48 protein-coding genes, 3 tRNA genes and 1 pseudogene (1 of these 52 cut by a window edge) are annotated in these 57,226 nt (G+C 64.3%); 34 read left to right on the top strand and 18 right to left on the bottom strand.

Translation table 11 applies throughout. The features are described 5' to 3' along the window. The 11 genes from E5S69_RS24980 to E5S69_RS24930 all read left to right on the top strand — a co-directional run. Positions 1 to 956: the 3' portion of a polysaccharide biosynthesis/export family protein gene (locus E5S69_RS24980; RefSeq protein WP_171517144.1), read on the top strand. 184 nt of this gene lie to the left of the window's left edge; the window shows 956 of its 1,140 coding nt (coding positions 185-1,140); its start codon lies beyond the left edge, outside the window; the stop codon is at positions 954 to 956. Then, on the top strand, positions 953 to 1,390 hold the full coding sequence (locus E5S69_RS24975; RefSeq protein ID WP_171517143.1) for a low molecular weight protein-tyrosine-phosphatase: 438 nt from the start codon (positions 953 to 955) through the stop codon (positions 1,388 to 1,390). Before E5S69_RS24980 ends, E5S69_RS24975 begins: the two co-directional genes overlap by 4 nt. 12 nt (positions 1,391 to 1,402) lie before the next feature. After that, positions 1,403 to 3,667, top strand: a complete 2,265-nt coding sequence (locus E5S69_RS24970; RefSeq protein ID WP_171517142.1) for a polysaccharide biosynthesis tyrosine autokinase — start codon at positions 1,403 to 1,405, stop codon at positions 3,665 to 3,667. Positions 3,668 to 4,001: 334 nt separating this feature from the next. Next, on the top strand, positions 4,002 to 5,456 hold the full coding sequence (locus E5S69_RS24965; protein ID WP_171517141.1) for a mannose-1-phosphate guanylyltransferase/mannose-6-phosphate isomerase: 1,455 nt from the start codon (positions 4,002 to 4,004) through the stop codon (positions 5,454 to 5,456). Between the two features lie 29 nt (positions 5,457 to 5,485). Then, entirely contained in the window at positions 5,486 to 6,616 is a 1,131-nt protein-coding gene (gene gmd / locus E5S69_RS24960; protein ID WP_171517229.1) for a GDP-mannose 4,6-dehydratase, read from the top strand. Between the two features lie 5 nt (positions 6,617 to 6,621). Beyond that, positions 6,622 to 7,611, top strand: a complete 990-nt coding sequence (gene fcl / locus E5S69_RS24955) for a GDP-L-fucose synthase (protein WP_171517140.1) — start codon at positions 6,622 to 6,624, stop codon at positions 7,609 to 7,611. A gap of 6 nt (positions 7,612 to 7,617) precedes the next feature. Next, entirely contained in the window at positions 7,618 to 8,910 is a 1,293-nt protein-coding gene (locus tag E5S69_RS24950) for an O-antigen polymerase (RefSeq protein WP_171517139.1), read from the top strand. Beyond that, positions 8,885 to 10,090, top strand: a complete 1,206-nt coding sequence (locus E5S69_RS24945) for a hypothetical protein (RefSeq protein WP_171517138.1) — start codon at positions 8,885 to 8,887, stop codon at positions 10,088 to 10,090. Before E5S69_RS24950 ends, E5S69_RS24945 begins: the two co-directional genes overlap by 26 nt. A gap of 54 nt (positions 10,091 to 10,144) precedes the next feature. Continuing rightward, entirely contained in the window at positions 10,145 to 11,380 is a 1,236-nt protein-coding gene (locus E5S69_RS24940; protein ID WP_171517137.1) for a polysaccharide pyruvyl transferase family protein, read from the top strand. Between the two features lie 3 nt (positions 11,381 to 11,383). Next, a complete protein-coding gene (locus tag E5S69_RS24935; protein ID WP_171517136.1) occupies positions 11,384 to 12,541 on the top strand; it encodes a glycosyltransferase in 1,158 nt (385 codons plus the stop codon). Between the two features lie 60 nt (positions 12,542 to 12,601). Then, complete coding sequence (locus E5S69_RS24930; RefSeq protein WP_171517135.1) at positions 12,602 to 14,149, top strand: hypothetical protein; 1,548 nt, start codon at positions 12,602 to 12,604, stop codon at positions 14,147 to 14,149. On the opposite strand, the gene E5S69_RS24925 is transcribed toward E5S69_RS24930, so the two are convergent. The 4 genes from E5S69_RS24925 to E5S69_RS24910 all read right to left on the bottom strand — a co-directional run bounded on the left by E5S69_RS24925 (position 14,146) and on the right by E5S69_RS24910 (position 18,393). Next, entirely contained in the window at positions 14,146 to 15,066 is a 921-nt protein-coding gene (locus tag E5S69_RS24925; protein WP_171517134.1) for a glycosyltransferase family 2 protein, read from the bottom strand. The genes E5S69_RS24930 and E5S69_RS24925 overlap by 4 nt on opposite strands. Next, positions 15,056 to 15,613 (bottom strand): putative colanic acid biosynthesis acetyltransferase, encoded by a 558-nt coding sequence (locus tag E5S69_RS24920; RefSeq protein WP_171517228.1) that lies wholly within the window; start codon positions 15,611 to 15,613, stop codon positions 15,056 to 15,058. The genes E5S69_RS24925 and E5S69_RS24920 overlap by 11 nt, the downstream gene beginning before the upstream one ends. 41 nt (positions 15,614 to 15,654) lie before the next feature. Then, on the bottom strand, positions 15,655 to 16,914 hold the full coding sequence (locus tag E5S69_RS24915) for a glycosyltransferase WbuB (protein WP_171517133.1): 1,260 nt from the start codon (positions 16,912 to 16,914) through the stop codon (positions 15,655 to 15,657). A 99-nt stretch (positions 16,915 to 17,013) separates the two neighbouring features. Beyond that, positions 17,014 to 18,393, bottom strand: a complete 1,380-nt coding sequence (locus E5S69_RS24910; protein WP_171517227.1) for an undecaprenyl-phosphate glucose phosphotransferase — start codon at positions 18,391 to 18,393, stop codon at positions 17,014 to 17,016. Between the two features lie 619 nt (positions 18,394 to 19,012). Between E5S69_RS24910 and E5S69_RS24905 the strand changes: the two genes are divergently transcribed. The 8 genes from E5S69_RS24905 to E5S69_RS24870 all read left to right on the top strand — a co-directional run bounded on the left by E5S69_RS24905 (position 19,013) and on the right by E5S69_RS24870 (position 26,408). After that, positions 19,013 to 19,873 (top strand): transcriptional regulator, encoded by an 861-nt coding sequence (locus E5S69_RS24905; RefSeq protein WP_236901428.1) that lies wholly within the window; start codon positions 19,013 to 19,015, stop codon positions 19,871 to 19,873. A 240-nt stretch (positions 19,874 to 20,113) separates the two neighbouring features. Next, the gene (locus E5S69_RS24900; RefSeq protein ID WP_171517132.1) at positions 20,114 to 21,817 is read left to right on the top strand and encodes a hypothetical protein; all 1,704 of its coding nucleotides are present in this window, start codon (positions 20,114 to 20,116) and stop codon (positions 21,815 to 21,817) included. 169 nt (positions 21,818 to 21,986) lie between these two features. Beyond that, on the top strand, positions 21,987 to 23,108 hold the full coding sequence (locus E5S69_RS24895) for a hypothetical protein (protein ID WP_171517131.1): 1,122 nt from the start codon (positions 21,987 to 21,989) through the stop codon (positions 23,106 to 23,108). 808 nt (positions 23,109 to 23,916) lie between these two features. Next, a complete protein-coding gene (locus tag E5S69_RS24890; protein WP_236901427.1) occupies positions 23,917 to 24,696 on the top strand; it encodes a transcriptional regulator in 780 nt (259 codons plus the stop codon). 274 nt (positions 24,697 to 24,970) lie between these two features. After that, on the top strand, positions 24,971 to 26,053 hold the full coding sequence (locus E5S69_RS24885) for an alpha/beta fold hydrolase (protein WP_171517129.1): 1,083 nt from the start codon (positions 24,971 to 24,973) through the stop codon (positions 26,051 to 26,053). Between the two features lie 93 nt (positions 26,054 to 26,146). Continuing rightward, a tRNA-Asn gene (locus E5S69_RS24880) sits at positions 26,147 to 26,222 on the top strand. A 4-nt stretch (positions 26,223 to 26,226) separates the two neighbouring features. Further along, positions 26,227 to 26,302: transfer RNA gene (locus E5S69_RS24875), tRNA-Gly, on the top strand. Between the two features lie 31 nt (positions 26,303 to 26,333). Next, positions 26,334 to 26,408, top strand: a tRNA-Thr gene (locus E5S69_RS24870). Positions 26,409 to 26,454: 46 nt separating this feature from the next. Here E5S69_RS24870 and E5S69_RS24865 read toward each other — a convergent pair. From E5S69_RS24865 to E5S69_RS24855, 3 genes are all read right to left on the bottom strand, one after another. Further along, complete coding sequence (locus tag E5S69_RS24865) at positions 26,455 to 27,816, bottom strand: type II toxin-antitoxin system HipA family toxin (protein ID WP_171517128.1); 1,362 nt, start codon at positions 27,814 to 27,816, stop codon at positions 26,455 to 26,457. Positions 27,817 to 27,818: 2 nt separating this feature from the next. Then, positions 27,819 to 28,151, bottom strand: coding sequence for a helix-turn-helix transcriptional regulator (locus E5S69_RS24860; RefSeq protein ID WP_171517127.1), 333 nt, complete (start codon positions 28,149 to 28,151; stop codon positions 27,819 to 27,821). 386 nt (positions 28,152 to 28,537) lie between these two features. After that, positions 28,538 to 28,996, bottom strand: a complete 459-nt coding sequence (locus tag E5S69_RS24855) for a hypothetical protein (RefSeq protein ID WP_236901426.1) — start codon at positions 28,994 to 28,996, stop codon at positions 28,538 to 28,540. A 254-nt stretch (positions 28,997 to 29,250) separates the two neighbouring features. Between E5S69_RS24855 and E5S69_RS24850 the strand changes: the two genes are divergently transcribed. Both E5S69_RS24850 and E5S69_RS24845 read left to right on the top strand, forming a co-directional pair. After that, on the top strand, positions 29,251 to 30,678 hold the full coding sequence (locus tag E5S69_RS24850) for a homospermidine synthase (RefSeq protein WP_171517126.1): 1,428 nt from the start codon (positions 29,251 to 29,253) through the stop codon (positions 30,676 to 30,678). A gap of 32 nt (positions 30,679 to 30,710) precedes the next feature. Continuing rightward, positions 30,711 to 32,021: an NAD(P)/FAD-dependent oxidoreductase gene (locus E5S69_RS24845; RefSeq protein WP_171517225.1), complete on the top strand. Its 1,311-nt coding sequence runs from the start codon at positions 30,711 to 30,713 to the stop codon at positions 32,019 to 32,021. Positions 32,022 to 32,033: 12 nt separating this feature from the next. Here E5S69_RS24845 and E5S69_RS24840 read toward each other — a convergent pair whose 3' ends face one another. Together E5S69_RS24840 and E5S69_RS24835 are read right to left on the bottom strand one after the other, a co-directional pair. Beyond that, complete coding sequence (locus E5S69_RS24840; RefSeq protein WP_171517125.1) at positions 32,034 to 32,474, bottom strand: DUF2231 domain-containing protein; 441 nt, start codon at positions 32,472 to 32,474, stop codon at positions 32,034 to 32,036. A gap of 106 nt (positions 32,475 to 32,580) precedes the next feature. Continuing rightward, complete coding sequence (locus tag E5S69_RS24835) at positions 32,581 to 34,110, bottom strand: FAD-dependent oxidoreductase (protein ID WP_171517124.1); 1,530 nt, start codon at positions 34,108 to 34,110, stop codon at positions 32,581 to 32,583. A gap of 180 nt (positions 34,111 to 34,290) precedes the next feature. Here E5S69_RS24835 and E5S69_RS24830 point away from each other — a divergent pair, with 180 nt between their 5' ends. Further along, the gene (locus E5S69_RS24830; RefSeq protein ID WP_171517123.1) at positions 34,291 to 34,911 is read left to right on the top strand and encodes a DUF2239 family protein; all 621 of its coding nucleotides are present in this window, start codon (positions 34,291 to 34,293) and stop codon (positions 34,909 to 34,911) included. 9 nt (positions 34,912 to 34,920) lie between these two features. Here the strand turns inward: E5S69_RS24830 and E5S69_RS24825 are convergent, their stop codons facing one another. Then, on the bottom strand, positions 34,921 to 35,322 hold the full coding sequence (locus tag E5S69_RS24825; RefSeq protein WP_171517122.1) for a hypothetical protein: 402 nt from the start codon (positions 35,320 to 35,322) through the stop codon (positions 34,921 to 34,923). 189 nt (positions 35,323 to 35,511) lie between these two features. Here E5S69_RS24825 and E5S69_RS24820 point away from each other — a divergent pair, with 189 nt between their 5' ends. From E5S69_RS24820 to E5S69_RS24795, 6 genes are all read left to right on the top strand, one after another. Beyond that, a complete protein-coding gene (locus E5S69_RS24820; protein ID WP_171517121.1) occupies positions 35,512 to 36,018 on the top strand; it encodes a DUF1993 domain-containing protein in 507 nt (168 codons plus the stop codon). 388 nt (positions 36,019 to 36,406) lie between these two features. Next, entirely contained in the window at positions 36,407 to 37,042 is a 636-nt protein-coding gene (queE, locus tag E5S69_RS24815; RefSeq protein WP_171517120.1) for a 7-carboxy-7-deazaguanine synthase, read from the top strand. 144 nt (positions 37,043 to 37,186) lie between these two features. After that, positions 37,187 to 37,663, top strand: coding sequence for a 6-pyruvoyl trahydropterin synthase family protein (locus E5S69_RS24810; protein ID WP_039007124.1), 477 nt, complete (start codon positions 37,187 to 37,189; stop codon positions 37,661 to 37,663). Between the two features lie 10 nt (positions 37,664 to 37,673). Beyond that, entirely contained in the window at positions 37,674 to 38,258 is a 585-nt protein-coding gene (tadA, locus tag E5S69_RS24805) for a tRNA adenosine(34) deaminase TadA (RefSeq protein WP_171517119.1), read from the top strand. Beyond that, positions 38,255 to 39,214 carry a muramoyltetrapeptide carboxypeptidase gene (gene ldcA, locus E5S69_RS24800; protein WP_171517118.1) on the top strand — a complete coding sequence of 320 codons (960 nt, stop codon included), beginning with the start codon at positions 38,255 to 38,257 and terminating at the stop codon, positions 39,212 to 39,214. Before tadA ends, ldcA begins: the two co-directional genes overlap by 4 nt. A 191-nt stretch (positions 39,215 to 39,405) precedes the next feature. After that, positions 39,406 to 41,028, top strand: coding sequence for an ABC-F family ATPase (locus E5S69_RS24795; protein WP_171517117.1), 1,623 nt, complete (start codon positions 39,406 to 39,408; stop codon positions 41,026 to 41,028). Positions 41,029 to 41,095: 67 nt separating this feature from the next. On the opposite strand, the gene E5S69_RS24790 is transcribed toward E5S69_RS24795, so the two are convergent. After that, entirely contained in the window at positions 41,096 to 41,698 is a 603-nt protein-coding gene (locus E5S69_RS24790; RefSeq protein WP_171517116.1) for a hypothetical protein, read from the bottom strand. Between the two features lie 222 nt (positions 41,699 to 41,920). On the opposite strand from E5S69_RS24790, the gene E5S69_RS24785 reads away from it, so the two are divergent. The 4 genes from E5S69_RS24785 to E5S69_RS24770 all read left to right on the top strand — a co-directional run bounded on the left by E5S69_RS24785 (position 41,921) and on the right by E5S69_RS24770 (position 47,481). Beyond that, positions 41,921 to 43,354, top strand: a complete 1,434-nt coding sequence (locus E5S69_RS24785; RefSeq protein ID WP_171517115.1) for an aldehyde dehydrogenase family protein — start codon at positions 41,921 to 41,923, stop codon at positions 43,352 to 43,354. 117 nt (positions 43,355 to 43,471) lie between these two features. Next, positions 43,472 to 45,931 (top strand): penicillin acylase family protein, encoded by a 2,460-nt coding sequence (locus E5S69_RS24780; protein WP_171517114.1) that lies wholly within the window; start codon positions 43,472 to 43,474, stop codon positions 45,929 to 45,931. A 126-nt stretch (positions 45,932 to 46,057) separates the two neighbouring features. Beyond that, complete coding sequence (locus E5S69_RS24775; RefSeq protein WP_171517113.1) at positions 46,058 to 46,765, top strand: glutamine amidotransferase; 708 nt, start codon at positions 46,058 to 46,060, stop codon at positions 46,763 to 46,765. Next, complete coding sequence (locus E5S69_RS24770; RefSeq protein WP_171517112.1) at positions 46,762 to 47,481, top strand: MOSC domain-containing protein; 720 nt, start codon at positions 46,762 to 46,764, stop codon at positions 47,479 to 47,481. Before E5S69_RS24775 ends, E5S69_RS24770 begins: the two co-directional genes overlap by 4 nt. Before the next feature lie 19 nt (positions 47,482 to 47,500). Here E5S69_RS24770 and E5S69_RS24765 read toward each other — a convergent pair whose 3' ends face one another. The 3 genes and pseudogenes from E5S69_RS24765 to E5S69_RS24755 all read right to left on the bottom strand — a co-directional run. Further along, a complete protein-coding gene (locus tag E5S69_RS24765; RefSeq protein ID WP_171517111.1) occupies positions 47,501 to 47,752 on the bottom strand; it encodes a DUF1289 domain-containing protein in 252 nt (83 codons plus the stop codon). 98 nt (positions 47,753 to 47,850) lie between these two features. Continuing rightward, positions 47,851 to 48,255 (bottom strand): type II toxin-antitoxin system HicB family antitoxin, encoded by a 405-nt coding sequence (locus E5S69_RS24760; RefSeq protein ID WP_171517224.1) that lies wholly within the window; start codon positions 48,253 to 48,255, stop codon positions 47,851 to 47,853. A gap of 38 nt (positions 48,256 to 48,293) precedes the next feature. Then, positions 48,294 to 48,443: pseudogene (locus E5S69_RS24755) on the bottom strand (type II toxin-antitoxin system HicA family toxin); the annotation flags it as partial. 228 nt (positions 48,444 to 48,671) lie between these two features. On the opposite strand from E5S69_RS24755, the gene E5S69_RS24750 reads away from it, so the two are divergent. Together E5S69_RS24750 and E5S69_RS24745 are read left to right on the top strand one after the other, a co-directional pair. Further along, positions 48,672 to 49,142 carry a PaaI family thioesterase gene (locus E5S69_RS24750; RefSeq protein WP_171517110.1) on the top strand — a complete coding sequence of 157 codons (471 nt, stop codon included), beginning with the start codon at positions 48,672 to 48,674 and terminating at the stop codon, positions 49,140 to 49,142. 115 nt (positions 49,143 to 49,257) lie between these two features. After that, positions 49,258 to 50,271, top strand: a complete 1,014-nt coding sequence (locus tag E5S69_RS24745; RefSeq protein WP_171517109.1) for a cation diffusion facilitator family transporter — start codon at positions 49,258 to 49,260, stop codon at positions 50,269 to 50,271. 39 nt (positions 50,272 to 50,310) lie between these two features. Here E5S69_RS24745 and E5S69_RS24740 read toward each other — a convergent pair whose 3' ends face one another. From E5S69_RS24740 to acnD, 4 genes are all read right to left on the bottom strand, one after another. Next, complete coding sequence (locus E5S69_RS24740) at positions 50,311 to 51,432, bottom strand: asparaginase (protein ID WP_171517108.1); 1,122 nt, start codon at positions 51,430 to 51,432, stop codon at positions 50,311 to 50,313. Positions 51,433 to 51,660: 228 nt separating this feature from the next. Beyond that, positions 51,661 to 53,115: a bifunctional 2-methylcitrate dehydratase/aconitate hydratase gene (locus E5S69_RS24735; RefSeq protein ID WP_171517107.1), complete on the bottom strand. Its 1,455-nt coding sequence runs from the start codon at positions 53,113 to 53,115 to the stop codon at positions 51,661 to 51,663. A gap of 26 nt (positions 53,116 to 53,141) precedes the next feature. Further along, positions 53,142 to 54,332, bottom strand: coding sequence for a 2-methylaconitate cis-trans isomerase PrpF (prpF, locus tag E5S69_RS24730; RefSeq protein WP_171517106.1), 1,191 nt, complete (start codon positions 54,330 to 54,332; stop codon positions 53,142 to 53,144). A gap of 60 nt (positions 54,333 to 54,392) precedes the next feature. Then, a complete protein-coding gene (acnD, locus tag E5S69_RS24725) occupies positions 54,393 to 57,005 on the bottom strand; it encodes a Fe/S-dependent 2-methylisocitrate dehydratase AcnD (RefSeq protein WP_171517105.1) in 2,613 nt (870 codons plus the stop codon). Positions 57,006 to 57,226 lie beyond the last annotated feature (221 nt).

The raw sequence follows: 57,226 nt of genomic DNA, 5'->3' as shown, positions 1-57,226 counted from the left end.
TGAAGGCGGCCACGCCGGCGACGAACGCCGGGGTGGAGGAGCTGTACGATGTTCCCAAGCCCTATACCGTTGGCGTCGGCGACATTCTGTCGATCGTTGTGTGGGACCACCCGGAACTGGTGTTCCCCACGCAGACCTACTCGATCGGCACTGCCTACGAGATCCCGAACTACAGCGGCGCGGCCAATGTCCCGGGCTATGTCGTGAGCCCCGCGGGCACCATCCAGTTTCCGTATGCGGGCGTGCTCAAGGTGGTCGGCCGCACGCCGGACGAGATCCGCGGACAGCTGAGCACGCAGCTCAAGCCTGTCGTCAACATGCCACAGGTGACCGTTCGCGTGCTCGCCTTCCGCAGCAAGCGCGTCTATCTCGACGGTGAAGTCAGGACGCCGGGCCCGCAGAACATCGACGACGTACCCATGACCCTGGTCGAAGCGCTGAACCGCGCCGGCGGTGTCAACGTCCTGACCGGCGACAATAGCCGCATCCGCATTTCCCGCGACGGCAAGAACTACATCGTCAACATGCCCGCGCTCCTGCAGCAAGGCATCGACCCCGCCCATATCTTGCTGCAGCACGGCGACATCGTGCGCGTGGAACAACGCGAGGACAGCAAGGTATTCGTGACCGGCGAAGTCGTGAGGCCTGTGGCCGTCATGCCCCGCAACGGCCGCCTGACGCTCAGCGAGGCCATCGGCGAAGCGGGCGGCGTCAACCCGCTCTCGGCCAACGCGAAGGAACTCTACGTTATCCGCAAAAGCAGCGATGGCGAAGCCCAGGTGTTCCACCTCGACGGAAAGTCCCCGGTCTCCTTTGCACTGGCCGAATCTTTCGAGCTCAAGCCTAAGGACGTCGTCTACGTGGATGCCGCAGGAGTGGTCCGCTGGAGCCGCGTGATCAACCAGCTGCTGCCGAGCGGCAACTTCTTCACGTCCACGGCGAACGCGGTCAAATGATCAAGACCGTACTCGTGGTGTGTATCGGCAATATTTGCCGGAGCCCGATGGCGCAGGGACTCCTCCAGCAGGCATTGCCGGAGGCGAACGTCATTTCCGCCGGACTTGGCGCGCTCACAGGCAAGCCCGCCGATGCGCACGCCATCGAGGTCATGCAGAAAATTGGCGTGGATATCAACGGCCATCGGGCCCAGCAACTGAGCCGCGCCATGACGACGCGTGCGGACCTTATTCTCGTCATGGACAACACCCAGCGACAAGATGTCCAGCACCTGCACCCGGCTACCACCGGCCGGGTCTTCCGCATCGGTGAGCTTGCCGGGTTCGACGTGCCGGATCCCTATCGCGAGGCGCGTCCGGCCTTCGAAAACGTGCTGCAGTTGATCCAGCGCGGCGTGGAAGCCTGGGTGCCGCGCATCCAGGCGCTTCGATAACTGTTTGAGCCCATGCAGATGAACCAGACTCCCCCTCCAGTTGTTGTTGCGGCGCCTCCGGAGGACGAGCTTGACCTCGTCCGGTATCTTGATGTGCTGCTTGCCAGCCGTTGGCTTATCGCGTCCATTGCCGGTGTGGTGCTGGCATTGGGGGTGGCTTACGCATTCCTCGCTCGGCCAGTCTATCGGGCGGATATCCTGGTGCAGGTGGAGGACAATCCGAACAGCGCCAACAGCCTGCTGGGAGACGTTTCCAGCCTGTTTGACGTCAAGGCCCTGGCCACGGCAGAGATCGAGATCCTGCGCTCGCGCATGGTCGTCAGTAAGGCCGTGGACAATCTTCGGCTCTATATTTCGGCAAAGCCCAACTATTTCCCTTTTGTCGGCGCCAGCATGGCCGCCAGCGCCAAGGGCCTCTCCGAGCCCGGGCTGTTCGGGTTCGGAGGCTTTGCATGGGCCAGGGAATCGATCAATGTTGAGCAGTTCGATGTCCCTGAATCGCTCGAGGGCGCAAAGTTCAAGTTGATCGCCCTGGGTGACGGGCGCTACCGGGTGGAGCATTCGAGCCTGGATGCGCCCCTGGATGGCCATGTCGGCCAGCCGCTGACCGCGCGACAGAGCGCGGGCGACTTCACGCTCCTGGTGAAAGAGATCAAGGCGAAGGCGGGGATCGAATTCAACCTCGTGCGGTACTCGCACCTGCAGACAGTCGAAGCCCTCCAGGACCAACTCAAGATCATCGAGAAAGGAAAGCAGAGCGGGATCATTGGTGCTTCGCTTGACGGTACCGACCCGAAGGTCACGGCGAGCATTCTGAACGAGATTGGCGAAGAGTACGTTGCGCAGAACATCAAGCGTAAAGCCGCGGAGGCGGAGAAGTCGCTCGTCTTCCTGGGGGACCTGCTGCCACAACTCAAGGGCGAGCTGGAACGGGCCGAGGTTAAGTACAACGATATGCGCAACAAGCGCAATACCTTCAACCTGAGCGAGGAAGGTAAGGTTTTCCTGCAAGAGAACGTGATGGCCGAAACAAGGCTGCTTGAGTTGAAGCAGAAGCGCACCGAGCTTTCGACACGTTTCGCTGCCTCTCATCCGGGCTTGCAGGCCGTCGACCAGCAAATTGCGGCCTTGAACACCAAGGTCGCTGCCATGGCTTCGCGCATGAAAGCCTTCCCCGATATGGAGCAGGACACCCTGCGGCTCATGCGCGACGTGCAAGTCAACAATGATCTTTACGTCGGGTTGCTGAACAATATGCAGCAGCTCAAGCTCGTCAAGGCCGGCAAGGTCGGCAATGTACGCCTGCTCGATAATGCCCCGGTTCCCGAGGACCCCGTAAAGCCCAGGAAGGGCCTCGTGATAGCGCTGGCTGCTATCCTGGGCATTCTGATCGGTGTCGTGGTGGCCTTTGTACGCAACGCGTTGTTCGGCGGCATCACCGATTCACAGGACATCGAGCAGCATACGGGTCTGAGCGTCTACGCGACCGTACCCTTGTCGTCTGCCCAGACTTTCCTTACCGAAGAAATCCGGCAGCGCAAGCGCGGCAATTTCGTGCTGGCAGAACGTAATCCCAATGAGCCGGCGATTGAAAGTCTGCGCAGTCTGCGCACGGCCCTGCAGTTTGCCATGCTCGACGCGGACAACAAGCGCGTGCTGCTGACGGGGCCCACCCCGGGCGTCGGCAAGTCATTTATCTCGGCCAATCTCGCCGTGGTGATGGCCTCTGGCGGCAGGCGCGTGCTGCTGATCGACGCCGACATGCGCAAGGGCCACCTGAACCAGTATTTTGGCAAGCCTCGCAACAACGGCCTGGCGGATGTGCTGATCGGCAATACGAGTATTGACAAGGCGGTACACCGCGAAGTCCTTGCAAACCTGGACTTTCTCAGTACAGGCAGCTTGCCTCCGAACCCGGCCGAGCTCTTGCTGAACGCGCGCATGGTGAAGCTGCTCGATGAGCTGGAACACCAGTACGACATTGTCCTCATCGATACGCCGCCGGTACTTGCCGTCTCCGATACCGCAATCCTCGCGGCCCGCTGCGGCACCGTGCTGCTGGTGACGCGGTTCGAGAAAACCACGATCGGCGAAGTGACCGAATCCGCCAAGCAACTACGCCAGGCAAATGCCAATGTGAATGGCGTGGCGTTCAATGGCCTGGATCCGAATGCATATCGCTACGGATATGGATCGAAGTATGGACGGTATCGGTATGCGTATTACGGCTATGCAGCGGATACCGCGACCCAGCCGGTGACTGTGGATGGCAAATGAAGTGCCGTGACAAGCTGAACAGGTAGGGGTACGGGCCCACGTCGGACGCAATTTCCGACGGCCGAGCCGGCATAGAGACCGGCCATATATCAGCCAGCTCAAAGAAGCAGGCGTGTCTGCGTGACGGGCGGTCAGCAAGGTCATTGTGCGCATCTGACTACCGCCTTCCACGACCATCCGGACGGCTGGATTGTCTGCCGAGGCGGCAATCCGGTTGTCCAGAGGGACTTCTTCAATGCAGGGATAACCGTCGCCATCGCGCGGCGCGCTCTCACTCGTCTTGCCGACGCTGAGGGGGCTGACTGACATTTGCAATGGCAGAAGGAGAGTTCGGATGCAAGACCCAGCCGTGATTGTTCCCGTTATTCTTTGTGGTGGCTCCGGAACACGCCTGTGGCCGCTGTCACGCGAGGGCTATCCGAAGCAATTCCTCAAGCTTCTGGGCGACCGCTCGTTGCTGCAGGATACGCTGCTGCGCGTGCAGGGGATTCCGGGCATTGGCGCACCATTGCTTGTCACCAGTCATGCGCATCGGTTCATGGTGGCGGAGCAAGCCCGCGAGATCGGCATCGGCGCCGCCGAATTCATGCTGGAACCGCAACCCAGAAATACTGCCCCCGCCCTGGCCGCGGCTGCTCTGCATATGCTTGCCGCGGGGCAGGATCCGCTGCTGCTTGTGCTGCCGTCGGATCACCTGATCCGTGATGCGTCCGCTTTCGCAAACATCGTGACGCAAGGCGTTGCCGCTGCGCAGGCCGGAGCTCTTGTCACCTTTGGTATAGCGCCCACCGCGCCCGCTACCGGGTATGGCTATATCAAGGCCGGTGTTCGCCGCACGGAATCGAGCTTCGAGGTTGCATGCTTTGAAGAAAAGCCATCGTTGCCGCGCGCGAACCAGTTCCTGGCTGAGGGTGGCTACTTCTGGAACAGCGGTATCTTCCTTTTCCGTGCGTCGGCGTTTCTTGCCGAATTGGACGCATTTTCGCCCGAGATTCTGCGCGCGGTCGAGGAGTCCGTCAGCCTGGGCCAAAAGGACCTCGATTTCTTCCGTCTCGATGAAGCCGCATTCGCGCGGAGCCCGAGCGACTCCATCGACTACGCCGTCATGGAACACACCACGCGTGCGCAGATGGTGCCATTTGCCACCGAGTGGAGCGACGTTGGCGCATGGGACGCAGTGTGGCAGCTTGGCACAAAGCAGGCTGACGGCAATGTCACGACAGGTGATGTCATCGTGCAAAAAGCGAAGGGCTGCCTGGTCCATGCATCGCACCGCCTGGTTGCCATTGCGGGTGTGGAGGACGTGATGGTAGTCGAAACCCCCGATGCGGTGCTGGTGGTGCACAAGGACCAATGCCAGGAGGTCAAGGCGCTCGTCGACGTGGTCCGTGAGCAGGGGCGCAGCGAAGCCGCGGATCATCGCAAGGTCTATCGCCCATGGGGCAGCTATGACTCCGTTGACGAAGGCCTGCGTTACCAGGTCAAGCGCATCACTGTCAAGCCGGGTGCGAAGCTCTCCATGCAAATGCACTATCACCGGGCGGAACACTGGATCGTCGTGAAGGGCACAGCTCGGGTGACCTGCGGCAACGACACCTTTTTGCTCAGCGAGAACCAGTCCAGCTATATCCCACTGGGAACCATCCACCGCCTGGAGAACCCTGGCAGCGTCCCGCTCGAACTGATCGAAGTGCAGAGCGGCAGCTACCTGGGAGAAGACGACATCGTCCGCTTTGACGATGCCTATGGCCGCGCGCCTGCTGCCGGATCCAAGGTCGAGCAAGCCTGATTGACGGAATCCGAGACCGGAACATGACAATGACCAAGACGACTCAAAAGACCGCACTCATCACCGGCATCACGGGCCAGGACGGCTCTTACCTGGCTGAATTTCTGCTTGAGAAAGGCTATATCGTTCACGGTATCAAGCGCCGGGCCAGCTCGTTCAACACCTCGCGCGTGGATCACATCTATCAGGATCCCCATGTCAGCCACCGGAATTTCGTGTTGCACTACGGCGACCTCAGCGACAGTACCAATCTGATCCGCATCGTGCAGCAGACCCAGCCGGACGAAATTTATAACCTTGGCGCCCAAAGCCACGTGGCCGTGAGCTTCGAGTCTCCGGAATACACGGCAGACGTGGACGCGCTCGGCACGCTGCGCCTGCTCGAAGCGATCCGCATTCTTGGCCTGGAGAAGAAGACCCGCTTTTACCAGGCATCGACATCGGAACTGTACGGCCTGGTGCAGGAGATTCCGCAGAAGGAAACAACTCCGTTCTACCCGCGCAGCCCATATGCCGCAGCGAAGCTGTATGCCTATTGGATTACCGTGAACTACCGTGAGTCGTACGGCATGTATGCCTGCAACGGGATATTGTTCAACCACGAAAGCCCGCGTCGCGGTGAAACCTTCGTGACGCGCAAGGTTACCCGCGGCCTGTCAAACATCGCACAAGGCCTGGAAAACTGCCTGTACATGGGCAATATGGATTCGCTTCGGGACTGGGGGCACGCGCATGATTATGTGCGCATGCAATGGCTGATGCTGCAGCAGGAGCAACCGGATGACTTCGTCATTGCCACGGGCAAGCAAGTGAGCGTGCGCGAGTTCATCAACCGAAGCGCCAGTCAGCTTGGGATCACGCTGCGGTATGAGGGGAAGGGTGTCGACGAGGTGGCCGTGGTAGCCGCGCTCAGCGGCGACAAGGCACCGGCCCTGGCTGTCGGGGACGTGATTGTCAAGGTCGATCCGAGGTATTTCCGTCCGGCGGAAGTGGAAACACTCCTCGGGGATCCTGGCAAGGCGAAGGCCCGGTTGGGTTGGGAGCCGGAGATCACGCTGGACGAGATGATTGCAGAAATGGTTGCGAGCGATCTGGACCAGGCCCGGCGCCATGCATTGCTAAAGCAGCATGGATTCGAAGTTGCGGTCAGCGTGGAGTAGTGGACATGAAGGAGAACACTCGAATTTTCGTCGCCGGTCATCGTGGCATGGTGGGTAGCGCCATCGTCCGCGCGCTGCGGGCGTCCTCACGTGCGGTGCATATCGTGACGCGCAGTCACGATGAACTGGACTTGACCGACCAGCATGCCGTGCGCCAGTTCTTCGCGCAGGAGGATGTCGATCAGGTATACCTTGCCGCCGCAAAGGTCGGTGGGATCCACGCGAACAACACTTTTCCGGCTGATTTCATTTATGAAAACTTGATGATCGAGGCGAATGTCATCCATGAGGCGTGGCGCGCGGGTGTCGCCAAGCTTTTGTTCCTCGGCAGCAGTTGCATTTATCCGCGGCTGGCGGAGCAGCCAATGGCCGAAGCTGCTTTGCTCACGGGGCAACTCGAGCCCACCAACGAGCCATATGCGATAGCGAAGATCGCCGGAATCAAGCTATGTGAAAGCTATAACCGTCAGTACGGAGCGGATTTCCGCAGCGTCATGCCGTCAAACCTGTACGGTCCGGGAGACAACTACCACGCGGAAAACAGCCATGTCATTCCTGCGCTGATTCGTCGTTTTCATGAGGCGAAGCAGGATGATGCCGAGACGGTGGTGATCTGGGGTACCGGCAGGCCTAAGCGCGAGTTCGTGTACGTCGAAGATATGGCGCGCGCGTGTGTGCATGTCATGGACCTTGCGCCGGAAGTCTATCGTGCCCATACGCTGCCGATGCAGAACCACATCAACATTGGCTCAGGCGAGGAGTACTCCATCGCGGATCTGGCTGCGATGGTGAAGCGCGCTGTAGGGTATCGGGGAAAGATCGAAACCGATCCCACCAAGCCCGACGGTACGCCGCGCAAGCTTTTGGACAACTCACTGCTCAAAGCACTGGGGTGGCGCAATGAAGTCGGTCTCGAAGAAGGTCTTCGTCTGGCATACGAGGATTTCCTCTCTTCCCTGGCGCGCTCGAACGCGGAAAGTGCCGTTCGCCAATAGCCCCCAATGTACAGTCTCGTCACGCTTCCGTTCTATCTGATACCCCTGGCCTGGTGTGCCAGGCGGGGCATTTTTTCCGCCTCCACGGTCTTCTTTGTGTACACCCTGCTCGGGTGCTGGCTGCTTGGTGCGCTGATCGAAAGCGAATTGGTGACACGTTCGATATTGATAGCACCGTGGCTGATAAGGGTGGAAGACATTCCGTGGGTGCCGGTGGCGGCCGTGAACTTCGCGGCTTTCGTCTCCTACAGGTTATTCAGAAAAAGCAAGGGAAGGTTGCGCCATGTGCAAGCGGCGCTCAACTTGCCGTCAAACAGAAAGCTGCTGCGCTACGTCTGTATCCAGCTGTTCGTTATTGCTCTGGAAGTTTCATTGACGGTCTACCTTTACCAGGGCGTCCAGGAATGGGTAAAGGCTGCCTACGCGCGCACCGTTGTTGAGAGTTCCGCACTGAACTTTTTATTTCCGGTAATGATAGGAGTGAATGTCTATTGCCTGGTATTGCAGGTACTGATCAAGGCCAAGCAGCCGCCGCGATGGCTGCGCTGCTTGTTCGTGGTCGGACTGGTGCTGCAATCGATATTCCTCGCACTTTCGGGAGGGCGCTCCATTCTCTTGCTCTTCCTGATTTCGATGCTGATCGTCCGGGTCAAGCGAATCACCGCGGCCGGTTTCCTTGGAATCCTGGCGCTGGCGGCCGCTTTGGTAGTGGCTTCTGGCTATATCATTTACGAACGATACAGGGCACAAGGCGCGAGCGCACAGTTCGAAATGAGTGCGGCTTCGATCGTTGAAGCCTCCTATACGGGGTTGCCGTTCATCGATCATATCGCGCTTTCACAAATATATGCCGAGCGCCGCGGAAATGATTATGGCGAGGTCTATCTGAACGCCCTGGTGGCCTTCGTCCCCCGCGCAATCTGGCCCGATAAACCGATCCAGTTGAGCCGTAGAGTTCGCGAAGAGTTTTTCGGCGATACGGATGGAGGGGTGCCGCCAGGCCTGTTTGGGGAAAGCGTCATTGCATTTGACTATTTTGGTCTGGCCATGATGGCTTTGATTTTTGGATGGATTGTGGCCAAGGCGGAAAATTACGCCGCGCACGCACCGAACGAGGCTATCGGCCGGCTGCGTACCGGTGTTCTTTCGACGCTGATCGGATTTATTCTGGTTCGCGGTGGTGTGGATATCGGTGTGTACCGCGTGGGATTGATCGTGGTCATTTATCTGCTATTGGAACGGTTAATGACGAAGTCCGAGTACAAGGCGCGCTATGTTCCTGTCCTTCACCCGCAATAGGAAACTGGTGAACCTGGTCATGGGAGCATTCATTGGCCAGGGATCGATGCTGCTCACGTCATTTGTCCTGATCTCAACAGAGCACCCGCTGGCAGGCGCGTTGACCACCGCGCTGGGGGTAAATGCGCTTCTGCTTGTGGTGATCGACTGGGGCGGGCAGGTGCTGCAAAGGCAGGCCGCGAGTGCCGACATGCAGACGCAGAATCCCCTCGAGTTTGCCATTGCCAGGCTCCCGATCCTGTTGCTGGTGACGATTGCATTGATCATTGTTCCCGGCGAACTTTACGGCGATGACGGGGTAAAGCGCTTCCTGCTGGCCTCGTCCGTAGGTCTCTGGTTCAGCATCGCCAACATGTCCGGATTCCTCGATGTGGCCGACGAGGAGTCGGCATATGGCCTGATATCCGGCCTGAACTATTTGCTGGTGGCGGTCTATGTCTCGTCCAGCTTGTTCTTCGGATTCTCATTACGCATTGAGATCGCCGGATGGATAAACGGCGCGGCGCTGGCCGGCATTGCGCTGATGACGCTACGCTGGGCGCAGCGCCAGCAGGGGGCAAGGCGGCGTGCCAGCCTTGACCGGGAGTCGATCGGTTATCTGATCAAGGAGGGATTCGTGGTGTCCCTTACGCTTCTTCCCGGGCAAGTCATAGCGCGGGTCATCTCCGTTTCCATTCTGGGCGCCGGCGGCGGGCACGAGGCCGCGAAATTCAATTTCATGAAGTCCTTTTCCGGCGTCTTCAACCAGTGTGTGATCCTGTTGCGGCGGTCCGGATACAGCAAGCTCCACAGTATGACCTTGAATAGCGGAACGCGGAGATTCAGAACGTTCAGCGCCCAATACCCGACCATCCTGGCTGGTGTGGCTGGATTGCTTTGCGGTGGGCTGGCGCTGTTTCTGATCCGGGACAGATTGGGGCTATCTGCGGCGCTGATCGTTGCGGTATGCACCCACGGCGCCTGCTGGCTGCTCAGTTCCTCATATTTCTATCACTACCAGATTGTCTCGTGGAACTGGTTGCCGTCGCTTCACGCAATCCTGACTTGTATGGTGGTGGTGGCGTCCGTTCTGTTTGTCACAAAGGTCGATAGCGCCGTCGCGGGGATATTGACAGAGTTGTGCGTTTCATTTTTCTGCTTCGGCATTATTTTTCTTGTCGATCGCACCCGGGTTCGCTGAGAGCCTCCCCGGCCACCGTCATGCAAGTTTCGCAATAACATTGGGCGCGTAGCTATGAAAGTACTCGTGGTGAATGCATATGGGCGTTCCAATCGCGGTGATTCCGTGCTGTTGGATGAGTGTCTGACGGAAATCCGGGCCTGGAATCCCAAGGCCGCCATCTCGGCGGCTGTGTTCGAAGGGGCTGACAATGCGAGGCGGGTTCATCCGGATATCGCCTGGTCGGAGCGCATCGGGAATGCACCGGGAGACAGGGCGCGCACCCTCTGCCTGCTGCTGGCAAGTTGGCTCGCCACCGTACCTGGATTCCGGCAACTGCAGAAACTGCTTCCGCCGGAACAGCAAAAGACCCTGGATGCCATGCGAGAGTGCAACGTCGTCGTGAGCGCACCGGGTGGCTATATACACGATACGAACTTCGCCTACATCGTCGCCTTATTCCATATTGGACTGGCGACGCGACTGCGGAAGGAGGTCGTGCTCGGTCCTCAAAGCATCGGGCCCTTGCATGGTCGCTTAGCAAGATGGCTGGCCGCCCGGGTGCTGGCGCGGGTTTCCCACCTTTGCCCGCGCGAAAGCTATTCAGCAGACTTTCTGATCCGGGAACTTTCCATTCCCGAGCGGCAGGTTTACCGGACTGGCGACAGTGCGTTCTGGAATGACAGGGTGGAAGAGGACGATGCGGTGATCGTTCCCGAGCTAAGGCGGCTTGGGCTCGACCAGGGCAGGCTGGTTATGGGAATAACCGTGGTGGGCTGGACCTTCCCGCGACATGAGCATCCTGATGCCGCTTACGATTCTTATGTGTCCGCGGTCGCGGAAATTGCCGACCGCATGGCAGCGAAGCACGGAGTGTTGCCGGTCATTTTCAACCAGGTCTCCGAGGACTTGCCGACCGCGTTGTTGGTAAAGAAGCGCGCCAGGACACAGATCATAGTCGATGAAAAAAGCCATGAGCCGTGGGTACTTCGCGCACTCATCAGGCGCGCTACGATCTTTCTCGGGACTCGTTTTCATTCTTGCATTTTTTCAATGATGGCGGGGCGCCCGACATTCGCCATTTCGTATCTGCCGAAGACCGAGTACATCATGAGCGACCTTCAACTGGGTAACCGATCTACGCCGATCGATGCTGTCGACATTGAGCGCGTGGTGGAGCGGCTGTCGGTCGATCTCAGCGACCTCGCAACGGCGGAATCCGAAATATCCTCGGCGGTCAGCGCGTATCAGCGGAATTTCAGGAGGCTGCAGGACGTTATGCGCTCCATCCATCGTGAAGGCGAGGAGTAAGACATGATTCGCGCAGCGTTTGTGGTTGGCTCGATTTCAAGGAAGGGTGGTGGCGTGGCCGAGGCGGTCAAGCTCTTGGCGAAAGCGGTAAGGGAGCACCCGAACATCTCGGTGGAAGTGATTACCTTGAAAGACGAGCACTTTGACAAAGATATTGCGGATTGGTCCGGTATCGAGGTGAGATCGTTCCGCTATTTCGGGCCCAGCAACTACGGCTTCTCGCCCGGACTGCTGATGCACCTGCTTAGAGGCCACTTCGACCTGTCGCACGTTCACGGGCTGTGGATGTTCCATTGCTTCGTCGTGTTGCTATGGTCAAGGATTCGTGGAAGGCCCTATGTCGTCACGCCGCACGGGACCATGGAGCGGTGGATTGTGTCTCGCTCGCCGATCAAGAAATGGCTGGTCACGAAGATGTATCAGGCGCGCTTCCTCGAAAGCGCATCCGCCTTTCACATTCTTACGAAGAAAGAGAAGGGTGATGTCGACTCCATGGTACGAAACAGCAAGTCCATGGTGATCCCGAATTTTCTTCCCCTCGCCACGCCGACGACAGACAAACCTCAGTGGTGGATGGACGGATTTCAAAATAAGCGAATCTATTTGTTCTTCGGCAGAATTCACGAAAAGAAGGGGTGGCGTGAGCTCTGCGAGGCCTGGGATCAGCAATGCAGCGCGGACGCCGGCTTTGCCGCGCGCTCGCAGCTGGTATTTTGTGGATGGCTGGATGGATCAGAGGATTTCCGGATGCGTATCGAGGCGTTGGCACGCGCGCATGAGAACGCCTGCTATGCCGGGCCGCAGTTCGGGGTCGACAAGACGGCTTCCATGCAAGCCGCGACAGTCTTCATCTTGCCTTCAAAGAGCGAGGGGCTTCCAATGGGCGTGCTGGAAGCTTGGGCGGCCGGCATCCCTGTTCTGATGACGGCTGCATGCAATTTGTCCATCGGATTCGAGGCAGGCGCCGCCCTGGAGATCGGGGAAAGCTGCGAAGCAATCTCGACGGGACTCCGTGCAGCGGATCAATGGTCGCAGCATGATCTGGACCGGATGTCGAACGCCGGCCGACAACTCATCATGGAACGCTTCTCCACGGAGTCGGTCTCCATGAAGGTGCACGACCTCTACGAGTATGTGCTGAAGGATGGGCGGCCCGGCTAGCGACCAACGAAACGCGGCGTGGGCGGACCCTGGAGCGCTGCACGAGGTATTTGGAGTGGAATGATGACCAATCCGATGAGGCGGGTAATCGTCACCCGATGGACCGGTGCAGCATTCGCCGCCGCTGCCTTGGGGCAGTGTCCCCAGACCCGAGCTGCGAGCGCGAGCGTGGTGTCGGGCCCTGGGCCATCAGTCAGCGTCTTTGAGTTCATGTCCGAAGCACGGCGGGCCGCGGTAATGAATTTCGACTATGACGTTGACCAGTTGCATGCAATCGAAACTGCCCAAGACTATCTGCAGGCGAAAGGCGGCGGCGAGCTATATTTCCCGTACGGTGGTTACGGCCTCAGCGGGCCCATCATCAACCGGGCAAATATTTCCCTGGTGGGCGACCCGCGGCTACCGACGTTGAAGAACATCAATAAGGAATACTCGTTCAGACGATCGTCGATTTTTGTACCCGGAAACTTCCATCCCGAGTATGTCGGAGGACTGGAAATGATGCCATGCGCGCGGATTGAAGCCGGCAGCGCGGTAAGGTTGCGCCGATCGCGCGATGCGGCGACATTGAAAGCTAATGACAGCGTCGTCATCATGTCCGACGAATACTATACGTCGGGCGGATTCAAAGTGCATAAGTATATTTTCCTGAATGAAGTGGTGGCGGTAAACGGCGCCATGGTGCAGTTGAAATATGGCATGGACAGGGAATTCGAAGGTGGCCTGGTACGATTGGATGGATCCCAGTTGGGACGGGACGAAGTTCCTCTTTTTTTCTGGCGCAATGGGCAGATCAGGAATTTCAGAATCGATACGAGAGGCTTCTATATTTCCGACTCGGCCACGCTGAACTGCAAGTTCGATAACATTAGAATAGAAGCGGCGAAATCGGGTATCTATGGAAATACATACCAAAGAACAATATTTTCCAATATCTCCGGGAAAGTCGCCGACGGGATTGGCGAGACCTCGCTTTGCTCACTCATGACGCGAATCGAGAATTTCAGGTTCGAGATGGGCAAGGGCAGCGGCGACAGGCCGCGGACCGGTATCAGTATTCAGGAGAACGGCCGGAAGATCGTCTACAGCAACGGCAAGGTGGACTTTGGTGCAGCCAGCCCGAGGGCCGCGTTAATCAACTACATCAATGCGGAGGAGTGCAGCGTCCTTGGACTCGAGATGGTTCATCGCGGTGCTCATGGAAACGCCGTGGTGCAGTATGCAGATGCGACGAGGGCGGGCCGTATCGCCTGTGCCAATAATACGACGCAGGTGCAGTACGATGGGGTGCGATGCGCGCGCTATTACAGTTTCGCCGGCAGCGACGATCCTGATAATGTTGTGGGGAACAAGCTTGTGGAAAGCAGGTTCACGGGAAGCGTGTCGTCCGGGGAGTGTGGAAGAATGGTGGGAGTCCAGGGGAAAAATATCATCAGGCAATGCGATTTTGGTGACGGCATACCGGTCTTCGGTCGTAGCGTAACCAACCAGGAATTTGAAGACAGCTACCTGGCGGGAAACCGGAAACTCGACTTCCCCCAGGAACTCGTCAAGCGCAATGTCATTCGAGGCATCCGCTCGCATGCAGGGCTGCGCCTGGCGGACTAGCGGCGTTCGCCGCGCGGATACCTCACACCCGACTCGATCATCGTTACGATTTCCGCGCCATGATTTACCGTGGCTGGTTGCGCCGGTTGCAGGGATGAAAGTTGACGTGTCTTCAGGACAATGAAGTACTCGTAGATTGATTGCAGCGCAGCATAGGTAAATCCGGCGCGACCGTCCAGGAAGCCCCGCTTCCCCACATAGAGAATTAGAAATTTAAAAAGGGGCCGCATGGGCAACCGGTAAAAGATTTCCTTCTGATGAAATCTCTTCTCATGGAAATCTGAGCTGGTGAGTGCCTTGACGAGGCTCACGGGCGCTTGATGACGGCGGTTATCAATGATCTGCTTCGCCTCCAGGTCACTATAGCTGTTATGCCGCGCCAGCCAATGAGACAGCCCTTTGCTGAACGGGAAATGATCAAGATACCCGTCGATCTTTGCGGTGGGGCCATCGGGGATGGACACCGGGTTGACCAGGCGTTCGTACCGCATCTTCTCTGGCCGGAACAGGCGCATGTAAAAGGGAGAGGTTTGCACGTGCTTCAGCCAGGTACCGATGAAAAAATCGCGCCGCTGCACGCTGAACGCGACTTCGGGGCCTCCGGCGCGGACCGCGCGACCGATGCTGTCGACAAGTCCGGGCGTCATGCGTTCATCCGCGTCGATATAGAACACCCAGGGATGCCTGAACCTGATGTTTTGCAGCCCCCAGTTTTGATGACTTGCCCAGTTGTCGAACGGACGTTGTGTCACCTGGGCGCCGAAAGCCTTGGCAATCGCCACCGTCGCATCGGTACTGACCGAGTCGTAAACGTGAATGTCGTCTGACCAGGCGACGCTTTCCAGGCATCCTGGCAGGTCTTGCTCCTCATTCTTCGTCAGGATAAGTATGGAAATACCGGGGCTGTTAGTGTTCATGCTGGGTTCTCTTGCCAATGGGCCTGGCCGGCACGCCGGCATAGACCGTCCACGAAGCTTGCAACGTCTTGTTGACAACCGAGCGCGCGGCAACCACGGCGCCGGCGGGAAGCGTTACGCCATGAGAGATAAAGGCTTCAGCGCAGATCCAGGCATGGTTCTCAACCGTGATGGGTTCGGCGATCAGCTGAAAGTTTGCCGCGTTGTAGTCGTGCGATCCTCCGCAAAGGTGGGCGCCCTGAGAGATGACTGCGTAGTCGCCGATGCGCAGGCGGTTCATGTTGTAGAGGGTGACGCCATCGGCAATGCCAACGTTGTTTCCGATTTCGAGATGCCAGGGCGCCCAGATTCTGACCGCCGGATACACGTGCACATCGGTGCCCACGCTGGCGCCGAAGGCGCGCAGCAGGAAGGCGCGCCAGGCGTGCATCGGGCGCGGGCTGGGGCGAAACAGGAACAGCCATACCCAGTTCCATAGCTGCCGCGCCAGGCGATTGCTCAGCGTGAAGGAAGGCTCCACGGTTGGGTCGTTGCCTTCGATGATCATGGTATTTGGGTGGGTGGGGGATGCGCTCATCGGTCTCCTTTCTATGGCCTGCCCTCTGCCGGGCGGTTGCCCAGGGCGCTTTCGTGAATGGCGGCCATCAGGCTTTCCTCGAAGCGAGCCAGCAGACTGTCAAGTCCCAGGTTGGTTTCCGCGTATTGGCGTGCGGCGGCACCATAGGCGATGCGAAGCGCATCGTCGTCAGCCAGGGTCTGGATCGCTGTCGCCAGCGCCAATGAATTGCCTGGCGCTACCACGATGCCGCGGCCCTTGACGACATGGGCTACCTCGGTGTCATCGCCGGCCGTGGCAACGATTGCCCTTCCGCTCGCGAGCATGCCCGTCAGTTTTGATGGCATGACAAGGTCTGCCGCGTCCGCGCGCTGCGGCAACAGATGAATATCCGCGCTGGCGAGAAGCAAGGGGAGGCGCTCAACAGGCTGGAGGGGAAGGAAGCTTACGCGGGTAAGCGGCTCGCATGCCTTCTCCAGTTCAGCCTTGCCCGGCCCATGGCCACAGAATATGAAATAGATCCTTTCCGAGTGCCTGAGGATCTGTGCGGCTTCCGCAAGCATGTCGAGGCCCTGCTTTCGCCCCATGTTTCCGGAGTAGAGTGCGACAATCGCTTCCTTGGGGATGCCGAGCGCCTCGCGAATGCTTTCGCCTTGCACGCGCGGATGAATCGACGCGACATCGACCCAGTTTGGAAAATGCACCAGCCGGCTTGCCTCGACCCCCTTTGCTTGCGCAAGACGTTTCATGGCTTGGGAAATCGTCGATACGCGGTCGAACTTGCGCAGCAACCAACGTTCGAGCCGCTCCACAAGTTGTCGTGCGAGCTTGCTTTTCAGCAGACCCAAGGCGAAGGCCGCGTCGACTTCAAAGTCCTGGATATGCAGCCAGGTCTTGCTGCCGAACAATTTGCCGAAGAGCAGGGTCGCCGGAGAACAGAATAGCGGCGGTTCGACAACGAAGATGGCATCGGGCTTCCATCGTGCCTGCCAGAAGAGCAGCGGCACGGTGCTGGCGGCGAAGCTCGCGAGATGAACCAGGCGCTTGAGTCCGGAGGCCCTGTGCGGTATCCATAGCGGCGCGCGCAGCACGGTGACGCCGTTGTGAATTTCCCGAGCATAGGAGGACGCGCTATAGCCTTCGGCAACTTTCCATTCGGGATAGTAAGGCGGCGCGGTGATGACCCGAACCTCATGCCCCCTCGCCACCAGCCATTCTGCCTGCTCCGACGTGTATTTGCCGATACCGGTCAGTTCGGGCGCGTAGTTGAGGCAGTACATGAGGATCTTCATATGAGAGATGTGCCGATATTCGTGAAGGTCATGGCAGGGTCCGCGGAAGGTGCGGGGATGGCGGCGACTTCGTCGCAGCGCTGTCGACCGGACCGGAGTTCAATAGGCGTTGCGCCCCGTCCACCCCTTGAACGCCGTCCAGAAAATGATCCTCAAGTCCATCCAGAAGGTCCAGTTCCGGATATAGAAAATGTCGTGCTCCACCCGCTTGGCCATCTTGTCCAGGGTGTCGGTCTCGCCGCGATAGCCGTTGATCTGGGCCCAGCCCGTGATGCCCGGCTTGACGCGGTGGCGCAGCATGTAGAAGTCCAGCTGCTCCTTGTAGATGTTGTTGTGCGCCATGGCGTGCGGCCGGGGGCCCACCACGCTCATTTCGCCCTTCAGCACGTTGATGAACTGTGGCAGCTCGTCGAGGCTGGTACGGCGCAGGAAAGCACCAATCGGCGTCACCCGGCTGTCGCCCTTGGTCGCCTGCGTGATGACGCCGTGCTCGGCATGCACCTTCATGCTGCGGAACTTGTAGACGTGGATCAGGCGGCCATCCATGCCCAGGCGCTCCTGCTTGAAGAAGACCGGTCCCGGTGAGTCGCGTTTGATCAGGATGGCGATGAGCAGGAACAGTGGCGACAGCGCGACGAGCACCAGCGCCGAGAAGCTGCGGTCAAAGATGGCCTTGATGGTCCCGCGTACGCCGAGCGAGGGCGGCTTGTTCATTTCCACCGCCGGCATGCCCAGGAAGTTGCCGACGTTGTGGTTGAGCAGGTCCAGGTCCAGCACGCTCGGCATCCATTTGATGTCGATGAAGTCGTTGCGCAATGAAAAGGCGATCTCCTGCATCAGGCGGTGCTCGCTCATCGGGAGGGTGATCCAGATCTCATGGATCCCGTGCTTGCGGGCGAAATCGGCGATGTCTGTGCTGTCGGTGATGCGCCTTCGTCCCTCCGGCGTGGATTCGCCTTCAGGGGCATAGATGCCGCTGATCTTGAACCCGGTGGTGTGGCTTGCAGTCGCGCGGCGATACATCTCTTGCCCCGTCCGGCCAAAGCCGACGATGACCACGCGCTTGTTGTTGGCTCCGGCAACGCGCAGCAGGTTGAGCACGGCACGGGTCACTACGCGCAGGCCTACCAGCCCGGCCAGCGAGAAGCCGTACCAGTACACCATCCACAGGCGGGACAGGGAGTCGGCCTGATGCAGCAGGTAGGTCAGCAGCAGGCTGACCAGCCAGACCAGGCTCCAGGCGGACATCAGCCGCGCCGCGAGCGAGAACAGGCTGCGCCCGCGCCAGGAAGTGTAAACGTCGAACCCGGGCAGCACGATGAAAGCGATCGCACAGCCGAAGTACTGGATGAACTGGTGAATCGGCGCGTGCGCTGTGTCAAACCTCACCTCACTGGCCAGGATTGCCGCGAGCCATATGGCACCGGCGTCGAGCAGGCGAGCCATCAGCGCGAGCTGATCATGGTGCCTGGCGAACATATCGCGATAGATACCCAATTGCTTCCCCCAGAAGCGTTGAGTAATGGGCGTTCAAGCGAGTGCCCATGCCCTTGTTGTCTCCTCCGAACCTCCGGTCCGCGCGCAGTGGCGTCCAGGCTCGTTGCATGGCATGCATCGTTGCTGTGCATGCTCAAGGTGTGGACAAAGCCGAGTTGTGCGGGGCTGCCTTGCTGCAGCCGGTTCCATGGCGTGGCGGCGGTCAGCTAATGCCCGGTCACGGCCGCCTCCTTGTGGGCCGTCCATGAAACCGCAGCGCGCTTGTGCTGCCGGCATGCTTCGTGTTTTCAGGTGCGAATAATGCGATGCAGCGAAATGCGTCGGTACCCTTCATCAGAAGGGAAAGCCTAGCCTTGGCCGAGGACGCGTTGGACCTCTATTCGCGATGGCTTCTTCGATTTTTCGCGCGCGACGATGCCGTGCAACGGACTTCGGCGTTACCCCGCGCAAGGAGGGAAGCGAGAGGCCTGCGCCCCTCCGCACCGGGGGTGAGAATAAAAGGCATTGGCGAGCAGGTTCGGAACCGCCGAGTTTGTGTGATGCCCATCAACGGCCGACGTGGCATGTCAGCGGGCATCCTTCACTCAACCGCGGCAAGGAAATGAGAAAGAAGACAGAGCCACATACGGTATTCACGCGGGAACAGCTGGATGTGTATTTCGCTTCGTACGTAGGGATGGAAGGTGGAAATCCGGACGCTGCGGTATGGTTCTGCGATAGCTCCCCGCAGCCGAACGGTGCGTCGCTGTTGGCGCCGTTGGTCCCGCGACGCCAACCCGGCGCATGGGATGCCGCCTACCGTCGCAAGTATCGTCATCACATGGAGCGCTGGCAGTCGCACCAGCGGATTGCCCGCATCATGGCGGCCGCGCGTGCACAAGTCTTCAACACGGCCATAGGCGAGCAGGACTGGAAACACTACTTTGACCATGACTTGTACGCGCCGCAGGGCGCCGAGTTCAAGCTCAGCCTGTTCCCGTTGCCGGCGCGCCTGAGCAATCAGACACCGTGGTCGAAGGCGTTCCGCGGCCAGCCTGAACTGTTGCCGCGGCAGCGTTACCTCGACCTCTGCCGCAAAGGCCAGCGCTTTGCCTTCATCGATGCGATTCGCCGGCTCTGGAAGCCGAAGGTGGTGATATGCCTGGGCGAGCGGCACCTCGGCGACTTCGTGCAGGCGTTCGTGCTGGCGCAGGCACGCGCAAGCGACCAGGTCCTGCAGCCCGCCGACCAGCCCAAGACCTTGCGGGTGCTCGAGCGAGACGGCACCACGTGGCTCATCTGTCCGCCATTGGCCGGCGCAGCGGGATTGATGTCCGATGTGTTGCTTGATGCGATGGGGCGGTACATCACGCGTTGGTTGACGCCGGACGATTTCCCCGGGGCTCTCGAGCGGTGCAGGGGAGCCGATCGCGAGGGCGTCATGAGTGATGACGCATGCGGGCCGCAGATACCGTTCGCGTGACCGCATGGTCCGCGTCACAGGATTGGCTTTCCCCCGCCAAGTAGGGATGACACGGATTGGTGGATGCGTTCATCTGCGGGCTGCCGCGATCTGCAAGCTGCTGACACAGCACCCGCTCGCCAGTTTTGCGTGTGGCATCAGCGGCAGCGTAGTGCGCCGGAGGCTGTGCGCGGCAGTACTCCGGCGCAGTCTTCCCCACCATCTTTCGTTGTATCGAAGTATCGACCTGAGGAGAGCAGCGTGCAAACCAAAACCCGGAACATCTTCATGCTTGGCATCATGGCCAGCGCCGCAGCAACGCTGGTGGCTTGCGGTGGCGGCGGCGACGATTCGCCATCGCCTTCGCAACCTTCCGCCAGCGTGAGCGGCAAGGCAGTGGACTTCTACCTGTCCGGCTCAACCGTCACCTTCCTTGACTGCGACAACAAGACTGCGACCACGAATGCGAGCGGGGACTTTACCTTCCCGGCCGGTTGCACCAAGAGCGCGCTGAGAGTGACCGGCGGCACCGATATCGGTACCAACCAGCCGTTCACCGGCGTGCTGCAGGCACCGGCGCTGGATTACAAGCAGGGCGTGATTCCGGTGGCTTCGCCGCTGACAACCCTGGCGGTGCAGCTCGGCGCGGGCCAGTCGGCACCGCTGGCAACCGGCCTTGGCCTCGGAGGCAAGGACCTGACCACGCTCGATCCGATGCGGGACGCGGAAGCGCTGCGGGCGGCAGTCGTGGTACAGCAGTTGGTCGATCACGTCGCCAAGACGCTGACGGGCCTCGGAGAGGGCGGCACGCTGACTGCCGCGGATACGGCCGCAGCGGCCTCCAAGGCAGTCGCGAACGCCGTGGCGGGCGCGCCCGCCACTGCAGACCTGACCAGCGTTGCGCTGGTTACGAACGTGGTGTCCAGCGCCGTACAGAACGCGCAGGCCGGCCTGCCCGCCGAACTGCGCTCGGACATCGGCGTCGTGGCCACCAATGTGGCCGCACTGGCAGCGCCGGTAATCACGACCCAAGTGGCAAGCGTGAGCACCGCACTGGAGGCCGTCGATCTGGGTAGCAACCCCACCGAAACGTTGGCGGCGCTGACGGAAAGCGGCTCGCTCAACATCGTGACCGAGAGCGCGCAGTCCACCACGACCACGGCGCTGGTCCAGGCGGTGACGACCAACGGGCTGACGGATGCATCGATCACGAACACGCTGTCTGAACTAGGCACTGCGGTCTCGACCGGTAACACCACCGAGATCCAGCAGGTGGCTGCGGATCTGGGCAGCGCCGTGGACGCCGGCGCCATCAACAACGTGGCAAACGCGGTCGGGCTGAACAACTACCTGCTGCTGTCGAACCTGACGATCAACGGCGCCAACTACCCGATCACCGACACGATCTCGGCCTCGGGCGGCACGCTGGGCTCGATCCAGGTTGCGCTGACGCAGAATGGCAACGCCTTTAACGGCGGGCCGTCGCAGGTGCGCGCCGGGTTGAGCTATACCTACGGTGGCAACCAGGTCGATGTCATCATCGAGAACGTGACGCTGACGTTCAACGGGTCGCAACTGGTGGATGCCGTGGTGCCTGCCAATACCGCCTATTCGTTCCGGATCAGTGGCAACCTGTCTGCCTCGGCAAGCCTGACCAACAGCGTCGCCGACAGCCTGTTCTCCACGGCCAACGGCGGCTCGCTGAACCTGCCGTTCACGGTGTTCCTCGGCAAGCTCAGGTCTGCCGGCGCGCTGAGCCAGGCGCAGGTGGACGCGCTCACGCCAAAGGCCACGAGCACTTTCCCGGTGACGTTTGCCACAACCACCGGTGTCCGCGGCCGGGATGTGAAGGTGGGCATGCTGGTCAACGGCGACGTGGAATTCGCCAAGACGGCATCGGTGAAGACTGACACCGAGATGGTGGTCGGTGACGGCCTCAAGACTACGGTGACGCTGAACCCGTGATGGGCGCGTAATGGTGCCTTCCGCCAGGATGGGGAAGGCCAGGCCGCCCGGTCATCCGAACGCGAGTCTCAAGCCAGTCGCGAGGTTGACCGGGTGTTCTCTTGTCTGCGTCGAGCGCCTCCCGGAGCGCGGCACGCATGAGGCTTGCCCAGCGGCCTCGGAGTCTTCTATGCAGCTGATTCGCAAGCGCCGGCTAGACCACGCCTGCGCCCTGATGCTGGGCCTGTCGTGCGTGGCCACGGCCAGCGCCGCCCCCGACGATGTCTTCCTGCAGGCCGAGCCGGCCACCGGCGAGTTCACGTCGGTGCGGGTGGAGGCCAGCTACGACATGGTCAATCGCAGCGTCGACGTGTTCGACCTGCGCGGGCGCCAGGGACCCGTGTCGGATAACGCGGGCGATTACAGCGGTGGCAAGCTGATGCTGGGCTACAAGTTTTCGCCGCACTGGTCGGGATCGGCCACTTACTGGCGCCGCGGCATCGAGTACGGCGCCGACCGCAACCACATCGATACATGGATGCTGGCGATGCACTATGACCCGCTCGCCGAGGCCGGCGCGCGCGATCGCATCATGCTGCGCTTCTCGCTGTGGGGCGACCACGCCGGCAGCCTGAACCGCTCGTCGCCGGTGATGGTCCGCAACACCACGTTCAACAGCCTGACCGTGAACAACGCCAACGATGTGCAGGCCCAGGCCGACGTGATCTTCTCCGGCGAACTGACCGAGCGCAACCAGCTCACCGGCTTTATCGGGCTCGGCGTCAGCCGCGTCTCGGTCGGCAGCCTCAACACCCGGCTGCAGCGGGGCAACTGCAATTTCAATGTTGCCATCGGCTCGGACAATCTCGCCAATGGCCAGCTGGCGGCGCCATGCAACGTGGGCAACGTGACCCTGCAGTCGGCGTCGTTTGCCGTCAACGCCAGCCAGTTTGGCCTGGATTTCAACGACGATTTCAATTACACCGCGGGCTACCTGAACCTGGGCGGGTCCTGGCGCTGGAAGTACGAGCGCTTCGCCGCGCGCCTGGGCTACCAGTTCCAATACCTGCTGCGCAGCAATGTCGACAGCCGCGCCGAAACCTACGGCAATGCCCCGATCCGCTCCAACCATACGCTCGGCCTGGAATTGTCGTACGGGGTGGCGAAGAACGTGGAGGTGTTCCTGCGCGGCCAGGCGTCGCTGTACAACTTCGTCGGCACTATCCCGTTCCTCTACAACGCCACCACCGCCGGCAAGATGGATCGCTACTACGGCTATGGCTCGATCGGGATTCGATTTTCGGGATTCTGAGCGGCCCGCCGCGGCGGCCGTCCATGTCAGTAATCCGTGCGCAGATTTTTATCCCCTCCGGCGAGGGGATGGAAATATTGCGCGGCAAATATATTGCAGCGCAGCAGTCTGCTTATTTCAGACCTTAGAATATTGAAATTCCTATATCGGAAGGCTTTGGATAAAATCATTCCGATCCATAAAGGGCTGTCCAGACCCTATATCAGTTGAGCCGAACTGTGGCGCTTGCGGTTTTTTCGGGGCCGGCTTGCACTATTCGAGTGCGGACCAGCACCAGCTTTGCGCTGCCAGTTATTTCTTTTGTTTCAGGGGGAAGTCGAATAATGAATAAGTTTCGCTCCATTCAAATAAATCCAGGCCCCTAGTGGCTGGATCGGAGCCGCTCGCGGCTTCCGCCGTCCCCATCACCGGATTGCCAGGCAGGCCGCGTCGCATGCCGGCCGAGTCTGGTCCAAGTCATTCAAACCGGCAGTTCGGGGCATTATAAAAAAACCGGTGCCAGGATGCCGCTCGGGGGAGCGGTGCCTGCGGCCGTCCATATCCTGACTGCATAAAAATATTTTCGTATATGACCACGGCAGTACGCACGCCCGTAGCGGCGGCGGCATGTCGCGGCATTAAATATTGGGGGTCCCACTAAGCAGCAAGGGATAAAATGCAGCATACACGGATGTTCACGCGTCAGGAACTGGACCGGTATTTTGCCTCCTACGTCGGGATGGAAGGAGGCAATCCAAGGGCTGCCGTCTGGATATGCGACCGAAGTCCGGCCTGGTCGGAGCCTATCGTCGCACCGCTTCATCCACGCATGGCACCACCAGCCTGGGATACCGAGTTCCGCCACCAGCATCGGCACGACATGGCCAGGTGGTTCGGCCATCAGTGCGTGGCGCGCATCATGGCTGCCGCGCGGGCCGAGGCGCTGGGGGTCCGGCTCGGTGACAACGACTGGGAACACTATTACTGGGGCCATCTCTATTCGCCAGTGGGCGCCGAGTTCAGGTTGAGCCTGTTTCCGCTGCCGGCCCATGTCGACGGGCGAACCACGTGGTCCAAGGCATTCCGCGGGCAGCCGGAGCTGATTCCCCAGAAGCGCTACGTGACGTTGTGCCGGCAGGGCGAACGCTTCCGCTTCATTGCCAGGACCTGGGAGCGCTGGCGCCCCAAGGTGGTGGTCTGCCTGAGCCATCGCCATACCGACGAATACCTCGAAGCGTTCGCGCTGGACGGCCTCGCTGGCGAAGAGCACGCGCTGCGGCCGGCGGACCAGGCCAGGCGCCTGCATCTGTTCACCAGGGGCGGGACCACATGGATCGTCTGTCCCGCGATCGGCGGCAGTGCCGGCATGACCTCGCAGGTCCAGCTCGATGCGTTCGGCAAGTTTGTCGGCATGCGGCTGGCGGCCAGCGACTTCGAGCACTGCCTCGATCTGCAGGCGCACGAGCCGCCGGCCCCGCCGGAGCACCAGCCGCAGCCTTACCCGCTGCCGCCGGTCGAGGTTGCCGAGCGCGATATGGGGCATCGCATCGGGTCCGGCTTTGCCTGGCTGGAAGCGGCCAGGACGGGCACTTGCGAGTCCTTCGCCTAGGCATTGCGCTGGTCCCGGCAAGGCGCCGCCCGCGGCGCCTTTTTTACTTGGGCAGTGGCCGTGCGCGGCAAGTCCGGCATGCGAAGGCGGCAGCTCGACCATGGCCCGCGCGGCGGCGAACCGGCGCCGGTGCGCGCCGGTTTTGTATCGGTGTATTGGACCATCGCGCCCGGATACACGGCGATACATCCGGCCGCATTTCAGACACATGCCCGATGCGTTGGCTTCCTAGACTTGCGTTCGGGTTCACAAACACGCATACAGGAGAAACCACATGCCGAACGCCATCAATCTGCCCCGTCGGGGCTTTCTGGGTGCCGCCGCGGTGACGCTGGCGGCCGGTTCGCTGGGCCTGCAACGCGCCGCGCACGCACAGGCCGGCGGGGCGCGGGGCGCAGCGTTGCCCGCGATCGCACCGGGCACGCATACGGCCTTTGCGCCGATCCGCCATATCGACGCAGGCGTGCTCAACGTCGGCTACGCCGAGGCCGGCCCCGCGGACGGGCCGGTTGCCTTGCTGCTGCACGGCTGGCCCTATGACATCCACAGCTTTGCCGATGTGGCGCCTCTGCTGGCGGCGCGCGGCTATCGGGTGATCGTGCCTTATCTGCGCGGCTATGGCTCGACCACGTTCCTGGCGGCCGATACGCTGCGCAACGGCCAGCCATCGGCCATCGCCGTCGACATGATCGCGTTGATGGATGCCCTGAAGATCGAGCATGCCGTGGTGGCGGGCTTCGACTGGGGCGCGCGCACCGCCGACATCATGGCGGCGCTGTGGCCGCAGCGTTGCCGGGCGCTGGTTTCGGTCAGCGGCTACCTGATCGGCAGCCAGGCGGCCGGCCAGCAGCCGCTGTCGCCGGAGGCCGAGCTGCAGTGGTGGTACCAGTTCTATTTCGCCACCGACCGTGGCCGCGCCGGCTACCAGAAGTACACGCACCAGTTCGCCAGGCTGATCTGGAAACTGGCGTCGCCGCAATGGAACTTTGACGATGCCACGTTCGCGCGCAGCGCTGCGGCGCTCGACAATCCCGACCATGTCGCCATCACTATCCACAACTACCGCTGGCGACAGGGCCTGGCCGCCGGCGAGCCCCGCTTCGACGCAATCGAGCAGCGGCTGGCCACGGCGCCTGCCATCGGCGTGCCCACCATCACCATCGAGGGCGATGCCAACGGCGCGCCGCACCCCCAGCCGAGCGCCTATGCCGGCAAGTTCACCGGCTGGTACGAACACCGGACCCTGACCGGCGGGGTGGGCCACAATCCGCCGCAGGAAGCGCCGACCGCCTTTGCGCAGGCCGTGATCGATGTCGACCGGCACGCGCCCGTGCGCACCGCGCGCGACGCGGCATGAGCGGCGCCGCCGGTTTTCGTTTCCGCGTGGATGGGGCTTTCAAAACAGCGCGATGATGTTGTAGAATTCGCGCTTCGCTGAACGGCGATATGTTCCCTGATAGCTCAGTCGGTAGAGCGACGGACTGTTAATCCGCAGGTCCCTGGTTCGAGCCCAGGTCGGGGAGCCAGCATGCGGGAGTAGCTCAGTTGGTAGAGCGCAACCTTGCCAAGGTTGAGGTCGCGAGTTCGAGACTCGTCTCCCGCTCCAGATCATTCCGCGTGGTCCCACGCCGGAACACGCCCATGTGGCTCAGTGGCAGAGCACTCCCTTGGTAAGGGAGAGGTCGGCAGTTCGATCCTGCCCATGGGCACCATTCTCCCGTCCGGTTTGTCGATCGTTGCGCTGGCGAACGCCGGCGCTTAAAGATCCGGCGTTTGCACATCCGCCTCGGCCCGCGTTGCCAGCCTGCGGTTGTGCCGGCGCATGCCGTCAAAAATCGCGTCGGCCAGATCCAGCGGAAAATCTGTCGGCAATGCCGACGCGACGGTGTCGATGACCTGCGCGGTCCGTTCCGTCACCTGGTCCAACATGGACTCCACGTCGGCGGGCGAGAAGCCAATGCGCTGCCCCTGTGCCAGCCAGTGGCGCCGTCGGATCTCATGGATGGCGTAGTGGCGGTTCCGGCCATGCAGCGCCATCGCCAGCCGGGCCTTCTGCGGCGCCAACTGGTTGCGGCCGCGGCCGATGACCGGATGCGCCGACAGGACGTCGTACAGCGGCGTCGCCTCATACTGGCTGCCGGGCAGGTGGCTGATGCTGAAATTCTTGGCATGGCCGTCGGTTGCCGCCAGCAGCCAGAACACCACCTGCGCCATGAAGAAGTGGCTGCGGTCAGCGGGCGCCGCGCGCGATCCGGACAGGATCTCGGCAATCTGCCGGATGCCCGGTCCGCCGTCGGACTCATATTTCTGCAAGGCCGAGGTGCCGGTGGCCTGGCACATGTCTTCCTGCGGCAGGCGCAGCAGCCAGGTGCCGCGGCTCGACGGCCTGCGGTCGAAGCGTTCCACCACCAGCGCCTTGGTGTCGGCAAAACGGGCGATCTCGCACTGCGCCACCGGCAGGCCATAGGCCGCCACGATCTGCGCGCAGAGCCATTCGTTTTCCACCGAGGTGCGCATGTCGGCGCGCATGTTGCCGACCAGTCCGAGCGGCAGCTTGAAGATATGCGTGGTCGGCGTGCTGCCCTGGGGCAGCTGCCATTGTCCGTGCCAGCGCAGCAGCGCGGTTTTCTCTTGCGCGCCGGCGATCGACAGGCGCAGGTCGTCGATGGGTTCGCGATGGCCGAGCACGGGGGCCGACGTGGTTTCGTGCAGCAGTGCCGCGATCTCGTCTTCGTTGAGCGCGCGGCCGCTGACCGTCTGCAGCGCCTCGGGCGCTTCGCCGGGCGGCAGCATCTGGATGGCGCCGACGCAGTCGCGTCCCACCTTGGCCAGCAGCGCGAAGGCATCGGTGCCGCCGGCCCGATAGCGCGCCGCGATCCGGCGCCGGATGACATCGCTGTCCGGCAGCAGGTTGTCGAAATAGTTGGCCACGGGGGGGCCGCGATGCGGCTGGTTGCCCGGTGTGAAGGGCAGCGACAAGGACAACGGGCGTCCCTGCGGGTCGGAGATCCAGTCTTCGCGATAGACCAGCCGGTCACCGCCGGCCCCGGTTTCCCAATGGCCGACCGGGATGCCGTTCATCCACAGGTCGAGGCGGTTGCCTTGCCGCGCGCGCGCCATGGTCACCAGTCCTCGCGCGGGCGCCGGCCAGTCGCGGGGCGGGCCGGCTCGGTCTTGCCCGCCGGCGCCCCGGGCTTGGCTCGGGGGCGGGCGGGCGCGGGCTGCGCGGCGGCGCCAGCTTCGGTCTGCGACAACACGAGTTCGACGCCGAGCAGGCGCAGCACCCGCAACAGGCGTTCGACGCTGACGGCGGCGGGGTTGGCTTCCAGTTCGGCATAGGTCTGCTGTGTGACCCCGAGATGCTCTGCCATCATGGCCTGGGTCAGGCCGCGGGACTTGCGGAATCCCTGCAGAATCGGACGCAACTGGTGGATGGTCTTGATGGCGTAGTGCATGGCGCGTTGTGCGAGCCGGCAGAGCGCCGGACGGATACAGGATATTACCTGTTACGCGCATTTACAAGCTTTGGCCTGTTATTCGTGGAAACAGGCTATTGGCTGTATTCCCTGTATTCCCTGTATTCCCTGTATTTCCTTTTCTGCCGGGCGGAGCCTCCGAGGGTTCCGGGCCGCCCGCAACGGGCCGCAAACCTGCCGCAGACCCGCCGCTCAGCGCTGCGGCACGCGGCGTAGCTCCCCATATAAAAATCTAGAACGCGGGGCAGGACGCAAGTTTCGGCGGGCACGCGCCGGTCTGTGCTCCGGCGGCCACCGAAGAGCGGCGATGCACGGTGTCACCGGTTGCCAGTCGCGGAGGCGCCGCCCCCACATGCCTGCCTCGTTCAGCGCCCCATGCCGGTCCCGGGAGCGCCGCCCGACGGCCCCGTCGTGCCGGTACCGCCCGTGCCCGTGCTCGGCGCATCCGTTCCGCCGCCACGCGTGGTCCCCGAGCCGCTGACCGACGGCGAACCGGTCGAGCCGGATGGCGCGGTCACGCCCGATGCCCCGGCGGCATGGCCGGCGCCGGCATCGGTGCCATGCCGCTTACCGGATGACATGCGCGAGCTACCTTGCTTGTCGCTGCTGCTGGCCTTGCCGCCGTCGGTCACGCTGGTGCCGGTCCCGGGCGTGCCCAGGCTGCCCGGGGTGCCGGTCGTGCCCGACGGGCCCGTGCCGGCGCTGCCGCCGCCCGAGCTGCCGCCAGCGCCACCACCCGCGCCACCCGCGCCCTGTGCCAGTACCGCACCGCTTGCCAGCGCCGTGCAGGCAAGCCACGCCATCATCCATGTCCGTGCTTTCATCATCGTCTCCTTGCGTTGGAAGCACCGTAGCCGCAAGGGGCGTTCCAACCCCCGCGCGTGCTGCCGCGCACACCGTTGCAAGGTTTGCCGGTGCCGGCGGGCAATAGTTACCGCAGGCCACATCGGCCAGAGTTGGCGGCCGCGGCCCGCGGTATATCGCTGTGCATGGCGCGAGCCTTGGCAACAGGCATATGGATTGCTTAAGAGCGATAGAAGTCATCTCCGCGTCGGCGGTGGTATCTATGGAGCCTGCGATGGACGCCCCGGCAACCAACTACAAGAAATTCGGCGGACTGCGCGGCCGCATGCTCATCGTCGGTTTCGGCAGCATCGCGCGCTCCGTGTTGCCCGTCCTGCTGCGCCATCTCGACATCACTCCCGGGCAGATCACCGTGGTCTGTCCGGCCGCCAACGATACTTCCATCGCCCAGGCGTATGGGATCCGTGTCGTGCCCAAGGCGCTGACCGAGGAGAACCACAAGCAGGTCCTGCAAGACCTCGTCGGCGCAGGAGACTTCCTGCTGAACCTGTCGATCAACGTCTCCAGCGAGGCGCTGGTGCGCTATTGCTGGGAGCATGGCGCGCTGTACCTGGATACCTCGATCGAGCCGTGGGCGGGCGCGGCCACGGATCCGGCCGCGCCGCTGTCACGCCGCAGCAACTATGCCTTGCGCGAAGGCGTGCTGGCATTCCGACTCGACAAGCGCGACGGGCCCACCGCGATCCTGACGCAAGGCGCCAACCCGGGCCTGGTGTCGGCGCTGGTCAAGCAGGCGCTGGTCAATATCGCGGCGGACAACGGTCTCGACCATGAGCCGCCGGCAAGCTTCGAGGACTGGGCGACGCTGGCGCGGCAGCTCGATATCCGCGTCATCCACGTCGCCGAGCAAGACACGCAGGTCGGCGCCAGGCGCAAGCTCGCCAACGAGTTCATCAACACGTGGTCGGTCGACGCCTTTATCGAGGAAGGGATGCAGCCGGCGGAGCTCGGCTGGGGAACGCACGAGCGGCACTGGCCGGCGGATGCGCGGCGGCACGGGTTCGGCTCTGATGCGGCGGTGTACCTGACGCGTCCGGGATTCGGCACGCGCGTGCGCAGCTGGACGCCGCTGGGCGGCCCTTACCACGGCTTCCTGATCACGCACGGCGAGTCGATTTCGATCGCCGATCACCTCACCCTGCGCGACAACGGCGAAGTCGTTTACCGGCCGACGGTGCACTATGCCTACCGCCCATGCGATGACGCGCTGTTGTCGATCGACGAACTGATGGGGAACGGCGGCCGCAAGCAAGACAACCAGCGCATCCTGCGCGACGACATCGTCGCCGGCATGGATGAGCTCGGGGTGTTGCTGATGGGCAATGCGCGCGGCGTTTACTGGTACGGCTCCAGGCTGACCACGGACCACGCCCGGCAACTCGTGGAACACAACACCGCCACCAGCCTGCAGGTAGGCGCCGGCATCCTGGGCGGCGTGGTCTGGGCGCTGGAGCATCCGCGCGCGGGCGTGGTCGAGCCGGACGACCTGGATTACGAAGCCGTGCTGCGCATCGCGCGGCCGTACCTGGGCGAACTGGTCGGCGTCTATGGCGACTGGACGCCGCTGACGCAGCACTCGCCACTGTTTCCGGAAGCGGGCGATGAAGATCCATGGCAGTTTGTCAACGTGCGCGTGCCGTAGGCGCCGGCCTGGCGCAATCGGAGCCGAAGACGATGTCGGGGCTGCTGCAAAAGGAACTGGGCGTCATCGAGAACTCGTATTACGAGGCGAGCGTCGACCGGCCAGCGCCGAGCCAGCCGCTGCTGGGGCGCACGGATGCGGAAGTGTGCGTGGTGGGCGGCGGCTATGCCGGACTGTCGTGCGCGCTGGAACTGGCCGCGCGCGGTTTTCACGTCACGCTGCTCGAGGCGCAGCGGATCGGCTGGGGCGCTTCCGGGCGCAATGGCGGCCAGGCCATCGTCGGCTTCGGCGCGGAGGGGGAGGGCGCGATCGAGCGCCAGTGCCCGGCCGCGGTGGCACACGCGGCCTGGAAGGCATCGGTCGAGGGCATGCGGCTGCTGGAGCACCGCATCGCCACCTACGGCATCGCCTGCGACCACGTGCGCGGCTACATGACGCTGGCGCCAAAGCCGCACAAGGTGGAGGGTTTGCGCCGATGGGTGGACCATATGCACCAGCGCTATGACTATCCGCTCGAATGGGTCGAGCGCTCGCAGCTTGGCCGCCATGTCGCCAGCGACCGCTTTGTCGCCGGGGCGTATGACCCGCACTCGGGCCACCTGCATCCGCTGAAGTACTGCCTGGGGCTGGGCGCTGCGGCGCGCCGGCAGGGTGTCGAGGTCTTCGAGAATTCGGCCGCCTATCGGGTCGAGCGCGACCGGGCGCCGGTGGTGAGGACGGCCGAGGGCGAAGTGCGGTGCCGGCAGGTCGTGCTGGCGGGCAACGTCTACCTGGGCGAGTTCGGCGACCATCTCGCGCCGGAGATCGCGGCGCGGATCATGCCGGTGGGGACGTACATGATCGCCACCGAGCCGATGGACGCGCAGCGGGCCCGCGCGCTGATGCCAAGCCGGGTCGCGGTCTCCGACAACAACCTGATCGTCGACTATTTCCGCCTCAGTGCCGACAACCGCTTGCTGTTCGGGGCCGGGGAGACCTTCAGCGCGCGCCCGCCCGGGAATCTGGTGCAGCGGATCCGCGCGCGCATGCTACAGGTCTTTCCGCAGACGGCGGACCTGAATATCGATTATTCCTGGGGCGGCTTCGTCGATATCACCATGAACCGCGCGCCCGACCTGGGCCGCATTGGCACCAACCTCTACTATGCGCAGGGGTTCTCCGGTCACGGCCTGTCGTTTGCCGGCATGGCCGGCAAACTGATTGCCGAGGCGATGAGCGGCGACGCCTCGAGATTCGACGTCTTTACACGCATCCGGCATCACCGCTTTCCGGGCGGCGCGCTGTTCCGGACCCCGGCGCTGGTGCTCGGGATGTGGTACTACAAGCTGCGCGACCTGCTGTAAGCGCCGGGCTGGTTACCGCGAAGGGGCGGGCGGCGTCTGCACGCCCACGCCATGGACGTGCACCATCTTCCCGCCCAGCCAACCGGACACCACCAGCAGGCCGATGGCGATCGCCGACAGCACGATGGCACCGGCACCGGCCCCGCGCATGCGCCACCAGGCATTGACGACATAGAGCGCGACCACCGTCAGGTTGATGGCCATGTGCAGCAGCGCAATGCGGCGGATGCCGCTGGGCAGCGAGAGCAGGTCGATCAACCCGGGCAGGGCCGCGACCAATGCTCCAATGATGCCGCCGACCATGGCATACAGGGCCACTACGGGCCAGTTGGGACTGGTGCCGCCGAAATAGCGGATCAGGTCGCAGGCGAAGGAAAAGATCCACAAGCCGATGGGGATGGTGATCAGCATCGGGTGGATGGGATGCTTGGCAATGCTGGCGGGGGTGAGCATGGCGGACTCCTTTACGTTCCGGGCGCACAAGGGCGCTTGCGTGCGCCGTTCTATTGCGATGCCATGGCAATGCCACCGCAAGATCGGCGCGGCGTGCTTCCCCGGTTCAATGACGGTGCTGTTCGTCCCGTGTCAGGTCGACCGGTTCCAGTCCACTTTTCGCCGGACCATGCAGCACCGAGCCGTCGACGCCGAAGCGCGAGCCATGGCATGGGCAATCAAAGGATTGCTCCAGGCTGTTCCACTGCACCAGGCACTTCAGGTGCGGGCAGGTGGCGTCGAAGGTGTGCAGGACCCCATCGACATCGCGGAACGCGGCCACGTGCCGGCCGCCGGCCTTGACCACATGCCCCCCACCGGCGGGGATGGCGTCGAGCGCCATGCCGTCGTCCTTGCCGAGCCAGTCGGCATACTGGGCCACCACATTGGCGTTCTCGCGCGCGTACTCGACCACGGCTGTTACCGACTTGCGCGACGGATCGTAGAGCTCGGCCCAGTCATTGGTGCGGTCCGTGATCTGGTCGCGGATCAGCATGCCGGCGATCGCGCCGTGGGTCATGCCATTGCCGGAATCGCCGGTCACCACATAGACATAGGTGTCGCCCGGGTTGCGGCCGATAAAGGCGACGCCGTCGACCGGCTCCATCACCTGGCCCGACCATGCGAACACGGGTTCGTCGACCACCGGGAAGCGCTGGCGGGTCCAGTCGACCAGCCTGGCGAAGCGCTGTTGCCCATCGTCCGCCTGGCCCACCTTGTGGTCTTCGCCGCCGCTGATCAGCAACTGGTATCCGGCATCGAGATCGCCGGCAATGCGCACGTAGTGGTAGGGATCGAGCGTGTCCCAGAACTGGCACATCGGCATGCTGCCGCGCGGCACTTTCAGGCCCACCACAAAGGTCCGGTACCCGGCCTGCTTGGTATGAATGGCAAAGCGGTCGATAAACGGGGTATTGGTGGCGACGATGACATGGCCGGCCTCGATGCGCGCGCCGCTGGCCGTGCGCACCGTAGCCGGGTGGCCGTCGCTGACTTCGATTGCACGGGTCTTGCCGTACACCCTGCCGCCCCGGCGCTGGATGGCGTCGACCAGGCCGCCAAGGTACTTCAGCGGATGGAGCTGGCCTTGCCGGGGAAATCGCAATGCCGAGCGCAGCGCCACCTTGCCGGTCGGCACGTCGCTGACCCGCTCGACCTCCTCGAGGCCGGCGCGGTGCGCGGCGTCGAGTTCCCTAGAGAGGAGTTCGTCCCCCTCGGATGATTCGGCGAAGAGGTAGCCGTCCACACGCCGGAAGTCGCAATCGATAGACTCTGCGGCGCAGATCGACTCTATCCTCGACACCGCCGCCGCGTGGCTGCGGGCTACCTGGCGCGCAGCCTGAGGCCCCAGGTGGCGCTCGATGTAGAAAAAATAATCGTCGAAAGCCGTCATCAGGTGCGCGGTGGTCCTGCCGGTCTCGCCGGCGCCAGGGCCGTCCGCATCGATCACGATCACGGCCAGGCCGGCCGCGGCCAGTTCATAGGCGACCGACAGGCCGGCGATACCCGCGCCGATCACGCAAGCGTCGCACACCGCGTCGCCGTCCAGGGGCGGGCTGGTCAGTGTGGTCCCGGTTGCCCAGTATGAAATCGTCATGCCGCCCGACCTCCGTTTGTGCTGCCTATCTTAGTGATAGGTCAGTGGTGCCGGCGCAGGTATCCGGCGCGGTCCTACAGTAGGCCGGCTGCTCCCCCATATTTGCCGGGGTAATATTGACTTCTTATTTTATCCGGGTAATATTTGGCGATGTTCCTCTTTATCTTTCGCCGATTCGCCATGATCCCGCCAACGCCTCACCACTTCACCACTTTCGACGGCCACCGCCGCATTGCCAGCGGCCCGCTGCCGGACAATGCACTTGCGCTCAGGCGGGCACTGGAGGCGGGCGCGGCGGGGCCGGTACTGGTGTTCGACGACAGCACCGGCCGCTCGATCGACCTCGATACCAGTGGCACCGAAGCCGAGGTCCGCACACGGTCGGCACGGCGCGCGGCGCAGCTGACCTCGCCGCAGCCGGCGGCTGGCGAGGGCGATGCCGCTCCCGACGCTGCGGAACCGCGTGGCCGCGGTCGGCCCAGGCTGGGTGTGGTGTCGCGCGAGGTCACGCTGCTGCCGCGCCACTGGGAATGGCTGGCTGCGCAGCCGGGCGGCGCGTCGGTGGCGCTGCGCAAGCTGGTCGAGCAGGCGCGCCGCGATCACGCCGGCAAGGACCGCAGCCGTGCGGCGAGCGAGCGCGCCTATCACTTCATGGTGGCCATTGCCGGTGATCTTGCCGGCTTCGAGGAAGCCAGCCGGGCCCTGTTCGCCAACGATCTGGAAGGCTTTGCAAGGCAGATCGCGGCATGGCCGGCGGATGTGCGCGAACACGCGCTGCGGCTGGCCCAGAGCGACGCCTGAGCGGCGCCGTCAGGTCCCGCCGAGCAGGTCGTGCGCATCGACGATCGCGTAGGCGATCTCGGGATGCGCCTCCATGCTGCGCCGGATCGCGGCCGGGATCGACTGGCGGATCTTGCGGCACAGGCCGGGCTGCTCCAGCACCTGGATGCTGATGCCGCGCACGGTGCGCACGCCGCGCGCGCTGGGCGTGATGCTCAGCACGATGCCGAGCTGGGCCTGCATCAGGGCCTCCATCCGTTGCAGCTCTGGCAGGCTGGTCAGGCTTTCGAGGCGTTCCACCAGCCGTTTTTCCTCGGCGCGCGTCAGGCGCAGCACCCGCAGGTCGGCATCCGGGTCGCTCAGCAGCGCTTCGCGACCGCAGATGCAGGTGCCGGGCGGACATTCCGTGCGAAGGGGGAACGGCGCATTCATGTAGGGCGCGGCCGCTGGGCCGCCGGATTGCGGGGACGATGGCCGGATATGGTAAATCAGGTTGCAGCCAGCCTGGGCATCGCCGGGCAGCAGCGAAGGCCAATCCGGTCTATGCTCGCGGCTGCGGCCGGCGCCTCATGGCGCGGCCGCCACGACGAGAACACCAACCCCTGCACAGGAGACGCCCCCATGGCCCTCTCGATGTACGACGTTTCGATCCCTCCCTTTATCCGCGCGCTGGGCAACCTCGACGCGATCCTCGCCAAGGGCGCGGCGCACGCTCAGGCGCAGGGGATGGACCCGGCCGACCTGATCCAGACCCGCCTGATTGCCGATATGGATCCGCTGCCGGCGCAGGTGCAGCGCGCCAGCGATGCCGCCAAGGGCTGCGCCGCGCGGCTGGCCGGGATCGAGGTGCCGTCCTTTGCCGACACCGAAGCGACCTTCGCGGAGCTGCAGGACCGGATCGGCCGCACCATCGCGTTCCTGGAGCAGATCACGCCGGCGCAGCTGGAAGGCAGCGCACAGCGCGCGATCGAACTGAAGCTGCCCCAGGGCCCCCTGCGCTTCGACGGCAAGTCGTATCTGCTCGGCTTTGCCTTGCCCAATTTCTATTTCCATGTGACCACCGCCTACGACATCCTGCGCCACAAGGGGGTGCAAATCGGCAAGCGCGACTATCTTGGGCTGAAATAGCCGGTGCGGGCCGGGGAAGGGGCGGGCACGGCACCGCACTTCCTGCGCGCACGGCTACGGAGCGCGATGGCGGTCCGGTGCCGGCTTGCCGGCCGCCGAACCGTGGCAGCGCCACCAGGGCCGGCTAAGCGAAAACCCTGAGCCCTCTGGTATACTTGCGGCACGTCCGGCCTGTGCCGGACGCAGCCTGCGACAGGCCAGGACAGCCCCTCCCGGCAGCCCCCACGCTGCCAGCACAGCCGCCCCGATCGATACGTTCCGGTCCCCATCGAGGGCGCGACCACGCGGCAACGCGCGAGGTCCGGCACCGGCCCTGCCCATCCTTTTCTGAACCCCGGCCAGCCCAGCGCTGCCATACGCTATTTGCGGTCCGAGAGAGACCTCACGCATGACTTACGCCGTCAAGGAAATCTTCTATACGCTGCAGGGCGAAGGCGCCAACGCCGGCCGCGCCGCGGTGTTCTGCCGCTTTGCCGGCTGCAACCTGTGGAGCGGCCGCGAGGAAGACCGCGCCAGCGCGGTGTGCCAGTTCTGCGATACGGATTTCGTCGGCACCGATGGCACGCGCGGCGGCAAGTACCGCACCGCCGAGGAACTGGCCGCGGTGGTCGCGTCGGAGTGGCCGCAAGGCGCCGGCGGCAAGCCACTGGTGGTCTGCACCGGGGGCGAGCCGCTCCTGCAGCTCGACGCGCCGCTGATCGACGCGCTGCATGCCCAGGGCTTCGAGATCGCGATCGAGACCAACGGCACCATCGCCGTGCCGCCTGGCATCGACTGGATCTGCGTCAGCCCCAAGATGGGCTCGGAGTTGGTGGTCACGCGCGGCGACGAGCTGAAGGTGGTGATTCCGCAAGACGGGCAGGACTTTGCCGCATACGAGAAGCTTGATTTCCGCCATTTCCTGGTGCAGGCCATGGATGGTCCGCTGGCAAGGGAAAATACCGCCGCGGCGGTGGCCTTCTGCCAGCGCCACCCGCGCTGGCGGCTGTCGCTGCAGACCCACAAGCTGCTGGGCATCCGCTGAATGGCAGTGACGGTGGCTGGCCCGACGGCGGCACAGTGTTGGCGCAAGGTCGCATAAGGTACGGAATTCAGTCCACAATACAGGCTTCGGACGCACGCGCGGCGTCCGCTTCAACGCAGGCGGCCGGCACCGGCGCCGGACCACATGAGCAAACAAGTTTCCATTACCCGCCGGCTGGAGTTCGACTCCGGCCACCGCATCCCCAACCATTGCGGGCAGTGCCGCAATATCCACGGCCATCGCTACCGGCTGGACCTGACGCTGTCGGGCGAGGTGCTGCACCGCGAGGGCGCCTCCGATGACGGCATGATCCTGGATTTCGGCGACATCAAGACGCTGGCCAACGAGCACCTGGTCAGCAAGTGGGACCACGCCTTCCTGATCTACCGCGGCGACACCGCGCTGCTGAACTTCCTGCAATCGATGGAAGGGCACAAGACCGTGGTGCTGGACGCGATTCCGACCGTGGAAAACCTGGCCCAGGTGGCCTTCGACATCCTGGCGCCGGTGTTCAAGGACTGCTTCGGCCACCACCTGCAACTGACGCGGCTGGTGCTGTTCGAAACGCCCAACTGCTGGGCCGAGGTCAGCGCACCGGCGGTGCTGCCCGCGCAGGACTGAGCGGGCAGCGATGACCCAGCCGCCGCTGCCGCCACTACCGTTGCGCGCGCCGCGCGCGTTGCCGGACGATCCGGCGCAAGCCGCCGAGCGCGACGCGCGCTACATGCGCGCCGCGCTCGAGGAAGCCCGCCTGGCCGAAGCCGCGGGTGAGGTGCCGGTGGGCGCCGTGGTGGTCTGGAACGACACCATCATCGCCCGCGGCCACAACCTGCCGATCCGCTCGGTCGATCCGTCCGCGCACGCCGAAATGCAGGCCCTGCGCGCCGCCGCCCAAGTCATCGGCAATTACCGCATGCCTGAGTGCGAGCTGTACGTGACGCTGGAGCCGTGCGCCATGTGCAGCGGCGCGATCCTGCACGCACGGCTGCGCCACGTGGTGTTCGGCGCGAGCGATCCCAAGACCGGCGCGGCCGGCAGCGTGGTCAACCTGTTCGAACAGGCGCAGCTTAACCACCAGACCACCATCACCGGTGGCGTGCTGGCCGATCCCTGCAGCCAGCTGCTGAAGGATTTCTTCGGCGCCCGGCGCCGGGCGCAGAAGGCGGCACGCCAGCCGGCCGCCAATCCCGACCAGAACCACGACACTGAAGCATGAGCACGCCGACCTGCATGCCGCCGCATACTGAAGTCCGACTGATCGCCTCGTCCGGGTATCCGCACGATGTCGCCGTCGCCGCGCGCGGCTGTGCCTGGCTCAAGCAGCATGGCTACCACATGACCAACCCGGACGTGCTGGCACGGCGCTACCTGCGCTTTGGCGGCACCGACGCGGAGCGGCTGGCCGACCTGCACGCAATCGGCACCGGGGTTGCGCATGAACTGACGCTGGCGGTGCGCGGCGGCTATGGCATCGCGCGGCTGCTGGGGCAGGTCGACTTTGCCCGCATCGCCGAACAGGCGCGCGCCAGCGGCACGCCCATCGTCGGGCACAGCGACTTCACCGCCTTCCAGCTGGCGTACCTGGCGGCCACCGGTGGCATCACCTTTGCCGGGCCGATGCTGCTGGCCGACTTTGGTGCGGAAGGCGTCGATACGTACATGTGGGAGCACTTCGAAGGCATCCTGCGTAACCCTGCCTACCGCGTCGACATCGCCGCGCCGCAGTCCGGCGGCCAGCCGTTCTCCGGCAGCGTCGAAGGCACGCTGTGGGGCGGCAATCTGGCGATGCTGTGCAGCCTGCTGGGCACGCCGTTCATGCCGCGGGTGCAGGGCGGGGTGCTGTTCCTGGAAGATATCAACGAGCCGCCGTACCGCGTCGAGCGCATGCTGATCCAGCTGCAGCAGGCCGGCGTGCTGGGCGCGCAGCGCGCCATCGTGCTGGGCGATTTCTCCAATTACCGCGTCACCGACTACGACAACGGCTACGACATGGACGCCGTGGTGGCCTACCTGCGCGAGCAGTTGACGGTGCCGGTGCTGACCGGATTGCCGTTCGGGCATTGCGCCCCCAAGCTGACGCTGCCGGTCGGTGCGCACGTGCGGCTGTCGGCACGCGCCGACGGCTTCAGCATGGCGTTCTCGGGCTACCCCGCGCTGCCGCCGCGGGCCTGAGCCGCGCGTCCTGCGGCGCGCGCGCCGGTCGCAAGGAATGCGTCCGGATGATAGAATACGCGGTTATTTCCTGATTTCCTGCCGGGTTCTCGCATGAACCGGGCGTGGCCCGTGCCGCAGCGCCAGCCATGGCCGCCGGAATCCTTCCGGCCCGCGCCGCGGCGCCACACTCTCCAGACAAGGTTCCAGACGTGCTTTCTACCGCAAACATCACCATGCAGTTCGGCCCCAAGCCGTTGTTCGAGAATATCTCGGTCAAGTTCGGCGAGGGCAACCGCTACGGCCTGATCGGCGCGAACGGCTGCGGCAAGTCCACCTTCATGAAGATCCTGGGCGGCGACCTCGAGCCGTCGTCGGGCAACGTCATGCTGGAGCCTGGCATTCGCCTGGGCAAGCTGCGCCAGGACCAGTTCGCGTATGAAGACATGCGCGTGCTCGACGTGGTGATGATGGGCCACACCGAGATGTGGGGCGCAGCGCAGGAGCGCGACGCCATCTACGCCAACCCGGAAGCGAGCGACGAAGACTACATGAAGGCCGCCGAGCTCGAGGCCAAGTACGCCGAATACGACGGCTACACCGCCGAGGCGCGCGCCGGCGAACTGCTGCTGGGCGTGGGCATTCCCACCGCGCAGCACCAGGGACCGATGAGCGACGTGGCGCCGGGCTGGAAGCTGCGCGTGCTGCTGGCGCAGGCACTGTTCTCGAATCCGGACGTGCTGCTGCTGGACGAGCCGACCAACAACCTGGACATCAACACGATCCGCTGGCTGGAGACCGTGCTCAACGAGCGCAACTCCACCATGATCATCATTTCCCACGATCGCCACTTCCTGAACTCGGTCTGCACCCACATGGCCGACATGGACTACGGCACGCTCAAGGTCTACCCGGGCAACTACGACGACTACATGGAAGCGTCGATGCAGGCCCGTGAACGCCAGATGGCCGCCAACGCGCGCGCCAAGGAGCGCATCAGCGAACTGCAGGACTTCGTGCGCCGCTTCTCGGCCAACAAGTCCAAGGCCCGCCAGGCGACCTCGCGCGCCAAGCAGATCGAGAAGATCAAGGTCGAGGACATCAAGCCGTCGTCGCGCCAGAACCCGTTTATCCGCTTCGAGTTCGAGAAGAAGCTGCACAACCTCGCGGTCGAGGTGGAAGGCATCACCAAGACCTACGACCGCAAGATCATCGACAATCTCTCCCTGGCGATCCAGGCCGGCGAGCGCGTGGCGATCATCGGCGAGAACGGCGCGGGCAAGACCACGCTGCTGCGCAGCCTGCTCAACGGCGCGGTGCAGACCGGCGTGCAGCGCGGCGTCGAGGTGGACCGCGGCACGGTCAAGTGGGCCGAGAATGCCAACGTCGGCTATATGCCGCAGGACACCTACGAGGAATTCCCCACGGACCGCGACGTGATGGACTGGATGAGCCAGTGGACGCAGGCCGGCGACGACGAAACCTCGCTGCGCGGCACGCTGGGGCGCCTGCTGTTCTCGGCCGACGACATCAGGAAGAACGTCAAGGTCCTGTCCGGCGGCGAGAAGGGCCGCATGATCTGGGGCAAGCTGATGCTGGGCCGCCACAACGTGCTGGCGCTGGACGAGCCGACCAACCACATGGACATGGAATCGATCGAGTCGATGCAGATCGCGCTGGACAAGTTCCAGGGCACGCTGATCTTCGTCTCGCACGACCGCGAGTTCGTCAGTGGCCTGGCTACGCGCGTGATCGAAATCCGCACCGACGGTACGCTGACCGATTACCTCGGTACCTATGACGAGTACCTGCAGTCGCAGGGGATCGACGGCTGATCGCCGCGCCCTCCGCATGCTGAAGGCCGCCTCCGGGCGGCCTTTTTGCTGTCGGGCGGCCTGTGTATCAGATGGCGCTGCCGTCGCGGACCTGGTCCAGCTGCGCGATGATGGCACGGGCGGTGATGTCGCCGCGGGCCTTGAGCAGGGCCGCATGCAGCGGTTCGCGCAGCGCCATCAGCGCGGGCAGGTCCGAAGCCTTCTCCACCTTGACCTGCAGCATGTAGCCGCGCAGCCCGAGATGCTGCCCGATCACGTCGGTATAGAAGTGGTAGAGGCGCTGGTAGGCCTGGATCTCGGCGGGCGAGTGGACTTCGGCCGCACTGGGGGGGGGCGCCGCCGCTACCTCGGGAACCGGCGCATGGCGCATCGCATACACCGAGAACAAATTGGTATCCGGTGCCGGCGGGGCGGCTCGCGCCGGTTCATGCGGCGCGGCGGCGGAGGGCTGGGCCGGCTCTGCGACGGCTTCGACCAGCCCCAGCCGCAGCAGCGTTGCCATGGCCTCCGCGCCGATCCCCATGCCCGCCACCTGTGCCAGCAAAGCCTGCTCGCGGCGCTCGCCATTGACCATCAGCAGCAGCGCGCGCAGCTTGTGGTCCAGTTTGCGCGCGCGACTGCGGATTTCGTCCTGCCCCGCCTCCGTCTTGCGGTAGATCGGATCGACCATGCCTCGCTCCCTTAGTCTTGTTATGGACGGCCGCGGGGGCGTGCAGCCCGTCCGCGAGCCGCGGCCGATTATCGCCATATTGTTGTGCCGAGCCGCAGGCGCAGCCGGCGGCATATCCCCCGGCGCCAAAAACATGGGCCCGATTCCGCTCTACAATGTGCCTGCACCATAAAAGTAACAAAAAATTGCAATCGCCAATTTACCAAACCGAGAACTGTGGCCATGCAACAACGAGACAAACTCTTCATCAACGGCAAGTGGGTCGCACCCCACGGTAACGGCAAGATCGATGTCATCCATTCCGCCACCGAAGCGGTGATGGGGACGATCCCGGAAGGCTCGGCCCGCGACGCGGAAGACGCCATCCAGGCGGCGCGCGCGGCCTTCGATGGCTGGTCGGCAACGCCGCCGGCCGTGCGCGCCGGCTATATAGCGAAGATCGCCGAAGGGCTGAAGGCGCGCAGCGAAGAATTGGCGCAGCTGATCGCCGGTGAAGTCGGCATGCCGATCAAGCTGGCGCGCGCGATCCAGGTGGGCGGCCCGGTCTACAACTGGGGCCAGGCCGCCAGGCTGGTGGAAGGGTTCAGCTTCGAGGAAGAAGTGGGCAATTCGCTGGTAGTGCGCGAGCCGGTGGGCGTGGTCGGCGCCATCACGCCGTGGAACTACCCGCTCAACCAGATCACGCTGAAGGTGGCGCCGGCACTGGCGGCGGGCTGCACGGTGGTGCTCAAGCCGTCCGAGGTGGCGCCGCTCAACGCCTTCGTGCTGGCCGAGGTGATCGAGGCCGCGGGGCTGCCGCCGGGCGTGTTCAACCTGGTGACCGGCTATGGCCCAGTGGTGGGCGAGGTGCTGGCCAGCCATCCGGAAGTCGACATGGTGTCGTTCACCGGCTCGACCCGCGCCGGCAAGCGCGTGTCCGAGCTGGCCGCGCAGACCGTCAAGCGGGTGGCGCTGGAACTGGGCGGCAAGTCGGCCTCGGTGATCCTGGACGATGCCGACCTGCCGGCGGCCGTGAAGGGCACCATCAATGCCTGTTTCCTGAACTCCGGCCAGACCTGCTCGGCGCACACCCGCATGCTGGTGCCGCGCACCCGCTATGACGAAGTCAAGGCGATCGCGCAGAAGGTGGTGGCCGGCTTTACCGTGGGCGATCCGCTGCAGGAAACCAGCAAGCTGGGTCCGCTGATCTCCGCCGTGCAGAAGGACCGCGTGACCGGCTATATCCGCCGCGGCTTGGAAGAGGGCGCCGAACTGGTGGCCGGCGGCCCCGAGGCGCCGGAGGGGCTGGACCGGGGCTTCTTCGTCAAGCCGACCGTGCTGGGCAACGTCGAGCCGCGCGCGACCGTGGCGCAGGAAGAGATCTTCGGCCCGGTGCTGTCGATCATCTGCTATGACACCGAGGAAGACGCGGTGCGCATTGCCAACGACAGCATCTACGGCCTGGGCGGCGGCGTGTGGTCAGGCGACGAGGCGCGCGCGATTCGCGTGGCGCGCCGCATCCGCACCGGCCAGGTCGATATCAACGGCGGACCGTTCAACATGCAGGCGCCGTTCGGCGGCTACAAGCAGTCTGGCAACGGGCGCGAAGCCGGCAAGTACGGCCTGGAGGAGTTCCTGGAGTACAAGTCGCTGCAGCTGAAGAAGCCGGCTGCCTGACGCGCTGGCACGCAACGCGGAAATGCCCGGCTGGTCCGGGCATTTTTTCGTGCGGACAATGCGGGGATAATGCGCGGGAAACACATACAACATGACAAGGACAGAGGGGGAGCAACGATGCGCGGGTTAGGGCGGCTGACCAGGTGGCTGGCAGTGCTGCTGGGGCTGGCGGTGGCCGGCGCCGCGGGCGGGTTGGTCTGGTATCGGCATGCGGCACAACCGCCGGCCTCCGGCAAGGCGGTGCTGGCGGGCTTGCGCAACCAGGTCACGATCGTGCGCGATGGCAACGGTGTGCCGCAGATCCGCGCCGCCAGCAAGGCCGATGCCTGGTTTGCGCTGGGCTACGTCCACGCCCAGGACCGGCTGTGGCAGATGCAGATGAACAAGCGCATCGTTGCAGGGCGGCTCGCGGAGATCCTGGGGCCGTCAGCCGTCGATAACGACAAGTTCCTGCGTACGCTGGGCGTGCGGCGCAACGCCGAGGCCATCCTCGCGCAGGCCTCGCCCGAAGCGCGCGCGGCCCTGCAGGCCTATGCCGACGGCGTCAATGCATGGATTGACCAGCGCAAGGGCCCGCTGCCGCCGGAGTTCCTGCTGCTGCGCACGCAGCCCGAGCGCTGGGAACCGGCCGACACGCTGGGCTGGCAGACCATGATGGCCTGGGATCTTGGCGGCAACTGGACCCAGGAGACGCTGCGCATGCGGCTGGCGCAGGTGCTGCCGGTGGCCCGCATCAGCCAACTGCTGGCGCCGTATCCGGGCGAGCAGCCGGTACGCACCATGGATTACGGCCATCTGTACCGGCAACTGGCGCCGCTGGCGAGCGCGATGGCCCGCGTCGGCGACAAGGCGCCGCCGGGCTATGTCGAGGGCATGGGCTCGAACAACTGGGTGGTGTCCGGGGCCCACACGCAATCGGGCAAGCCCATGCTGGCCAACGATCCGCACCTGGGCCTGCAGGCGCCGGCGCTGTGGTACTTTGCGCGCCTGAGCGCGCCGGGGCTCGAGGTGGCCGGCGCGACGCTGCCCGGCATGCCGCTGGTGGTGCTGGGTCACAACGACCGGATCGCGTGGGGACTGACCAATACCGCGCCGGATGTGCAAGACCTGTACCTGGAGCGGGTGCGCCCGGGCAACGACACCCAATACCAGACGCCGCAGGGGTGGGCCGCGTTCGAGACCCGCACCGAGACCATCCGCGTCAAAGGCGCCGCCGACGTGACGCTGAAGGTCCGCACGACCCGCCACGGGCCGGTGATTTCCGATGTCGCCGAGCCGCTCGCCACCGCCGCGGCGCCGCTGGGCGCGCAATACGTGGTGGCGTTCCAGTGGACCGCGCTGCGCGCGGACGACCGCACCTTCCAGGCCGGGCTGAGCATGAACCAGGCGCGCGACTGGGCCGGCTTCACCGCCGCACTGCGCGACTTCCATGCGCCGCAGCAGAACATCGTCTATGCCGACGTCGACGGCAATATTGGCTTCTACGCGCCGGGCCGCGTGCCGCTGCGCCGCGCCGACAACGACCTCAAGGGGCTGGCGCCGGCGCCCGGCTGGGACGCGCGCTATGACTGGACCGGCTTTATCCCGTTCGAGGCGCTGCCGCACCAGTACAACCCCGCCGGGGGGGTGATCGTCACGGCCAACCAGCGCATCGTCGCGCCGGACTATCCGTACTTCATCACCAGCGAGTGGACCGTGCCCTATCGCTACGACCGCATCCGCGCGCTGCTGGCGGCCACGCCGAAGCATTCCTTCGACACCTTCGCCGCGATCCAGAAGGACGTGGTCTCGCTGGCGGTGCGCGATGCCTTGCCGCTGCTGCTGGCCGCGCCTATCAGCCGCGACGCAGCGCGCCCCGCGCGCGAACGCGCATTGCTGGATGCGTTGCGCCAGTGGGACGGCACCATGGACGCCGGCCGTGCCGAGCCGCTGGTGGTCACCGCGTGGCTGCGCGAGCTGTCGCGCCGGCTGTTCGAGGAGAAAACCGGCGAGGCGATCTTTGCCCGCATGTGGGAGCAGCGCAACGTGCAGCAGCCCATGCTCAACATCCTGCGCGATCCGCGCCAGCTGGGTGCGTTCTGGTGCGACCGTCCCCATACGGGCCCGGCCGAGACCTGCGACGACGCCATTGCCGACGCCTGGACGCAGGCCATGGCCGACCTGTCGCGCCGCTATGGCGACGATCCCGCGCGCTGGCGCTGGGGCGAGGCGCACGCGGCGCGTTCCGAGCACAAGCCGTTCGGCAAGGTCGCGTACCTGGCGCCGCTGTTCAACCTGCGCGTGCCGACGGGCGGCGACACTTACACGGTCAACGTCGGCCGGCATAACCTGCGCGACCACAAGGCACCCTTCGAAAACACCCATGCCGCCAGCGTGCGCGCGCTCTATGACCTGTCCGACCTGGCGGCATCGCGCTTCATGGACTCCACCGGGCAGTCCGGCAATGCGCTGCTGCCGCGCTACCGCGACTGGACCGGCAAATGGGCCGCGGTGGAATACATCACCATGCCGCCGGCCGCGGCCTCGGGTTTGCATGGCACGGCGGACACCCTGGTGCTGGCGCCTGCGGCAAAATAACGCGGCGCGCGGCCTGCCTGGCTGAGAAGGCTCGCAAATTGGGAATGTCGTGCCGGGGTCTGCGCGGGGAGGTGGCCATAGACGCTAACATGAAGGTTTTCTCCCTTTTGCCGGCAGGAGCCATTGATGACAACGCGTACCACCCATGTGATCCAGCACGTCGCCTTCGAGCATGCGGGCGTGATCGGCAACGCCTTGCGCGCGCGCGGGCACACGCTGCGGGTGTTCCAGGCCGGCGTCGACGACCTCGCGCCGATTGCCAGCGAGCCGGCTGACCTGCTGCTGGTGCTCGGCGGTCCCATCGGGGTCTACGAAACCGAGGCCTATCCATGGCTCGAAGCTGAAATCGCGCTGATCCGCCAGCGCCTGGCGGCCGGGGGCAAGATCATCGGTGTATGCCTGGGCGCGCAGCTGATTGCGCGCGCCGCCGGCGCCAGGGTCTACCCCGGCACGCGCGAGATCGGCTGGGCGCCGGTCACGCCGACGCCGGCCGGGCAGGATTCAGCGCTCGCCGAACTGGCAGCGGCCGGCTGGGAAGTGCTGCACTGGCACGGCGACACCTTCGACCTGCCCGCCGGCGCGCAATTACTGGGCTCGACCGCGGCGGTTCAGAACCAGGCCTATGCCATCGGCAACCAGGTGCTGGCGCTGCAGTTCCACCCCGAAGTCATGCCGCGCGACATCGAGGCCTGGCTGATCGGCCATACCGTCGAACTGGGCAAGGCCGGTATCGATCCGCGCACCATCCGTGCGCGGACCGCGCAAGTCGGCGCCAGCGTGGCGGCGGCGGGGGAACGCATGTTCGCCCGCTGGCTGGAGCAAGCCGGGCTATGAGCGAGCCCGCATCCGCCATGCGCGTGTCGATCGACGCGGTCCTGACCGGTGTGGTGCGTCCGTTCGGACCCAAGGGCGTACCGAGCGGCATTGCCAAGACCGCAACGCGTGCGCGGATCCGCGTCAGCGCGACCGGGCTAGAGGGCGACGGGCAGGGCGACCCGCGGCATCATGGCGGTCCGGAAAAGGCGCTGCACCACTATGCGTTCGATCATTACCCGGCGTGGCGCCTGGCGCTGGCAGAGCAGGGTGCGGCCGGTGACGGCGTGCTCGACACGCCCGGTGCCTTCGGCGAGAACCTGAGCACCACGGGCCTGACCGAAGCCGATGTCTGCATCGGCGATCGCTTCCGGCTGGGCACGGCGCTGGTAGAGGTGTCGCAGGCGCGCCAGCCATGCTGGAAGCTCAATCACCGCTTTGGCTATGCGGGCATGTCGCGCGCCGTGCAGCAGAGCCTGCGCACGGGCTGGTATTACCGCGTGCTTGAAACCGGCGAGGTGGCGGCGGGCGATGTGCTGGAACTGGTGGCGCGGCCCTGTCCCGGATGGCCGCTGCACCGACTGCTCCAGGTGCTGTATGTCAACCGGCTGGACTATGCCGCGCTGGAGCAAATGGCCGCGCTGGCACCGCTGGCCGAGAGCTGGCGCAAGCTGGCACGGCAGCGCCTGGAGCGGCGCGAAGTCGAAGCGATGGAGCGGCGCCTGTCGGGCGAGTAAAGGCAGGAGGACGGGTGTTTTAGCCCTGACGGAAACGCTTGCCGGTGCCCTCGCGAGTGATGCGCTCCCAGATCCGCTGCTTTTCCTCGTCGCTGAAGAACACCCAGTTGCTGACCTCCGCCGCGGTGCGGCCGCAGCCCTGGCATACCTCGTCGAACAAGGTCGAGCAGATGCCGATGCAGGGGCTGTCGGGGCGCTCGGACAGCGTGGAATCCGTGGCGCCGTGGTCCGGTTCGGGGCGCAGCGGGGCGGATTCTGAGGGTGACGGCATGGTGGCGGGAAGGCGAGCGTGAAACGGGGGGACATTATACGGGTGGCGGCGAGGGGTCCCCGGTCCCGGCCCTGCCGCCGACATGTCCGCCCGCGTGCCTAATGTTCCTGGGCCAGCGCTGCCAGTGCCGCGCGCGCCAGGAAGCCGCTCCGCGTCTCATGGCGCCGTTCGACGTAGACATCGATCTGCTGCAGCACAAAGCGCGGCAGGCTGACATTGATGCGCTCCGGACGCGCGTCGAGCTTGCTCACATCCACATCTGCCAGGGCCCAGATTGCGCCGGCGTACTCTTGCTTTGCCATGAGTGCTTCGATGGTCGAGCACCGGATATTGACCGGCTGGCCGAGTTCCACCAGCGTTGCAACATGGCCCTTGATGGCCTCCCTTGCATTGCGGATCGCGTCGTCGATCGTATCTCCCCAGGAATGGCAGCCCGGGACGTCGGGCACCGTAACGCCGTAAACGGTTCCTGCTTCCTTGTGGATGGCGATCGGAAATTCCAGAGAGTTTTTCTGCATGGCAAATTGTCGCGGGTGGTGGCCTATCGCAAGCCGGCGGCCTTGAGGATGCTGTGGAGCGTTCCGGTGGGAAGGTCTTGCTTAGGATGCGGGACCGTTACCAATCCGGGCTTCCACGGGTGTTTGAAGTGGTGACTACCGGTAATACGGGCGAGCGTCCAGCCATCTTGCTCGCTGAATCAACTTCGAAGATCGCATGGGGTGGCGTGTGTATTTATACACATTAGATAGGTGTTCAGTCAACCGCGGCCGGTGTGGGGCTGCGTTAAGGTGCGGCAGTTCCCCCTTCCATGTGAATAGCAGTTCTCTTAATGGGGCCTTCGCAACTATGCGAGGGGTAATTGAACATGCCGCGGCACCCCAATACGCTTGACTCCAAACCCTGCCGAGCCGAGGTGAAAATGTCCCAGCCCCTATCCACCGTACCTCTGCACCACGAGCGCCACGCCAGCGTCGACCCTCGCATGCGCGCCATGGTTGACAACGTCCTGATCGGCTCCCCGGTGGCGCGCGCGCTCGGCGTACGCGTGGCGAGCCTGGCTCCCGATCATGTCGAACTGGAAATGCCATTCCTGCCGACCAACGTGACCCACGGCAGCATCGTGCATGGCGGCGTGATTGCCACCCTGATCGATATCGCCGGCGCGGCCGCGGCGGCGTCGGGCGCCAGCGCCGATGAGGTGAAGGGCGGGGCGACCAGCTCCCTGTCGATCCAGTACCTGGCACCGGCACGCGGCGCCGCGCTCAGGGCGGTGGCGGTGGTGGTCCGGCGTGGCCGCAAGCAGGTGGTCATGGATGTCTCGGTGTACGCCGAAGCGCCCGATGAAGGCGTGCTGGTCGCCAAGGCCTTGATGAGCAGCGCCATGTTCTGAGGGCGTGCAGCATAATTAAGCAATTAACCGCCGTCCAAATCGCCCCACCGCCTGCGCGCCAGTACACTGGCGCGATGTGCCGCCACCAAGCGGGGCATGAGCGGGGAGGAAAGCGATGGAGCACCGGCCTGAAACGGCGCAGCGGGGCGACGCGGCAACGCCGGCGGCGCCACCTCCGTCCCAGGCGCTACCGGCAAGCCCGGCGCCGTCCGGATCGCGCATCGCCGTCTACGGTGCGATTGCCGCCAACGTGGCGATCGCCATCACCAAGTTCGTGGTCGCCGGCGTGACCGGCAGCTCGGCGATGCTGTCCGAGGCGATCCATTCGACGGTGGACACCGGCAACGAGCTGCTGCTGCTGGTCGGCATGGCGCGCAGCCGCCGGCCGGCCGACGCCATGCATCCGTTCGGATACGGCAAGGAACTGTACTTCTGGAGCCTGATGGTGGCGGTGCTGCTGTTCAGCGTCGGCGGCGGCATCTCGGCCTACGAGGGTGTGCTGCATATGCTGGAGCCGGCGCCGCTGACCGATCCGCACTGGAACTACATCGTGCTGGGCTTCGCGATGGTGTTCGAGAGCATCAGCTTGGGCATTGCGCTGCGGGCGTTCGCGCGTGAGAAGGGGACGCAGTCATTCTGGCAGGCGCTGCGAAACAGCAAGGATCCGACTACCGTGACGGTGCTGGCTGAAGACGCCACCGCGCTCGCCGGCCTGGTGATCGCCGCGCTTGGCGTCTATGCCAGCCACCGGCTCGACATGCCGGTGCTCGATGGCGCCGCGTCGCTGCTGATAGGGCTGCTGCTGGCCGGCGTGGCCACGCTGCTGATCGTGCAAAGCCGCAGCCTGCTGGTGGGCGAGGGGATCGACAAGGCCATGGCGCTGGCGATGCGCCGGATCGTGCTGGACGACCCCGCGGTGCTGTCGGCGGGCATGCCGCTGACCATGCACCTCGGACCCGCCGAGGTGCTGGTGACGCTCGACGTGCAATTCCATCCGGAAACGGTAGCCAATGGCGCCGCGGGTGCCATCGACCGGATCGAGCGGCACATCCGCGCGCAGTTTCCGCAAGTCAGCCGGATCTTCATCGAGGCCCGCCTGATGACCGCGGGCGTGCGCGCCCCGGGTTGATCGCTGCGCCGCGCCCCGCCAGGCAGGGCGCAGCCGGGATCAGTACTTCCAGAAGACCTGCTGCAGCGCCTTGGTGTCGTTGGTCTGGGTCAGCGCCAGGGCCATCAGGATGCGAGCCTTCTGCGGCAGCTGGTCGTCGGTGACGATCCAGTCGTACTTGTCGTCGGGCTGCTCGGCGTTGCGGACCACCACGCCGCTGCCGGTGCGCGACGCGCGCACGATGTGCACGCCCTTGGCGCGCGCGGCCTTGAGCGGCTCGACCATGTAGTCGCCGACGCTGCCGTTGCCGGTAGCGGCGTAGATGATGGCTTTGGCGCCGCTCTTCACCGCCGCCTCGACCGCAGCCGGGTTGGCGTTGCCGTAGGCATAGACCACGGCCACTTCAGGCAGCTTGTCGATCTTGTCGATGTCCCACTGCGTCTGCAGCGTGTGCGGACGCGCCGGCAGGCGGTAGAACAGCGTGCGGCCTTCGACCACGTAGCCCAGCGGGCCGAACGGCGAGCGGAAGGTCTCGGTCTTGAAGGTGTTGCTCTTGGTGACGTCGCGGCCGGTGTGGATCTCGTCGTTCAGCACGGCCAGCGTGCCCTTGCCCTTCGAGGCCGGGTTGGAGGCAACCAGCACGGCATCGTAGAGGTTCAGCGCGCCGTCGGCACCCAGCGCGGTGCCCGGGCGCATCGAGCCGACCACCACCACCGGCTTGTCGCTCTTCAGCGTCAGGTTGAGGAAGTAAGCGGTTTCCTCGATGGTGTCGGTGCCGTGGGTGATCACGATGCCGTCGACGTCAGGCTGCTTGAGCAGTTCCGAGACGCGCTTGGCCAGCTTGAGCAGGCGTTCGTTGTTGAAGCTCTCCGAGCCGATCTGGAAGATCTGCTCGCCCTTGACGTTGGCTACCTTGGAGATCTCGGGCACCGAGGCAATGATCTTGTCGACCGGCACCACGGCGGACTGGTAGGCCGCGGTGTTGGTCGCCGAAGCGCCGGCGCCGGCAATGGTGCCGCCGGTGCCGATGATGACGATGTTGGCCTTGCGGGCTTCGGCCGGGGCCGTGGCAGCGGCCGCAGGCTGGGCCGCGGGCGCGAGCTGCGCGTGCGCGGTGCCGGTGATCAGGCTCGCCGACAGCAGGGCAGCGGCCAGCGTGGTGACGCGGGCGAAATGTTTCATGGTTCTCCTCGGTATCTATACGAACGTGTGGCCCGTACTGGAATCGGCACGACATACCTTATGGGTGGAATGGTGCCGTCCGTGTTCAGTCGGTGGCTGCCTGTGACCGTGCCTGGGGTGCAGGGTCCGGTTCAGACAGCGGCAGTGACTATACGTGAGGAGAAATTGGCGTTGGAAGTGCGGCGCAAGGGTTATGCCGATTCGGCATAAATATGCCGAATCGATAACTCAAATCGCATACATATCCAGGTATTCGTTGACCGGCATTGCCTCGAGCCGGGCCTGGTCCAGCGACACGGCAAGAATGGCCTGCTGCTGCTTCGGCGGGAAGCGGCGCGCGAGGTTGGTGCGAAACTTCTCCACCAGCAGCGGAATGCCCTCGGCGCGGCGGCGCAGGTGGCCGAGCGGGTATTCGACCAGCACCTCGTCCAGCACGGTGCCGTCGGCCAGCGTCACGGTCAGTGCATTGGCGATCGAGCGCTTGCGGGGGTCATGGTAGTCGCGCGTCAGCGCGGGGTCTTCGACGCAGGTGATCTTGCTGCGCAGCGCGTCGATGCGCGGGTCTGCCGCGACACGATCCTCGTAATCGGCGGCGGTCAGCCGGCCAAACAGCAGCGGCACGGCCACCATGTACTGGATGCAGTGGTCGCGGTCCGCGGGGTTGTTCAGCGGTCCCTGCTTGTCGATGATGTGCAGGCATGCTGCGTGCGTACGGATGGTGATGGCGGCGATATCCGCGGCGCTGCGTCCTGCGAGCGCCAGCGCGCCGTGCAGCTGCATGGCGGCTTCCACCGCGGTCTGTGCGTGGAATTCAGCGGGGTACGAGATCTTGAACAGGATGTTCTCCATCACGTACGACCCGTACGGCCGCTGGAAGCGGAAGGGCTGGCCCTTGAACAGCACGTCGTAGAAGCCCCAGGCCCTTGCCGTCAGCACCGACGGATAGCCCATCTCGCCGGTGCGCGCGATCAGCGCCAGCCGCACCGCACGGCTGGTGGCGTCGCCGGCGGCCCAGCTCTTGCGGCTGCCGGTGTTGGGCGCGTGGCGGTAGGTGCGCAGGCTCTGGCCATCCACCCAGGCCAGCGACACGGCATTGAGGATCTCGTCGCGCGTCAGGCCCAGCATCTGCGCGACCACGGCAGTCGAGGCCACCTTGACCAGCACCACATGGTCCAGGCCGACCTGGTTGAACGAGTTCTCCAGCGCGATGCAACCCTGGATCTCGTGCGCCTTGATCATGGCCGCCAGCACCGTCTTCATCGTCAGCGGCTTGCGCCCGGCGGCGACGTTGTTGCGCGAAATCCAGTCAGCGGTGGCCAGGATTCCGCCCAGATTGTCCGATGGATGGCCCCATTCGGCCGCGAGCCAGGTGTCGTTGAAATCCAGCCAGCGGATCATCGCGCCGATATTGAACGCTGCCTGGACCGGATCGAGCTGGAACTGGGTGCCCGGCACGCGCGCGCCGTTGGGCACGACCGTGCCGGGCACGATTGGCCCCAGCAGCTTGGTGCAGGCCGGGTAGGACAGGGCTTCCAGCCCGCAACCGAGCGTGTCGATCAGGCAGTTACGCGCGGTATCGTAGGCAAGGCCGCTCTTGATCTCGTAGCCGGTGACATAGTCGACGATGTCGACCAGCACCTGGTCCGGATCGGGACGTTGCGCGGACGGCGCGCCGGTGGACATGAACGGCCTCGCGGGTGCGGCTCAGGTCAGAACGCGTCGCCGGGCACGCGCACCCAGCCTTCCATCAGCACGCGCGCGCTGCGGCTCATGATGGCCTTCTTGACCATCCATTCGCCGTTCACCTGCTGTGCCTCCGCGCCGACGCGCAGCGTGCCGGACGGATGCCCGAAACGCACCGCGTTGCGCGCGCCGCCGCCGGCGGCCAGGTTGACCAGCGTGCCGGGAATGGCCGCGGCGGTGCCGATCGCCACCGCTGCCGTGCCCATCATGGCGTGGTGCAGCTTGCCCATGGACAATGCGCGCACCAGCAGGTCGACGTCTGCGGCGGAAACCTTCTTGCCGCTCGAAGCGACGTAGTCGACCGGCTTGGCAACAAATGCCACCTTGGGCGTGTGCTGGCGCTTGGCGGCCTCGTCGACATTCTTGATCAGGCCCATGCGCAGCGCGCCGTAGGCGCGGATGGTCTCGAACATCGCCAGCGCCTTGGTGTCGCTGTTGATGGCGTCCTGCAGCTCGGTGCCGGTGTAGCCGATGCTCTCGGCGTTGACGAAGATGGTCGGGATGCCGGCGTTGATCATGGTGGCCTTGAGCGTGCCGACGCCCGGCACCTCCAGGTCATCGACCACATTGCCGGTCGGGAACATCGCGCCGCCGGCGCCTTCTTCCTCGGCGGCCGGGTCCATGAATTCGAGCTGGACTTCGGCGGCCGGGAAGGTCACGCCGTCCAGCTCGAAGTCGCCGGTTTCCTGCACTTCGCCGTTGGTGATGGGCACATGGCCGATGATGGTCTTGCCGATATTGGCTTGCCAGATGCGGACCACGGCCACCCCGTTCTGCGGGATGCGGCTCGGGTCAACCAGGCCGGCGCTGATGGCGAACGGGCCCACCGCGGCCGACAGGTTGCCGCAGTTGCCGCTCCAGTCGACAAAGGGCTGGTCGATCGAGACCTGGCCGAACAGGTAGTCGACATCGTGGTCGGGCCGGCTGCTTTTGGACAGGATGACGGTCTTGCTGGTGCTGGAGGTGGCGGCGCCCATGCCGTCGATCTGCTTGCCATAGGGATCGGGACTGCCGATCACGCGCATCAGCAGCGCGTCGCGGGCCGGGCCGGGCACTTGTGCCGTTTCCGGCAAGTCCTGCAGGCGGAAAAACACGCCCTTGCTGGTGCCGCCACGGATATAGGTGGCGGGGATTTTGAACTGGGGTACGTGAGCCATGGAAATCTTTGTCCTGGTTGGGCCGGGTGGCACGCATGCCGCCCGGGCCCATGTCACAGCTTATGCAGCCGCACGGGTCGACTCAAGGAAGTCCTGCGCAAAGCGCTGCAGCACCCCGCCGGCTTCGTAGATCGACACTTCCTCGTCGCTGTCGAGGCGGCAGGTCACCGGCACTTCCACGCGCTCGCCGTTCTTGCGGTTCACCACCAGCGTCAGCGTCGCGCGCGGCTGGCGTTCGCCGATCACGTCATAGGTCTCGGTGCCATCCAGCCCCAGCGTCAGGCGGTTCACGCCCGGCTTGAACTCCAGCGGCAGCACACCCATGCCGATCAGGTTGGTGCGGTGGATGCGCTCGAAGCCCTCGGCGACGATGACCTCGACGCCCGCCAGGCGCACGCCCTTGGCAGCCCAGTCGCGCGACGAGCCCTGGCCGTAGTCCGCGCCGGCGATGATGATCAGCGGCTGCTTGCGGTCCATATAGGTCTCGATCGCTTCCCACATGCGCACGACCTTGCCTTCCGGCTCGATGCGCGCCAGCGATCCCTTCTTGACCTGGCCGTCGACCACGGCCATTTCATTGATCAGCGTCGGGTTGGCGAAGGTGGCGCGCTGCGCGGTCAAGTGGTCGCCGCGGTGGGTCGCGTACGAGTTGAAGTCCTCTTCCGGCAGGCCCATCCTGGCCAGGTATTCCCCGGCGGCGCTGTTGAGCATGATGGCGTTGGACGGCGACAGGTGGTCGGTGGTGATGTTGTCGCCCAGCACCGCCAGCGGGCGCAGTGCCTTGAGCGTGCGCTCGCCGGCCAGCGCGCCTTCCCAGTAGGGCGGACGGCGGATATAGGTGCTCTGCGGGCGCCAGTCGTACAGCGGCGCGGCGCTCTCGCCGGTGTCCGCGGTCAGCGCGAACATTGGCTCGTAGACCTTGCGGAACTGCTCGGGCTTGACGCTCTGCGCCACGATCGCGTCGATCTCTTCGTCGCTCGGCCAGATGTCCTTCAGGTAGACCGGCTTGCCGTCCTGGTCGGTGCCCAGCACGTCCTTTTCGATATCGAAGCGGATGGTGCCGGCAATGGCGTAGGCCACCACCAGCGGCGGCGAGGCCAGGAAGGCCTGCTTGGCATACGGGTGGATGCGGCCGTCGAAGTTGCGGTTGCCCGACAGCACCGCGGTGGCGTACAGGTCGCGGTCGATGATCTCCTGCTGGATCTTCGGGTCGAGCGAGCCGGACATGCCGTTGCAGGTGGTGCAGGCGAACGCGACGATGCCGAAGCCGAGCTTTTCCAGGTCCGGCAGCAGGTTGGCTTCTTCCAGGTACAGCTCGACCGCCTTGGAGCCAGGCGCCAGCGACGACTTGACCCACGGCTTGCGCGTCAGCCCGCGCGCGTTGGCGTTGCGCGCCAGCAGCGCGGCGGCAATCACGTTGCGCGGGTTGCTGGTGTTGGTGCAGCTGGTGATGGCGGCGATGATCACGGCGCCGTCCGGCATCAGGCCTTCGGCTTCCTGTGCGCGCGCCTTGTCCAGGTCCACGGCGATGCCGCGCTCGGCCAGCGCCGAGGTCGGCAGGCGCTTGTGCGGATTGGACGGGCCGGCCATGTTGCGCACCACGGTCGACAGGTCGAAGTGCAGCACGCGCTCGTATTCGGCGTGGCGCAGCGCATCCGCCCACAGGCCGGCGGTCTTGGCGTAGGTCTCGACCAGCTTGAGCTGTTCCTCGGTGCGCCCGGTCAGGCGCAGGTAGTCGGTGGTCTGCTCGTCGATGAAGAACATCGCGGCCGTGGCGCCGTATTCCGGCGCCATGTTGGAGATGGTGGCGCGGTCGCCCAGCGTCAGGCTGGCAGCGCCTTCGCCACGGAACTCCAGGTAGGCGCCCACCACCTTTTCCTTGCGCAGGAATTCGGTCAGCGCCAGCACGATATCGGTGGCGGTGATGCCGGGCTGGCGCTTGCCGGTCAGCTCGACGCCGACGATATCCGGCAGGCGCATCCACGAGGCGCGTCCCAGCATCACGTTCTCGGCTTCCAGGCCGCCCACGCCGATGGCGATCACGCCCAGCGCATCGACGTGCGGGGTGTGGCTGTCGGTGCCGACGCAGGTATCGGGGTAGGCCACGCCATGGTCAGCGTGGATCACCGGCGACATCTTCTCCAGGTTGATCTGGTGCATGATGCCGTTGCCCGGCGGGATCACGTCGACGTTCTTGAACGCCTTCTTGGTCCAGTCGATGAAATGGAAACGGTCTTCGTTGCGGCGGTCCTCGATGGCGCGGTTCTTCTCGAACGCCTGCGGGTCGAAGCCACCGCATTCCACCGCCAGCGAGTGGTCGACGATCAGCTGTACCGGCACCACCGGGTTGACCTTGGCGGGATCGCCGCCCTGGTCGGCAATGGCGTCGCGCAGGCCGGCCAGGTCCACCAGCGCGGTCTGGCCCAGGATGTCGTGGCACACCACGCGCGCGGGGAACCACGGGAAATCCAGGTCGCGCTTGCGCTCGATCAGCTGCTTCAGCGAAGCCGCCAGCGTGGCGGGGTCGCAGCGGCGCACCAGGTTTTCTGCCAGCACGCGCGACGTGTACGGCAGCTTGTCGTAGGCACCCGGCTGGATCGCCTCAACCGCGGCGCGCGCGTCGAAGTAATCCAGCTTGGTGCCCGGTAGCGGTTTGCGGTTTGCAGAATTCATGGTGTAGGGAAATCGATATAGGTATGAAAAAGGGGTAGCGGCCCCGTGTCAGCGACCCGCTACCCCTTTGCTCCCGGCCCGGATCTTCCATCCCGACCGGGGCAAACCAGCAGCCGGTCTTACTTGCGATCCTTGATCGGCACGAACTTCAGGTTCTCCGGCCCGGTGTAGTTGGCGCTGGGGCGGATGATCTTGTTGTCGATGCGTTGCTCGATGATGTG

Source organism: Cupriavidus necator, from assembly GCF_013141915.1.
Classification (GTDB): Bacteria; Pseudomonadota; Gammaproteobacteria; order Burkholderiales; family Burkholderiaceae; genus Cupriavidus; species Cupriavidus necator_B.
The sequence above is the reverse complement of the archived record's forward strand: the minus strand, read 5'-3'. Positions and strand labels throughout refer to the sequence as shown.

Excerpts from the sequence above, each read along its gene's own strand:
- E5S69_RS24920 (WP_171517228.1), bottom strand. The coding sequence starts at position 15,613 with ATGATCATCGAAGGCAACGACCCAACCGTGGAGCCTTCCTTCACGCTG.
- E5S69_RS24850 (WP_171517126.1), top strand. The coding sequence starts at position 29,251 with ATGGACGCCCCGGCAACCAACTACAAGAAATTCGGCGGACTGCGCGGC.
- E5S69_RS24885 (WP_171517129.1), top strand. The coding sequence starts at position 24,971 with ATGCCGAACGCCATCAATCTGCCCCGTCGGGGCTTTCTGGGTGCCGCC.
- E5S69_RS24735 (WP_171517107.1), bottom strand. The coding sequence starts at position 53,115 with ATGTCCACCGGCGCGCCGTCCGCGCAACGTCCCGATCCGGACCAGGTG.
- E5S69_RS24950 (WP_171517139.1), top strand. The coding sequence starts at position 7,618 with ATGTACAGTCTCGTCACGCTTCCGTTCTATCTGATACCCCTGGCCTGG.
- E5S69_RS24895 (WP_171517131.1), top strand. The coding sequence starts at position 21,987 with ATGCAGCTGATTCGCAAGCGCCGGCTAGACCACGCCTGCGCCCTGATG.
- E5S69_RS24740 (WP_171517108.1), bottom strand. The coding sequence starts at position 51,432 with ATGAAACATTTCGCCCGCGTCACCACGCTGGCCGCTGCCCTGCTGTCG.
- E5S69_RS24825 (WP_171517122.1), bottom strand. The coding sequence starts at position 35,322 with ATGAATGCGCCGTTCCCCCTTCGCACGGAATGTCCGCCCGGCACCTGC.
- E5S69_RS24810 (WP_039007124.1), top strand. The coding sequence starts at position 37,187 with ATGAGCAAACAAGTTTCCATTACCCGCCGGCTGGAGTTCGACTCCGGC.
- E5S69_RS24935 (WP_171517136.1), top strand. The coding sequence starts at position 11,384 with ATGATTCGCGCAGCGTTTGTGGTTGGCTCGATTTCAAGGAAGGGTGGT.
- E5S69_RS24915 (WP_171517133.1), bottom strand. The coding sequence starts at position 16,914 with ATGAAGATCCTCATGTACTGCCTCAACTACGCGCCCGAACTGACCGGT.
- E5S69_RS24845 (WP_171517225.1), top strand. The coding sequence starts at position 30,711 with ATGTCGGGGCTGCTGCAAAAGGAACTGGGCGTCATCGAGAACTCGTAT.
- E5S69_RS24745 (WP_171517109.1), top strand. The coding sequence starts at position 49,258 with ATGGAGCACCGGCCTGAAACGGCGCAGCGGGGCGACGCGGCAACGCCG.
- E5S69_RS24865 (WP_171517128.1), bottom strand. The coding sequence starts at position 27,816 with ATGGCGCGCGCGCGGCAAGGCAACCGCCTCGACCTGTGGATGAACGGC.
- E5S69_RS24765 (WP_171517111.1), bottom strand. The coding sequence starts at position 47,752 with ATGCCGTCACCCTCAGAATCCGCCCCGCTGCGCCCCGAACCGGACCAC.
- E5S69_RS24775 (WP_171517113.1), top strand. The coding sequence starts at position 46,058 with ATGACAACGCGTACCACCCATGTGATCCAGCACGTCGCCTTCGAGCAT.
- E5S69_RS24780 (WP_171517114.1), top strand. The coding sequence starts at position 43,472 with ATGCGCGGGTTAGGGCGGCTGACCAGGTGGCTGGCAGTGCTGCTGGGG.
- ldcA (WP_171517118.1), top strand. The coding sequence starts at position 38,255 with ATGAGCACGCCGACCTGCATGCCGCCGCATACTGAAGTCCGACTGATC.
- gmd (WP_171517229.1), top strand. The coding sequence starts at position 5,486 with ATGACCAAGACGACTCAAAAGACCGCACTCATCACCGGCATCACGGGC.
- E5S69_RS24925 (WP_171517134.1), bottom strand. The coding sequence starts at position 15,066 with ATGAACACTAACAGCCCCGGTATTTCCATACTTATCCTGACGAAGAAT.
- E5S69_RS24975 (WP_171517143.1), top strand. The coding sequence starts at position 953 with ATGATCAAGACCGTACTCGTGGTGTGTATCGGCAATATTTGCCGGAGC.
- acnD (WP_171517105.1), bottom strand. The coding sequence starts at position 57,005 with ATGAATTCTGCAAACCGCAAACCGCTACCGGGCACCAAGCTGGATTAC.
- E5S69_RS24965 (WP_171517141.1), top strand. The coding sequence starts at position 4,002 with ATGCAAGACCCAGCCGTGATTGTTCCCGTTATTCTTTGTGGTGGCTCC.
- E5S69_RS24840 (WP_171517125.1), bottom strand. The coding sequence starts at position 32,474 with ATGCTCACCCCCGCCAGCATTGCCAAGCATCCCATCCACCCGATGCTG.
- E5S69_RS24930 (WP_171517135.1), top strand. The coding sequence starts at position 12,602 with ATGATGACCAATCCGATGAGGCGGGTAATCGTCACCCGATGGACCGGT.
- E5S69_RS24890 (WP_236901427.1), top strand. The coding sequence starts at position 23,917 with ATGGCACCACCAGCCTGGGATACCGAGTTCCGCCACCAGCATCGGCAC.
- E5S69_RS24750 (WP_171517110.1), top strand. The coding sequence starts at position 48,672 with ATGTCCCAGCCCCTATCCACCGTACCTCTGCACCACGAGCGCCACGCC.
- E5S69_RS24940 (WP_171517137.1), top strand. The coding sequence starts at position 10,145 with ATGAAAGTACTCGTGGTGAATGCATATGGGCGTTCCAATCGCGGTGAT.
- E5S69_RS24860 (WP_171517127.1), bottom strand. The coding sequence starts at position 28,151 with ATGCACTACGCCATCAAGACCATCCACCAGTTGCGTCCGATTCTGCAG.
- E5S69_RS24855 (WP_236901426.1), bottom strand. The coding sequence starts at position 28,996 with ATGAAAGCACGGACATGGATGATGGCGTGGCTTGCCTGCACGGCGCTG.
- E5S69_RS24945 (WP_171517138.1), top strand. The coding sequence starts at position 8,885 with ATGTTCCTGTCCTTCACCCGCAATAGGAAACTGGTGAACCTGGTCATG.
- fcl (WP_171517140.1), top strand. The coding sequence starts at position 6,622 with ATGAAGGAGAACACTCGAATTTTCGTCGCCGGTCATCGTGGCATGGTG.
- E5S69_RS24790 (WP_171517116.1), bottom strand. The coding sequence starts at position 41,698 with ATGGTCGATCCGATCTACCGCAAGACGGAGGCGGGGCAGGACGAAATC.
- E5S69_RS24970 (WP_171517142.1), top strand. The coding sequence starts at position 1,403 with ATGCAGATGAACCAGACTCCCCCTCCAGTTGTTGTTGCGGCGCCTCCG.
- E5S69_RS24910 (WP_171517227.1), bottom strand. The coding sequence starts at position 18,393 with ATGTTCGCCAGGCACCATGATCAGCTCGCGCTGATGGCTCGCCTGCTC.
- E5S69_RS24830 (WP_171517123.1), top strand. The coding sequence starts at position 34,291 with ATGATCCCGCCAACGCCTCACCACTTCACCACTTTCGACGGCCACCGC.
- E5S69_RS24785 (WP_171517115.1), top strand. The coding sequence starts at position 41,921 with ATGCAACAACGAGACAAACTCTTCATCAACGGCAAGTGGGTCGCACCC.
- E5S69_RS24835 (WP_171517124.1), bottom strand. The coding sequence starts at position 34,110 with ATGACGATTTCATACTGGGCAACCGGGACCACACTGACCAGCCCGCCC.
- queE (WP_171517120.1), top strand. The coding sequence starts at position 36,407 with ATGACTTACGCCGTCAAGGAAATCTTCTATACGCTGCAGGGCGAAGGC.
- tadA (WP_171517119.1), top strand. The coding sequence starts at position 37,674 with ATGACCCAGCCGCCGCTGCCGCCACTACCGTTGCGCGCGCCGCGCGCG.
- prpF (WP_171517106.1), bottom strand. The coding sequence starts at position 54,332 with ATGGCTCACGTACCCCAGTTCAAAATCCCCGCCACCTATATCCGTGGC.
- E5S69_RS24820 (WP_171517121.1), top strand. The coding sequence starts at position 35,512 with ATGGCCCTCTCGATGTACGACGTTTCGATCCCTCCCTTTATCCGCGCG.
- E5S69_RS24770 (WP_171517112.1), top strand. The coding sequence starts at position 46,762 with ATGAGCGAGCCCGCATCCGCCATGCGCGTGTCGATCGACGCGGTCCTG.
- E5S69_RS24905 (WP_236901428.1), top strand. The coding sequence starts at position 19,013 with ATGAGAAAGAAGACAGAGCCACATACGGTATTCACGCGGGAACAGCTG.